We start from the raw sequence: 56,000 nt of genomic DNA on the forward strand, positions 1-56,000 counted from the left end.
TCCGCGTCGATCCGCTCCACCAGGCGGCCCAGATCCGCCCGGGCCCCTGGGGGCAGGCGCCGCAGGGCCTCGTCCAGGTCGTCCCGGCCGTCTTCGATCTCGATGCCGGGACTCTCGTAAGGGCCCTCCAGGTAGCGCCCCGGCTGCCTGAAGGCCCACTCGAAGCGGCTGAGAGCTACGGCGACGGCGTCGGGCCACAGATGTTCGGCCTCAACACGCCGCACAGCCGCCCGAGTTCGAGCCGATACGGCCGGAATCCGGAGAACGGGCGTGTGCTTGGGGGGCCGCCACCGCTCGGCGCGGACGGCCGTCGGGCGCCTACGCGGCACTGCCCTTTCGGATCAGAACCATGCCGGCATCCTGCCACAGCCGAGCGTGCCGCGGGCCTTGCCAGCGCCCGGACCCACCGCCACCCTGAGGGCACCAGCACCGTGGCACGAGAACGGGGGCAGCATGAACTGACCCAAGCCGCCCGTCGCGAACAACCCGTTCTGCCGCCCGCCGAGCCGACGCTGGTCTCGGCGCCTGCCCTGACCGCGGCCGAGGCTCGCGAACGAGACATCGAACGCCGCCTCGCCTTCAACGCGCGACAGCGCCGACTGGCGGAGGGGGCTCGTTTCCGAGCCGCCGGGAAACTCAAGGCCGCGCGCAAGGCCAAGCCCCGGCCCGCCGGCACCCTCGGCGGCCGAAGCGCCCTCCCGCTCCCCGAAAACTCCGTGAAGTGCGCGTGAGCCAGAGCGTCCGCGCCTTTCGGTCGGGCTCCCGACTCTCGGCAAGCGGCGCCAGGAAATTCCGCAGCGGGTCTGCACGCTCGCGGGCGGCGAGTTAAGGTCACGCACATGGAAAACGCGCGTGCGACAGGGCCGATGGGCTTCCGGTAGCCCGCCAGGACGTACCTGGCGGTTGCTGCGATCGGAGTTCCGTGACACGCACCGCCCATCACCTTCGCCCCGCACACGGCCGGAGTGCCCACGCCTGTTCGTCAGGAACACCATGGCGCTCCGTGATCCTCTACGACCTCAGGTACAGCGCACGTACCTTCACCGATGCCGCACGACAGTCCAGGCGGCCCCAGCCTCGCAAGGTCCGCCGTACGGTTGCGGTCTACTCGTTCGCCCGGCACCAGCGGGACCGCTCCGTGGCCGAGTGGTCCGCGACGGAGGAACGCAGGGCGCGGCAGCGGCTGCGAGCCCAAGTGGGCGCTCTCCTGCGGCTGGTGAATTCCACCGGAGACGAGCTCGCGCTCGATGCGGTGGACATGGTGGACATGGTGGACATCGTGCCGGCGCGTCATCGGCGCGGCTCGCTCTGGCTCGCATAGGGGGCTGGCATGCATCGAAGTTGACTCAGTCGATCAGGACGCCCGGGTTGAGGATGCGATGGGGGTCCAGCGCGTCCTTGGCGGCGCGCAGGGCCAGCGCGAAGGGATCCGGGCGCTGGAGGTCGTAGCCGGGGCGGTGGTCGCGGCCGACCGCATGGTGGTGGGTGATGGTGGCGCGGTGGCGGTGCAGTACGTCGCTCGCGGCGGCCTTGATGTCGTCCCAGATCCGGACTTCGTCGCCCGGGCGGCCGGCGACGGCCACGGTGAAATAGGGCGCGGCGCCGTCGGGGTACACGTGCGTCAGGCGGCAGTTGACGGTGGCCGGGTTCCCGGTGGCCTTGAAGGCGGCGGAGCCGACCTCGGTGCGGACGGCATCGATCAGGGCCGGAACCCGGTCCCAGGTGGCGGCGGTCTCGAACGTCTCGACGACGGCACCCATACGGGCCAGTCCGTCACGCAGGTACGGCATGCGCAGGAACGCCGAACGCCAGGCGCTCACCGCCGTGTCGGCCGGGGCGTCGCCCGCCGCCGCCGGTCGCCCGCCACGGCCGCCATGGGCGCGGGCCAGCTCCAGGGCGCTCGCGAGGCGGCCGTCGACCGGGGCGGTGGCCGACTCGAAGCCCAGGACCAGGACGGAGGAGCCGTGGTGCGAGGCGCCGGACAACAACGCCTCGCCGGGATCGAGCAGGCGGCAGTTGGCGGGGGAGAGGTCGGACCGGGCGATGGCGCGCACGGCCTCCAGCGCCTGCCCGAAGTCGGCGAACGCAGCCGACGCCGAAGCCTTGTGCCGCGGCCGCTCCTGTAGGCGCATCCATGCCTCGGTGATGACCCCGAGCGCCCCCTCGGAGCCCAGGAACAGGCGATCGGGTGACGGCCCGGCACCGGAGGCGGGCAGCCGCCACGACGTGCCCGCTCCGGCGGGCGTCACGACGCGCAGGGACTGCACGAAGTCGTCGATGTGCGTGCGGCCGGTGGCGTAGTGACCTCCGGCCCGGGTGGCCAGCCAGCCGCCGAGGGTGGAGAACTCGAAGCTCTGCGGGAAGTGGCGCAGGGTGAGGCCGTGGGGCCGCAACTGCGCCTCCAGCACGGGACCGAGCGCCCCGGCCCGGATGCGGGCCGAGCGGCTGACGGTGTCGACCTCCAGGACCTGGTCCGTCGACGTCAGGTCGAGTGACAGCACGGCCCGGTGGGTGTCACCGCGGTACTCCACGCCGCCGACCACGGAGGAGCCGCCGCCGAAGGGGATGACGGCCACGCCCTGCCCGCCGGCCCAGTCCAGCAGGTCGGCCACCTCCCGGTCGTCGGTCGGGCGGGCGACCAGGTCGGGGATCCGGCCCGGCCGGCCCCGCAGGGCACGGATGACGTCGCGGTAGGCCTTTCCCATGGCGTGGGCGGCGCGCGCGTCGGGATCGGTCGTGACGAGGTGGGCGAGCGCGGCCGGAAGTGTCACGCCGGGGCGGCCGATCTTCAGGTCGGCGACCCGGGGCACCGGCAGCGGGCGGGCCAGCGTGCCCGGCAACAGCGCTCCCAGCGCCACGCATTCGGCGTCGTCCGGGTGGGCGTCGGTGTACCCCCAGCCCCACCAGGAGCGGGTGCGGGAGGTGCCGGGGCCGGAGGGTGAGGCAGACATGCGCGCTCCCAGCGAGGCCGGTGAAGTGACCCATCGGAAAATTACCGTAGGGTAATATTCAGTCCATGACAATGCCGCCCTCGAAAGCCGGCACCAAGGGGGTCCCCAGGGCCGCCCGCGAACGACAGGTTCTGGACGCGGCCACCCAGGAGTTCGGACGCCACGGCTACGAAGCCACCACCGTGGCCGCCATCGCCACCAAAGTCGGCGTCACCAAACCCCTGCTGCACCACTACTTCGGCAGCAAGCAGGACCTCTACCTCGCGTGTCTGAACCCCGTGGGCGACCGGTTGCTGCACGCCGTCCGCACCGCCATGGCCGAACCCGCCGCCACAGCGCAGCCCACCGCCCTGCGCGTGCTGCACGCCCTGTTCACCGCCCTGGACGGGCAGCGCGAGGCATGGTTCGTCCTCTACGACACCACACTGCCGCCCGACAGCGACGCTGCCCGCCGCGCCGCGTACTTCCGACGCGCCATCGACGACCTCGCCGCGACCGGCACCGCCGACCTCCTGCGGACGACCGGATCCGGCGACCCGCTCGACGCCGACGCCCTCGCCTACGCGTGGCGCGGCCTGTGCACCGCGCTCGTCCGCTGGTGGGTCGGCCACCCCGACCAGTCGCCCGAAGCCATGACGCAGCGCTGCGCCCGGCTCTTCGCGGCCGGCCGCACGCTCCTCACGGCGGCTTCGGACTGACGGGCTGCGCGCTCACTCTCCCGGCATGACATGCGCCCGCCGGACGGCGGGGTCGTGGGCGAGGATCTCGGTCGCCCATCGACGGACCTGTGAGGAGCAGTCGGCGACAGCGTGACGGGCCCGCTCGGTGGCGTCAGGCGGTGCGGCGGATCAGCAGGACGTGGTCGGTGACCTCCGCGGTGCGCCCGTCCGGTCCGGTCGCGATCCGGCGGGGCGCGTCGGCCCGCTGGACCGTCCAGGTCCGCGGGTCCAGGTCGATCCCGGCGGCGACCTCCCGCGGGCTCGGGTACCGGATGTCGGGATCCTCGTTCCACGACCAGGGCGCGGTCGATCCGTGATCGACCACCAGCAACCGTCCGCCCGGGCGCAGCGCGTGGGCGGCCGAGCGCAGGACGGTCGACCGGTCCAGGCCGAACGGGGTGTGCAGATAGTGGGCGCAGACCAGGTCGAAGGCGCCTTGCGGGAAGGATGCCTGCAGGTCGTGGCGCTCGGCGGTGACGCGATCGCCCAGGCCGTGGGAACGGGCGAGGGCGGTGAGCCGCTCGACCGCCACGGCCGAGATGTCGACCGCGGTGACGTGCCAGCCCTGGCCGGCGAGCCACAGCGCGTCGCCGCCCTCGCCGCATCCGAGGTCCAGTGCCTGACCGGATGACAGGTCCGAAACCGTCTCGGTGAGGCGGACGTTGGGCCGAGGAGTCTCGGCCGCCGGCCGGGCCGCGTAGACGCCGTCCCAGAATTCGAGCGCATCGGTGGTGCTCATCAGGCCTCCTTGTGCGGGTAGGCGCTCAGTCTCGTCAGGCGCCTGCACGCCCGGCACGGAATCTTGCCGTTACGGCAAAGCGGCCTGCGCGGTCGAGCACACGGCCGCGCCCCCGGCCGAGGGTGTGTTCCTGGGCCGGGGGCGGCCGGCGCCGAAGGCGTCAGCCGGAGAAGGGGACCGCGTCGGCGGGGTCGGCGTGCCAGTTGGTGGCGACCGGCCGGTCGACCGTTGCGGTCTCGGGGAGCGCGAGGGTGACGGCGTTGGTCTCGTCGCCCGCGACGGCGAGGTGCAGGAAGTCGAGCTCCTTGCCGTGGTCGTTGTTCGTGGTCTTGGGGTTGATGCCGGCGTAGGCGGCGATGGAGCCGGACAGGGTCACCCTGTCGCTGACAGCGTGCTCGGCCGGCGACACCTCGGTGTCGGGGGAGGAGCCGAAGGAGGCGGAGGGGAAGACGCCCTCCAGGTAACAGGTCACGCCGGACTTGGCCTTGGCGGTGACGAGGTAGTAGCCGCCGGCCTGCGTCTCCAGGCTGACCTTGTAGGTCAGGTCCTTGGTCACGCAGGCCCGCACGGCGCTGCTTCGGCTGTCGGCGGTGGCCGCGGCCGTGGCGGTCGCGGTGGCGGTGACGGCCATCGCGGCGACCGCGGCCAGGGCGAGGCGGGCGGACGGGGCGGCAAAGCGCGAGCGCATTTGAGATCTCCATGGTGCGAAGTGGGTTGTCCGGCAAGCCGCTCGGACGACCTCAGCCTGTTCCGCGATCCGTCCCAGCCGCCACGAAAGACGGTCACTTCGGGACGCCGGAACGCTGGAACGGGCGCTGACCTGCACAGACGCCGACAGCCTGGAACGCCATGCCGGGATGCGGAGGAGGCACCGGCCGCTTACTCGTCTGCGTACCGGGCGGCCATCGCGGCGGCGCGTTCGCGCAGGGAGGTGCGCAACGCCCCCGGGGACAGGGCCTCCGCGTCCGTGCCGAGCCGCCACAGCGCCCACTCGGCGTGCCGTAGGTCCTGGAACGTCACCTCCAGCCGCAGCCGTCCGTCGGCGTCGAGTTCCGCAGTGCGGAGGGCCACCGCGCTGCTCAGCAGTTCCTCCCGCCGCTCCGGCGTCACCCGCACCAGCACGGCGATGTGATCCTCGGACAGGAACCGTGCGCAGCGTTCCCGCCAGACCCGGTCCAGATCGACCCGGTCCGCTCGCTGCGCCGGTTCGGGGACTTCCTCGGCCGCCAGCACCCGCGACAGCCGGTAGGTGCGGTCCGCGCCGGATCTCGTGGCCAGCAAGTAGCCCCGGTCGCGCACGGTGACCAGGCCGATCGGGTCCACCGTGCGCCACCGCGGTGACTGGTCCGTCGCCGCGTAGTGGATGCGCAGCCGGTGTCCGGCGAGCACCGCGCTCCGGATCTCGAACATGGCCGCGTCAGGGACCTCCTCGGTGACCACCCGGCGGGAGAGCAGGTCGGTCTCGGGCTCGACGAGAAAGCGCCGGGCCGCGTCGCCGGCAGTGGCCTGATGGCTCTCGGGCAGCGCGTCGACCACCTTGCGCATGGCCGAAGCGAGTGCCGAGCCGAGGCCGAACACCTGCTCCCCGCGCCCCGATCCGGCGGTCAGCAGGGCCAGGGCCTCGTCGTGGTTCAGACCCGTGAGCTCGGTCCGGAAACCGGGCAGCAGCGCGAAGCCGCCGTGCCGGCCGCGTTCCGCGTAGACCGGGACGCCGGCTGCCGACAGCGCCTCGATGTCGCGCAGCACCGTACGGGTGGACACCTCCAGCTCGCGGGCCAGCGTGTCCGCGGTCAGCCGGCCGCGCTGACGCAGCAGCAGCACCAGCGAGACGAGCCGATCAGCGCGCATGCGAGGACCTTAACGAATACATGACCAAGGGTGTCGTGAATCGTTGGAAGGCTCTTCGTCAGCGACGTCGACGCCGGTAGCCACCGCGCCGATGGACGTACGCACTCCCCATGACTTGAATGGAGCGGATGTGGCTGTGAAAAGAACGCCGATCAACCCGGTGACGTGGTCGGCCGAGCTGGGGTTCAACCAGGGTGAGCTGGTCTGCGGGCACACCCGGACCCTGTACTGCTCAGGGCAGACCGCGATGAGCGGCGACGGCAAGCCCCGGCACGACGGTGACATGGCCGCACAGCTCGCGCTGAGCCTCGACAACCTGGAGGCCGTGCTCGGCGAGGCCGGCATGTCCCTCGCGAACCTCGTCCGGCTCAACGTCTACACCACCGACGTCGACCTGCTGTTCCCGCACTACGGCGTGCTGGCGTCGCGGCTGGGCGCCGCCGGGGTGGCACCGGCCACCACGATGCTCGGAGTGACACGATTGGCCGTCCCGGGCCAGATGGTGGAACTTGAGGGGACCGCCGTCGCGTGATGCGACCTCGCCGCTTGTGCTGCTCGTGCCGGTCGCACCGGCACGAGCAGTGAGCAGATGGGTGATGGCCGATGATCGGAATGGTGACGATCGGCGTCTACGGCTTCGACTCCGACTCGTTCCTGCGCCGGCTGCGGCGCGCGGACGTCCGCGTCCTGCTCGACGTACGTCAGCGCCGCGGCGTCCGCGGACCCGAGTACGCCTGGGCGAACTCACTCCGGCTGCAAGCGGCCCTCGCCCACGCCGGGATCGCCTACGAGCACCACCCCGAGCTCGCCCCGACCACCGAACTGCGCCACCTCCAGTACGCCGAGGACGACCGCCAAGGGGTCGGCAAGCGCTCGCGCCGCGAACTCGCCGCCGAGTACATCCGCCGCTACACCACCGAGATCCTCGACCGTGCCGACCTCACACCGATCGTGTCGGCGCTGCCGCACAGCGGAACCGCGGCGCTGTTCTGCGTCGAGCGTGATCCGGAGGCATGCCACCGCTCGCTGATCGCCCGGCGACTGGCCGAGCGGCACCACGTCACGATCGAGCACCTGCGCCCGTGACGGGGGACGGGGCCGATGCCGCGGCGGACATGACCTCAGGCCCAGGGGTCGGTGATCTGCCTGAGCAGGGTGAGCGCTTCCCGCAGCTGTTTCATCCGTCGCCTGCCGAGGTGCTCCTCCCACTCCCGCTCCACGTCGGCCACCACCGCGTCGGCGACCTCCTTGGCCGCCCGGGCCTTCTCCGCGCCGCGGACGAGGCGGGCCCGCTTGTCGGTCGGGTCGGGCACGCGGGTGATGTAGCCCGCCTTCTCCAGCTGGTCGACGAGGAAGCCCGCGGTCTGCTCGGTGATCTGGGCCTGTTCGGCGAGCTCGGTCAGGCGCGTGCCCTCCGGGCCGATGCGTTGCATGACCCGGGCCGCCCGTGACGCCGCCGACCGGGGGTGGACGATGCGTGTCCCGCCCCGCCCGTGGCCCCTGCCGAAGGCCCGGCTCGTCGCCACCGATATCGAGTTCACGCGCGGGGCGGGTCCGGAAGTCCGCGGTCCGATCGCGGCCCTGCTCCTGCTGCTCACCGGCCGCCAGGAGGCGGCCCGGGAGTGGGCCGAACGCGCCGGGAGCCGTGGACGGGGGTCGCGGCCCCCCGGTGAGGCCTCGACCGGCGGGAGCAATCCGCCGGTTCGGGCAGGGCCGGCACTCTCACCCGCTCACCGCGTCACCGTGACGGTGAGCCACCCTCCACTCGCCCCCTTCACGGCGGTACACCTGAGTGACCCGCAGCGTGTAGCTGCGCGGCTCTCCGTCGACGGAGGCGGAGGTGTGCTCAAGGCCGGCCGTGTAGGCCATGTCCCCCGAAACGCCGTACGTCCGCAGCTCGAACACGTACGAGGTGCAGTCGGAGAAGCTCTCCTCCAACGCGGTGAAGAGCCGGTCCAACTCCTGTTGCCCGAAGGCGTTCCGCCACGCACCCAGGACACTCACGGGCTCATCGCGCGACCAGAGCGCCCGGCGGGGACCGGCATCGCCGTTGTGCAGCGCGAGCTCCGCCTCGTACAGGGTGGTCTCGACCCACGCCAGGAAGTCGTCACGGTCGGTCATGGCTTCATCATGGGGCCGGGCCTGTGCGCTTTCCGCGATTTCGCTTCGGGTGTCAGCCGTTGGCCAAGGTGCGTCCGAGGAGGGGAAGCAAGCGGTCCCAGTGGCGTTGCAGGGCGGAGGGGCTGAAGGCGTCGGTGTCGGACATCGTGAAGCCGTGGACCGTGCCGGGATAGATCTCGGAGGTGTGGGCGACACCTGCGGCATCCAGCGCACGGTTGAGTTCGGCGAGCGCCTCTGGCGTCAGGTCCGTCTCCGCATGGGCGAGATGGACCTCGGCGGTGAGCCCGGACAGGAGACGACGGTGCAGCCCCTCCGGCCCGTCGACCGCGACGGGGCCGTGGAACCCGGCGACGGCGGCCACCTGGCCGGGATGGGCCGCGGCGGTACGCATCGCCAGGAGGCCGCCGATGCAGTAGCCGGTCACCGCGACCGGCCCGGCCCCGACCTCGGACCGTGCGGTGAGGAACCGGAGGTAGGCGTCGGCGTCACTCAGGACGCGTTCGGTGCTGTGTGCCTCGATCATGGGCATCAGCCGGTCGAAGATAGCGGGCCGGACCTCTTCTCCGATGTGCTCGGGAAGTTCGATCACCGGTGCCGGGCCGTGCCGGTAGAAGATGTTGGGGACGAGCACGTAGTACCCGTGCCCGGCGAGCTCACGGGCCATCTCCCGCAGCACGGGCCGGACGCCGAAGCCGTCCGGGTACATCAGCACCCCGGGGTGCCGCTCGCCGTCGTCGGGATGGGCGGCGAAGGCGTCGGCCCGGCCGTCCTCGGTGGGGATCAGCAGTGTCTTGGTGGGCAACATCGTCCCATCGTGTAAGCACTCAACCAACGTTAGTAACACTAACGTTCCTGGCTCGGCGAACGTACATCGTTAGTCGGACTAACACAACGGGTAGGGTCGGTGCCGTGATCAAAGCCGAAGCAGCCGACCTGCCCGACGACGGCAGGCTCAAGATGCCCGACAGGCTGCGTCGACGGGCCAGCCGTCTCCTGTCGCACCTGACCTCGCGGTCGGACCGGCTGATCACCGAGGGGCTGGCCCGGGCCGATGCCCGGAAGTGGCACTACGCCGTGCTCGCCTCACTGCAGGAGTACGGGCCGGCCAGTCAGGCGGAGCTGAGCAGACGCTCCGGCATCTACCGCAGCGACATGGTCGGCGTGCTCAACGAACTGGCCGGGCGTGACCTCGTCGAGCGGACGCCGGATCCCGACGACCGGCGCCGCAACGTCATCACGATCTCCGCCCGAGGCCGCCGCCAACTGCGCCGCCTGGACCAGGTCCTTGACGACCTCCACGAACAGCTCCTCGCACCGTTGAGCCGGGCCGAACGCGACCAGTTCGTGCAGCTGCTCACTCGCTTGCTGGACCACCACACCCCCGGCTCCTGAGCCATTCTGATCCGGAACGCGGACGACCTCCCCGACCGCCGATCCTCCGTTCTCGTGTGCCAGGATGCTCGGCATGTCCGGTCGTGCGCTGAGCTTCGGAGGGGTAGCGGAAGCCTACGAGCGGTTCCGTCCGGGGTACCCCGTGGAGCTGTTCGAGATGGTCATTGCGTACGCGGGCCGTCCGGTTCCGACCGCTCTCGAAATCGGTGCCGGGACGGGCAAGGCGACCCGGCTGTTCGCTCAGCGGGGGATCGCGGTCACCGCGACCGACCCTGACGGCTCCATGCTCGCCGAGCTGCGCAAGCACGTGCCGGTCGACGTCGCGACGGTGCGGGCCGCGTTCGAGGACCTGCGGCCGGGGGAGCGGTACGCGCTGGTCTACGCGGCGGCAGCGCTGCACTGGACGGACCCGGAGGGCCGCTGGCCACGCATCGCCGCGCTACTGGAGCCGGGTGGCGTGTTCGCGTCCTTCGGCGCGCCCTTCCGGCTGACCGACCCGGCCGTGCAGGAAGCCGTCCACGCGGCGAGGGCGCCGTTCCTGGAGAGCGACGAGATCCCGTCCCCCGACGGGACCCCTCCGGATCACGAGATGCAGTGGCCGGGCAGCGAGCTGCAACGGTCCGAGTCGTTCACCGACGTCCGACAGGCCGTGATCGAACGGCATGTGACGATGAGCGCCCGCGACTACATCGGGCACCTCTCGACCATCTCGGCCTATCTCGTCCTGCCGGCCTCGGTGCGAGAGCAGGTGTTCAGCCGGATCAGGCAGGTCCTCCCGGACACGGTCGAGATGACCGCCGACATCACCGTCCATCTCGCGCGCCGACGCCAGGAGGATTGATCACGCAACCCCCTTCGGGCTGCGGCTGATAGCCTGCGATCTTCGCCGGTCACCCGGTCGGAGTCCCCCCGCAGGTCGCCATGACTCGTCCCCGACAACAGCTCGCGACAGCGCTTGACGCCCTGGACCGCGCCTTCGCCTCGGAAGAGCCCTTCCCCGTCACCGGATGCACGTACTGCTACGGCGACCAGGACCTGGCCGCTCTCTCCGGACCGCTCGACCTGATAGCCGACGACCTGCTGTCCGCCGTCGCGGCGGAAGTCCCCAGCCACTGGGACGACTTCCAGCGTCTCTACCGCCGCCTCGCCCCACGCATCATCCGGTCCGCCGTCACCGGCCGGCTGCATGTCGACGAGAACCTCATCGCCTCACGCCTGGTCGCAGCGGAGTGGACCACCTGGGAGGCGCCCCTGGCCGGCGCAGTCCACGACGTCTGGGCCGCCTGGTGGCACGCCACCCTGCACACCCGCCCCGGGCCCGTCTCCGTCAGGGAGACCCTCAGCCTCATCACCGTCGCCACGGGCGCCCTGCGCCCCTGGCTGGACATCTGGGCCGGCACCCGCACCGGGACCGCCGACGCGCAACTGGCCGACTTCATCGACGACGTGCTGGTCGAGTACGAGATCACCGATCTGCGCATGGGCTTCTACGACGAGTACGACGCCTCCGCCGAGCTGCTGAGCTGGCTCCTGACCGAGGTGCGCGACCGTGCCGACGACGCCCGCCTCGACGAGCCGTACCTCCTCGAACACCACGAAGCCGGACGGGGGACCGGACCCGGCTCGTCGGATCCGGGCGGGGACGCCACGCGGGAAATCGGCGGGGGCTGATAGGCGGCGCGGATCGGGGTACCTGCGTCGGCATGGCTACCGAAAACGATCACGCTGAATCCGTACGAGCCCTGCGGCAGCTGCGCCGGATGCGCACCTTCTACGCCGGGGGTGCGATCTTGTGGGCCGTTTCTGCCGTGTCGGCGGGGTGGGACGCCCCCGGCAGCCGGCAGATGTGGGTCTCGGCGGTGTTCCTGGTGGTCTTCGCCGCTCTGCTGGCCATGACGGCCTTCTGGCTGAGGCGTCAGCAGGCCGGCCACTCGGCCGAGCCCGCGCATCACGCCGCTCCGCGCAGGCCGGCCTGGCGCCGCCACGCCAACGCCTAGCGGAGACCATAGGGGTCAGTGGAGGGTCGGGCGGTACACGAGCTCTTGGATGTGACCGTCCAGCGTCCGGCTCTCGACCAGCTCCAGGTCGAAATCCGCCGCATCCTGGAAGATCCGGTCCAGCCCCGTCCGGCCGGTGATGACGGGGAAGAGCGTGACCTGCACGCGGTCCACCAGTCCGGCGACCATCAGCGCGCGGTTCAACGACAGACTGCCGTGGGAGCGCAACGGCACCTCGGACTCCTCCTTGAGCCGGGCGACGACCTCGACGGCGTCGCCGCTGACGAGTGTCGCGTCCGGCCAGTCGAGGGGACCTTCCAACGTCCTCGACACCACCGTCGCCGGCAGGTTCCGCATCCGCGTCACCCATGGGTCGCGCACGTCGGACTTCTCGGTGCTCGAAGCCAGCATCTGTGTGAAGGCGCGATAGGTGTTGGCCCCGAAGACCATCCGCTGCTCCTCGCCGTAGAGGGCGAGGCGGTGGTCGAGCAACTCGGGGCCTTGCTTCCCCCAGTAGCCGGTCCAGTCGCCGCCGGCGGCGCCGTAGCCGTCGAGGCTGGAGAAGACGTCGAAGGTGTAGGTGGCGGTCATGTGATGCTCCTCGCGTGCGGTTGACCGGTGGGACGTGCGGGCGGGCGATCTTCTTCGGATGTGCTTCCGCGACCGTCGCACCCATAGACCCGGCACGCTTGCGAAACTCATCGCTCTGCCCACCACACGTGGCTCCCGACCGCTCGAACGGCGGAGACAGACGCACCTGATCAGGGCATGATGCACACCGTGCGGGGAGACAGGGGGCAGGGCGGCCGGGGGCGGTACGCCCTGACGGAGTCGGAACACGGCCACGTGTGGGGGGTCTGTTCCGAGGTGGAGGGACTGTTCAGGGAGCCCAGGCGCGCGACCTACGAATTCTTCGGCTGGGTGCCGGACGGTGCCGAGGTGCGAGGGTGGGTCGGATGCCGGGTGTGGCTGGTACCGGAGGACACAACGACCGACCCATGGCTGCTGGAGGACGCGGAGAGCCTCGGGCCGCGACCGCGAACGGATGCTCTCCTGCTCACGGGCATGGACGACTACATGGGCCCGCCCGAGGGCCACCGGGCTCCGGTCCGTCTGCACGACGGGTACCGGTGGCTGGGCTCGTGCCGGGAGTTCACACGCGTCCTGCCCGAAGAGCGGGCCACTCCCTCGCTCGTCCTGCGGGGCCTCTCGCCGGGTGATCGGCTGCGCCAGGCACTGGCGAAGGGCACCCGGCGCGCGCTGGACCTGGGCGAGGCCTGGCTGGAGATCCGGGACGACGGCGGCGAGCCGCTCACCGGCCGGCTGCTGCGGCCGAAGGTCCGTGCGTGGCGCCCCTCCTCCCTCGGGCCGGATCGGATCGACCTGGAACTCGACGAAGAGCTCGACGGACCCGTCCCCGGACACGCCAGTCCCGTCTGGGACCGCTGGCTCGCCGGCCCGCCGGAAGGCCCCAACGCCTGGGCCGGCCTGGACACCCGGCAGCGCGAGGCCTGGCTCGAACTCGTCCGCGAGCGGGGCTGCCGACTCGAGCACCAGGACCGGCCGGCCGGACAGCTGTACGAGCTGGACGGCCGCCACATCACCGACGAGCAGAGCCTCTTCCTGGCACTCGGCGAGGCCGTCAACGGGCCGGGAGGCTACTTCGGCGGCTGCGAGGCCGCGCTCGCGGACTGCCTGCTGGGCAACTTCGGATACACCGCCCCCGGGACCCTCCTCTGGCGGAACTTCGCACCCGCGCGCGAGTATCTCTCCCAGGTCCTGACCGCGGAGGGCGAACCGTACGACCTGGTCGCCCGGGTGCTGGAAGTCCTCGCCGAGGGCCGCATGCGCGTCACCTTGGCGTGAACCAGGGCGAGCCTTGACCACGCGACACCTACGCCTAGGGAGGCATGGGGATGGCCGCACCGGCTCGGCGCGTCGCTCTCCTCGGGGGAGGCTTCTCGACGGATGAGGACGGACTGCTGGACGACTGGCTGCTCGGCCATGTGGGCCGCCCACGCCCCAAGGTGTGCTTCGTCCCCACGGCCAGTGGTGACGCGCCCGCGTACGTCGATCAGTTCTTGAGTGTGTTCGCGTCGCGCTGTTGTGAGCCGTCCGTTCTGTCGCTGTTCAGGCGGGAGTTGGATGACCAGGCTCTGCGGACGTTCCTGCTCGGCCAGGATGTCGTGTACGTCGGCGGTGGCAATACCGCGAACCTTCTGGTGGTGTGGCGGGCGCACGGGGTCGACCGGGTGCTGATCGAAGCCTGCGACCGCGGGACGCTGCTGTGCGGAATCAGCGCCGGCGCCAATTGTTGGGCCTCCGGCTCGCACACGGACTCCTTCGGCCCGCTGACCCATCTCCAGGACGGACTGGGCCTGCTGCCGGGCTCGGTGTGCCCGCACTACGACAGCGAACCAGGGCGCCGCGCTTCCTACCGGGAAGCGGTAGCGACCGGAATGTTGTCCGCCGGGTGGGCGATCGAGGACGGAGTGGGCGCCCTGTTCGCGGACGGACGTCTCGTGGAAGCGGTCAGCCGGACTCCGGAGGCCCGCCTGCACTGGGTGCGGCCGGATGGAGGGAGCGAGGCTGTCGAGCGAGCGCTGCCCTGCCGGTTGCTCGACGGAGTCACGTGACGCTCGGCCGACAACCTCCGAGCCGACTACGGGCGTGGACCGGCGTTGTACGCCGAAGGTGCCGATCACGCCCACGCGGGTACGCCACGCAGTATGTCGGAAGTGATTCAAGCAGGCGGCTGGGGGTTGCTGGCGGGGAGTGCTCTGCTGCTGGGAGCGGTGTTCGGCTACGGGATGCGCGTGTCGCAGAAGGTCATCGCGCTGGTGATGGCGTTCGGCGCCGGTGTGCTGCTGTCGGCCGTTTCCTTCGAGCTGGTCGGCGAAGCCTACGAGCAGGGCGGGTTGGGCCCGGCAGCGGTGGGGACACTGGCCGGTGCGACGGCTTACACCGCGGGCAATCTGTGGCTGGCGGGCCGAGGCGCCCGGCACCGCAAGCGATCGGGCCACCACGCGGAGCAGACCCAGCCGTCCGAGGAGCAGAGCGGCGGCTCGGGCCTGGCGCTGGCACTCGGCGCGCTGCTGGACGGAGTACCCGAGTCGGCGGTGATCGGCGTCAGCCTGCTCGACGGAGGGGCAGTGAGCCTCGTGACGGTCGCGGCGGTGTTCATCAGCAACATCCCCGAGGGGCTGTCCAGTTCGGCGGGGATGAAGAAGTCCGGGCGCGGCAAGGCGTACGTCTTCGGCGTGTGGGGCGCCATCGCGGTCGCGAGCATGGTCTCCGCAGTCCTCGGGTACGCCGTCCTCGGGGGCTTCTCGCCCACCGTGATCGCGGGGGTGACGGCCGTGGCCGCCGGTGCGATCCTGGCCATGATCGCCGACACGATGATTCCCGAGGCGTTCCAGGAAGCCCACCTGGCGATCGGGCTGGTCACGGTCAGCGGCTTCCTGGTCTCCTTCGCGCTGTCCCACGCCTGACGGCACATCGTCTTCTCCGGGGCGGTGGTCTCACCCAACCCGCATCGACAAGGGCGCCGGGGAATTCGCCACCGCCGCCGACGAGGAGACCCACGGGCTGCTGATACCGATGACGGGCACCCCCGGGTGGCTGAGCAGCGGTGCCGGCGTGGTGGTCAGGCTGCTTCGCCGGCGGCCCCGGCCGGCTCAGGCAGACGGGCCGGCGATTCTCTTCGCCGCGACGGGCGTGCCGTCGGTCCGAGCCTCCAAGGCGCGCAGGACAGCCGCCATGTCCTCGCCACCATGGCCCTGTTGGACGGTCTCAGCGTAGAGGGCGTGGCACACGTCCAGGAGCGGGGACGCCAGGTCGGCCTCGCGGGCGGCCTCGGCGATGAGGCGGTTGTTCTTCAGGACGTCCGCGGCGGCCGCCTGGACCGAGAAGTCGCGCTCCAGCAGCTTCGCGGCCTTGACCCGGGAGACGGCACTGGCCATGGGACCGGCGTCCAGGACATCCCGGAAGAGACGCTGATCGAGCCCGTGCCGCTCCGCGAAGTGGAATGCCTCGGCCAGGCCCGTGACCACGGTGATCAGGAACAGGTTCACCGAGAACTTCAGCCGCAGCGCACCCGGGACGGCCCCGCACACGAACGTCTCCCGGCACATCGGGCCGAGCAGGGGCCGCACGGTCGACACGGCGTCGCCGTCACCCGCCAGCATCCCCACCAGTTCGCCCCGCTCGGCAGGGACACGGCTGCCGGAGACCGGGGCCTCGACGTACCGCCCGCCCGCGGATCTGATGTCCTCCTGGAGGCTGCGGGAGTACTCGGCCGAGGTCGTTCCCATATGGACGACGGTACGACCGGCGACCTTCGGGGCGAAGTCCGGCGTACCGCGCCCCAGCACCGCGTTCACGGCCGCCTCATCGGCCAGCATGAGGAAAACGGTGGCCGCCCGGTGCAGGACCTCGGCGCTGCTCGCCGCCACCTCGGCACCGGCGGCGTGCAGCGGCTCGCATCGCTCGGGGGTGCGGTTCCAGACGACGAGCCGTGTCCCGGCACGAGCGAGGTTCAGTGCCATGGGCTGCCCCATGACCCCGAGACCGATGAAACCGACGTACATGACGCACCGCCTCCTCCGGCTCGTGCCGAGGCCGAGCCGCCGTCCCCCCTCGACTATGACCGTGGTCATAGTAGTCTCGATTATGACCGTGGTCATAGAGTGGGGCGTGGGCAGGACCGCGAGCGAGTTGACGGAGGTCGGACGATGGCCAAGGCCGAGCGGGGGCCGCGTGAGCGGATGATCTTCAGTGCGGCGCAGCTCATCCGGCGCGACGGAGTCGTCTCCACCGGCATGCGCGAGGTCGCCGTCGACGCCGCCGCGCCACGCGGTTCGCTCCAGCACTACTTCCCCGGCGGCAAGGCTCAGCTGGTCGACGAGGCGGTGGGCTGGGCGGGCGGTTACGCGGCAGGTCGTGTCGAGCGCTTCCTGGCCGCGCTGCCCGAGCCGACGCCGAGCGGGCTGTTCGCCTCGATGGTGCGTCAGTGGACCGACGAGTACGAGGCTGACGGCTTCGCGGGTGGCTGCCCGGTAGCCGCCGCCCTGGTGGACTGCGCGGAGGCGGTCCCCTCCACGCGGAAGGCCGCGTCCGCCGCGTTCTCCACCTGGACCGGCGCGGTCGCCGAGGCTCTGACCGAGATGGGCGTGCCCGGGGAACGGGCCGGTCCACTCGCCACGCTCATGATCAGCAGCCTGGAGGGTGCGATCCTGCTCGCCCGGGCCGAGCGTGACGTCCGGGCCCTGACGACCGTGGCCCGGGAACTCGGCCCCGTCCTCGACGCGGCCGTGCGCGAGAAGGGCGGTTGACCGACCGGCTGTCTGGAGTGCGCCGGTGCTATCCCTCGTACTGCGTGAGGTCGATGCCGTACAGGGTGAGGTCGTGGCCGTGGACCGGGTGCTGGGCTCTGCCTTCCGGCTCCATGCCGAGTTTGCCGAGTACGTTCGCGGAGGCCCTGTCGTCCGCGTGGCACACGGCCACCACCCGGTCGAGGCCACGGTCCTGCAGGGCGAACTCCAGGGTGGCGTGCGCCGCTTCCGACGCGTACCCCTGCCCCCAGAACACCCGCCCGAGCCGCCAGCTGATCGCCACCTGGCCGGCGATCTCGGCCGGAGCGTCGGCCACGGTCAGACCGACGGCGCCCGCCAGCTCACCAGAGCCCAGGAGTTCAACGGCGAACATCCCGAACCCTTCCTCGTCCCACTCCTCCTCCCACGTCTCGATGTCTCGGGCGGTCTGCTCCACGGAGCGCGGCGTGCCGTCGCCGATGCGCCGCATCACCACCGGATCGGCGTGGATCTCGGACAGGGGGACGAGGTCGTCGTCGTGCCACTGACGCAGGACGAGACGGGGTGTGCGGATGTCGGTCATGATCCCATCTTGCCGAGGTGGCGGCGGCATCGCGAACCGCGGCGCCGCACCCCATCCCCTCGGGGTCATGGGAACGCCACGCCGCGATGCCGCACTGGGAGCGGCCACACTCGTCAACGTCGCACGGGACGGCGGAGTTCACGCCTTCATCCTCGACACCGTCGTCGCCCCGCACCGCCGGGCCAATGGCGTGGGTGCCGCGCTCATCGCAACCGGCGGTCACGAAGCCCGGGCGGCTGATTGCGCCTGGCTGCACGCCGACTTCGAGGAGCACCTGCGTCCGTGGCTCACGGTCCGCCAGGGACCCGTTCCCTCACGCCCGGCGGTACGACCAGACCCGCCAGCGAGAGGAGCAGCACGGCCGCCGCGATGACGAGCAGTGCTCGTCCCGTGCCCAGCGGCACCAGCAGCAGTGTGCCGAGCACACCGCCGCTGAAGATCCCGCCCACGGTGGCCGTCCACCTGGTCCTGGCCAGCCGCTGCTTCGCCGTCATCCCGCGCAGCGCTGCCCGGGGGCGTCTCAGCACGTCGTTGACGAGCTCGGCGATGGCTGTCTGGCTCAGCAGTGTCGGCATGCCCGGCACATGGACGCGCAGGGCGGTGGAGGCGCGAACTCCCATGGCCAGCGCGACGAGTGCCACGACCCCGCGGTCGCCCTGGGCGGGAACGGCCCCGGTGCCGTGCTTCGTCAGGGCCAGCACACCGGCGCACACCAGCAGGACCGCCTCGCAGACCAGCCCGACCGGGAACCACGGCCGTCCGCGGTCCGCGAGCCACTGCAGTACGACGCCCGCGACGGCCGCCCCCGCCATGAACGCGCCGATGGCGATGGCGGGCCGCGCCACCGGGACATCGCCCTCCCCGGCGAGCGCGAAGGACAGGAAGAGCACGTTGCCGGTCGCCAGCGCGCAGAAGACCTTCCCCATGGTCAGAAAGCTCACGGCGTCGACGGCGCCCGCCAGCACGGTGAGCACGGTCATGACGGCCACCCGCCGGGCATCGGTCGCGAGGACCGGGGACGCATCGGACATGCGGCCAGTGTGAGCAGCACGGACGGTCCGCCACCGGACCGCGGCCCGGACACGCGGCCAGTGGCTACGGGCGGGCTACTACGGCCGACACCCGAAGGCGCGGTCAGCAGTAAGACGTCGTTTCCTTTGGCGCCTGGCGGCCGTCATTGCTGTGTTGCGGTGTGAGAGTGTCCGGGCATGAGTTACGACCTGGCCGTGTGGGACGGAGAGCGGCCGGCGAATGACAGGACGGCCGGTCGGGTCTTCACGGACCTCTTCGACCGCTACCTGGAGACAGAGGTGTGCGAAAGCCTCGCTTGAGCGGCACGGGCGGCCGGGCTCGAGGTCGGGCCCACGTCCGATGCCGCTGTGGGCAGGTGCTCGCCTTCACATGTCGGTGGGAAGCATCAACGTCGTGAGGAGTTCACGGGTACCGCCGGGTCCGACGACGGCGAGAAGCCGGTCGGCGTCAGTGGAGGCCCGGCCGGCGGGCAGCGCCTCCTCAGGCACCACGAAGCACACCTCGTCCGCGGGTGCCTGACGGGCGGTCGCTGCCACCGCGGCCGTCTCAGCTGCGCAGCAGGAACGTATGGGGCCGCCCAGCCGGTGCGCAGCTCGGCCACGTCGCCGAAGCGCCCGCGCCGGGCGCGCGTGGCTCAGTCGCCGTACAGCCAGCTGTCGTATGTCGTACCCGGCGCTGTCCACCAAGTGCTGCAGGCCGAAAGGCGGCACCGACATCGCGAACCTTCAGGACGGCATGGCGCGCTGACCAGTCCGGCCCACATCCGCGCGTCCGCGGAGAGGCCCCCTCAACTCGACTGTTCGTGATCAGAGCCGCCCCTGCCACGTCGAGTGATGCGGTGTCAGGACGATGCAGTCAGCCCCTTCGAGCGGGTGGGGGAGCGGCGGTTGGCGAACAGGAAACACGCCAGACAATGCGATGTGACGTGAATCACAGAAAATGTTGGGAGAATGAGTGTCAGATCATCTCTCTCCCATCGCAGGTAGGTGAACAGACTCACTCAAGCAACGAAGGAGGCCCGAGATGCCTGCGGATTCAACGCTGAACTCGGCACCCGAGGACGCTTCTCAGCAGCCTGCCGTAGAGCCGGCCGAAGCACCGCTCGCTCCCTCATCGGAAGAACACGGCATGCCCGAAGCCGGGGCTCTCGGCGAACCGGGCGACGGCGGACTCGCGGTGCCGATGGACACGCTCGACTTGGACCACTGTGTCTCCCTCCCGCCGCTCGACGACGGCGTCCTGAACTCCGGCAGTGTGGCGGACGTCGTGCACACGGCTTCCTTCGTGTCCGGCATCAGTGACTTCCTCGAGCCGCTGGCCTACCTCGGCACGATGGTCGGAGAGTTCACCGAGCGGGCGAGCTTCGGCCTGGCCCCGGTCATCGCGGGCATCGATCTGCTGGTCCCCCGACTTCCCAACATCGGAGAAGTGGTCGGCAAGTCCCTACTGGACGGGCTGGGTGACCACAATGCTGTGCTGTCGGCGGTGGCCGGCGGGCAGCCCCAGGTCCTCTCGCTGTCCCAGAGTGGGAACTCGGTATGGCAGTCCTCCGCGGTGGACACACTCGGGCTGCTGGACGGACTCAACCCGGCCAGGGCGATGCTGTCCCTGGCCGAACATGACGCCTTCCAGCCGCTGGGCGGTGTCGGTGAACTTGTTCGTCGATCGCACGTCGGCCTGGCTCAGGTACTCGAAGGCCTCCCGGCTCTGGTTCCGCCGCTGCCCAGCCCGGCGAAGATGGCCGGGGCTCTGGCACCACTGGCGAGGGTGACCGAGACGTTGGCACCCAACGGCTTCACTGTCCCGGTGGGACTGCTGCAGATGATGCAGGAGATCCTCCGCACGCGCCCGCCGCTGGCTGACTTCATTGGCGGCCATGTTGCGGATCTCTTCGCCGGAGTCCGGTCTGTCGCCGACTCGGCGAAGCGGCTGAGGCCGTCCGTCCTTGCCGAAGCCCGCTACGCCTTCGACGCATATCGGGAGGGCGACACAGAGCCGATGAAGGACTTCCTGCGTCGCTGCCTGCGCCTGTGGCCGGTACTGGAGGACCCCTGTCAGGCCTTGGCTGTTGCGATGTTCGAGGGCGCTTGGGAGCACGAGGCCGACCTCACCGACGACCGCTCGGTGCGCAGGGTCCTGTCCCAGTACGCCCGCCAGGGCTGGGACTTCGAGCGTGATCACCAGATCCGAGGTTTCTCGATCGGCTACATCCCGGACGGTTGGGAGCAGCGGGACACCGCGCCCGGCCCGGAGGACCTGGTGATCCCGCGCCTTATTCCCTGGGCTCAGCAGTTCGAGACCGAGTCCGTGCAGTACGTGGTCGGGCGGTTCAACGAGCAGGAACAGGCCGTGCTCCGGGCCTGGGCGGAGAACCATCCGATGCCGTGGACCAAGGCGCCCGCTTTGGTACAGCAGGACGAAGCGCAGGGAGAGCACAACCGGCGCAAGCTGAAGCGCGTCGCCAAGGAGTGGCGCAGGCGCGAGATCAACCGCCGGGAGCTTCCGTGAGTACGCCGTCCGACCGGTCGCAGGAGCCGCTGATGACCGTACGGGCCGCGGTCATCTTGATGCTGGCCACGCAGATCGCGGTCGCCGTCGGCGTGCTGACCGTGCTGGCAGGAAACGCATGGGCTGTCGCGGTGCTGGCTGCCGGGGGCTCCTTCGCCGGCACCGTCGCCTTCGCCCGGTCCGTGATCGGCTGAACCGGCCCGGGCGAACAGCGCCCGGGCTGACTCCGTCGAGAACTTCGTCGTTCAGACGGCCACCACCCGACCGACGCAGCTCGGCAAGCCCTTCACCTGCTGGTCGATCCGCAAGCTCGCCGATCACCTGCGCAGGAACAGGCTCGGCCCGTCCGGATCGGTCGGGAGGCCCTGCGCTGCTTATTGGCCCGCCGCGCGATCTCTTTCCAGCGCACGAAAACCTGGAAGGAGTCCCCGGATGCGGACTGCGACGTTCCGCCGCACGCACCCGGTGCAGAATCCCGTCGATCACCTGCCGATGATCCCGCCACCTGCCACAACGCCTGTTGCTGACCGGCAGGAACGGCCGCAGCCGTTCCCACTCGGCTTCCGTCAGATCACCCCGCCCCATACCCCGGCCGACGAGCAAGACAGGCGATAGTCGCACTATCAGAAAGTAGAGTCCCGGTTCCTCTGCGGCGCACCGTAGTTGGCGGCCAGCTCGGCGGCGTAGGCGTTGGGAACGTGCCGGTTGCGGAAAACCTGCGGCAGCCAGGACCCCAACGCGCCGACCGCGTCGATGCACGGCCCGTACCGGACACGCCAATCGTGCCGAGCGACCTCGTCCGGGAAGCCTCGGACGACGGCGACCTCCGGGTCTCGTTCGCCCCAACAGCCCCAACGGCCGCCTCATGGTCTGGGGATCAGCTTCTTCACCTCGGAGGGCAGTTCGTTGCCCGAATAGACAGCGACGAACTTCACGTCGTCGGGTCTGTCACCGACGGCGATGGCGACCTTCGGAGAGATGCCGTCCACGGCGTAGGCGGTCTCCGTCGTGGACGGCTCGTCGCCCTTGTCCAGGTCGCCGGTGTCGTCACAGGGCGGTTGGGTCGCCGCACCGAGTTTGCCCCCGACCGTGAACCCCACGTTGGCGACATCCCGGTAGGTGCGCCCGTCATAGGTCACCTGGTAGATGCACGACGCCGAGTCCTCTGCACTGTTGTCCTCCGACGTGCAGGCGGCAAGTGACGCCGCTACAGCTGCCGTCAGCAGCGCGCTCACGGATCGCTTGGCCCAACTCATAAACGGCCTCCTCTGTAAATGCTGCGAAGGGCGAGGACGTCGCCCTTGCCGAGCGTCCTGGCCTTCGTCGTGCAGGTGAACGAGTCGGTGTACATGGTGAGGTTTTCGTGTCCCGAACCGACGTGTCCCAGTCCGAAGACGTGTGCGGCCTCATGAGTACCGACGGAGCGGATGTCGTATTTGTTCGAGCACCTGCTGGTTGGCTTATTTGTGAATTCGTGATCGCGGGTGTTGAAACGGACGTCGCCTCGCGGAAGTCGTTCTTGACGCCGGGCGCCGGCCAGGTCCATGAGCAGGCCACGGCGACGTGGTTGCCCTTGAGATCGCCCGCGTCCCAGGTGCTCAACTCGTCCCGGTCGGTGCACTGGGAGCTGCTGTTTGATGTCGGCCTGGTAGCTGGTTTCGGGCAGGAGGTTCGTCTCCGCGCCGACCGAGTCGCCCATTCCGCAGTTGTTGTGGCTGTCGGTGATGTTGTTGATGGCGTCATCGAACGCCCACTTGGCATCGGTGCGGGACAGTCCGCCGGGCATACCGCCGTCGCCGATGTACCGGTTGTATGTGCCGTACTCCTTGCGGTCCGCGGTGTTGTAGGCACCGTCGCTGCACGCGCCAGGTGAGCTCTGGGCATCGACATCCGCTACCTCGACGCCTTCCGCCTCGGAGTCGGACGCGTCGGCGTCCGTGCTGTCCGACTCCTGCGAGAGGCCCTGTGGTGTCGTGACCGGGTGGGCCAGCGAGTGAGGGACATCGGCGCCCACTGTGGAGGTGTCGGCGCTCGCCTCGGCCAGGTCGTAGGAGACCTTGCCATCTGAGGTGACTTCCATGGTGAATCCGTGGGTTTCACCGTCGGCGGTCAGTGCGTCGACGGTTACAGCCGTGCCGGGTTCGGGCACTGCTACGCCGGTGCCGTCATGCGTGACCACTCGCCCAACTGCGTCGCATAAGATCACCGACGAGCCAGGCGGGCAGGTCGCTGATGGTCAATTCTCCTTCGCCGAGCTCACAGACGTCTGGACCTGCCGTGGCCACGTTCGTGCTGCTGGCGACTGCTGACAGCGAAGCCGCCATTGCGACAGCCATGAGCGATCTGCCTCTGAGTCCTGACTTACGCCCAGTCACTCACCACCCCCTGGCGTACTCCCGTCGTAACGGGATCTGATCAACTTTCGGGAACCGTACCTGTCAAACGATCACCAGTTCTCCACATTTCAAGACGAATGATCGTCAGCGCATGATCCCGACCCGGGTCAGGAAGGTGACAGTTTGCGCTGGTCAGGGGCCACTTACTCTTCACTGCCGCGGGGACCGTCGCCTCTCACAGGACCTCAAGATCAGCAGTTCATGGCGGCACGACCGAATTCCGATTGAGCTTCCGCATCCTGCACCCTCGCTGCCGGACAGGGACTGCCGCGTGATCCATGATCCGCTCCCTGTGAGGCCAACTCGGCTCTTCGGCTCCATCCGCCCCACCGAGGCCAAGGCCCACGCTTTCTGATTCCGGATCAGGAACCTCAACACCTCCGACGAGGACAGGCCTTCAGACGGCTTGTTCCGCGCGTTCGTCGCACGACGTGCCAACGTTCATCGCACGTGCCATCTCCCGCCCGCGCATGGATCAAGCCCCGGGGCCTTGCAGGTGTGGCGGCCTGCCGAACTGGGACGGGGCAAGACCGGCCGACAGCACCGGCGGCTTGGCCGTCTCCACCTGCGTCTCCTGTTGCCGTCCCGCCCAGTCCTGCGCGCGACGGACCTCACACCATATGGCGGCCCACGGCGGGACGAGGATGATCTCGGCCGTCAGCATCAGCGAATGGGGCAGTTCTGTCCCTCGGCGGTGTGTCCCAGCACTGTGATGATCGGCGGGGCCGGTCTGGTTCAAGCACCAGTTCCCGGGAGGCAGACGCACGACCCCTACCTGCCCGTTGTCGCAGGTGAACGCCCGGGCCGCAGGTGACACGACAGCGCCCGTGGAGAGAGCCGAAGGGGTGGCGTCAGGTACGGATGGCCTCGTGTGCTGCGTCGATAAAGTCGATCCGAGCCCGGATGAGCTTGTCCCTGGCGCTGGCGAGGTCGGCGTTGGCGTGCTGGATGCCGTACGCATAGGGCGGGGTGAAGAGGTCGGTCATCCGCGGCACAAGCGTACGAGCCGGGGGAGTTGCGCCATGGCTTTCCTGCCGAGAGCCGCAAAGTGGGATGACCCGCGGCGGGCCACCGTACCGCCGAGCTCCTCCTCCGTGTTCTCGCCGCTCCTTCCAGGTGAAGTTGTGACGAATGGCCGCAATTGCGCTGAGCCAGCGGGGCCACTGCTGAGGCGTTCTTCCCCGGGGCTGCATCGCTCAGGAATCACGGCCTTGATGCCGCGCTTGAGCAGGTAGGAGCGGATCTTCGTGGACGAGTAACCCTTGTCAGCGACGACCCGCTCGGGTCGGGTCCTGGGCCGACCGGGCCCGCGCCGGCTGACGCTGATGCGGGCCATGACCTGCTCGAACTGGGTGCAGTCGTTGACGTTCCCGCCGGTGATCGTGAAGGCCAGCGGCTTGCCTTGGCCGTCGCAGGCGAGGTGGATCTTCGTGGTCAGCCCACCGCGGGACCGGCCGATCGCCTCACCCGGCCAGAGCCCCCTTTTCGGGCCCCGGACGCATGCTGGTGAGCCCGTACGGTCGTGGAGTCCACACAGACCACGGTCCAGTCGACAGCACCCACGGCATCGGAGTGCTGCTGGACGTGGGCCAGGAGCCGGTCCCAGGTGCCGTCGGCCGACCAGCGGCGGTAGCGTTCGTAAACCGTCTTCCACGGGCCGTGGCGTTCAGGCAGGTCCCGCCAGGCCGCGCCCGTGGACAGCTTCCACAGGATGCCGTTGACCACCTGACGGCGATCCCGCACCGGACGGCCCATCCGCGGCGGAGCCAACAACGGCTCGATCACCGCCCACGACTCATCAGTCAGCTCATGACGACGCACCACGAACAGGCCAACGCACCAACCCACTTTGCGGACACGGCCCAGGGCTGGGTCGCGGCCTGCCGCACGTCCGGTCACGGCCGGAGCCGGGCCGCCAAGCCCTCGAAGTAGCTGCGGTGGACGCCGACGAGGTCCACCTGCTCGGGGTCGAGCAGCCACAACAGGTGTGCCCCCTCGATGAACGCGGCCGTCTCCGTCGCCAGGACCGCCGGGTCGAGGCCGGGCCGGGCCGAGCCGTCGGCGACGGCGCGTGTGAACAGGTCGGAAAGATGGGTCCGCAGCGCCCGGCCACGGTCCCGGAACCAGGTGTGCAGGACGGAGCCGGGGCGCAGGTTCTCCGCGGTGAGGGTGGTGTGCAGCGCGGCCAACTGGCCATCCGTGGCGGCGGTGTGCCCGGCGTCCCGGATGAACCAGTCGAACGCCTGGTCAAGGGTGGGTTCGGCCCCGGCCGGGATGGACAACCGCTGCAGGGCGCGCCGGTCGGCTTCCTCCAGGACGGCCTGCACCAGGCCGTCCTTGCTGCCGAAGTGGTGGATGAGGGCCGAGGGCGTCGCGCCGGCGCGCTCGGCGATCGCGGCGACTCCGGTGCCCCGCACCCCCTGACGCGCGAACAGTTCGATCGCGGCGTCCACCATGGCGCGTCGGCGCTCCACGCCTCGCTTCTGCACCTGCCCCTTGACTCCTGCCATGCGATCAGGTTGCCCGGACAGGGTCCGTGGCGTCCAACCCGGACCTGAGGTAAATCCGGTGCGCGTCATGCCCGGAACCATTATCTTGAACGACCATGCAGGAAAATGAACTCAAGAACCAGTACCTGACGGGCGACGAGCGGATCGTCCGGGCGAACGGCGTAGAGCTGTGGGCAGAAGGATTCGGCGATCCGGGCCACCCGACGGTGCTGCTCGTGATGGGCGCACAGGCGCAGGGCGTGCAATGGAACGACGGCATCGTCCGCCGGCTGGTCGACGGGAACCGGCGGGTCATCCGCTACGACCACCGCGACACCGGACGCTCCTCCACCGTCGACTTCACCACCCACCCCTACACCGTCGCCGACCTGGCCTCCGACGCACTGGCCGTCCTCGACGCGTTCGGGGTCGTACAGGCTCACCTGGTGGGCGCATCCCTCGGTGGTGTGATCGCCCAGCGGCTGGCCGTCACCCACGCTCCCCGGGTCCTGACCCTGACGAGCCTGTCGTCCCAGCCGCTCGGTACGGACACGGTGTCAGCGGTGCAACGAGCCCTGCAGGGCGAGTCTCCGCTCCCCGGAGAACTGCCCCCACCCCGCCCCGAACTGCTGGCCGCGCTCACCACGACCTTCCCCCGTCCGGACGCGGACCTGGAGGAGTACCTCGCCGTCCGCGAGCCGCTCTGGCGCCTCCTGCACGGAGGGGTGCTGCCGTTCGACGAGGGCGAGTACCGCGCGATGGAACAGCGGGTATACGAACGGGCGCGGGATCTGACGGCGGGGCTCAACCACACGCTCGCCGGGGCAGCCGGCTCCGGTTCCACGGCCGACCTCGCCACGGTCACCGCACCGACGCTGGTGCTGCACGGCACGGAGGACCCGATGTTCCCGCCCGTCCACGCCGAGGCCACCGCCGCCGCCGTCCCCGGCGCCCGTCTGGTCATGATCGAGGGCATGGGGCACACCCTGCCCAGGTCCCTGGACGACCGGCTGGCCGCCGAGATCCTGCACCACACATCAGGAGCGCACGCCTAAAACACATGCGCAGTGGGGTCGGCCGACGTTAGGGTCGGCGCGACGCGAGGCATCCACGAGGAGCTGAGACATGGTCGGTCGTCCGAGCGCGCGTTGACGTTGTCGGCCGTGACCGGCCTGTCATCGCGTGCTGCCCTTGATGTAGCGGCACAGCGAGCCTCCTCCTGCCCGAACCGCCGACGCGCCCTTCCGCGCCCGGTGCCGGGTCTCGTCGTCGGTACCCCAAGGGATTCCCGTGCCGTCCGCTTCCTCGGATTCCTCTCCGTCTGTTCCGTCCAGCCTGTGGCGGGACGTCGACTTCCGCCGGCTCTGGCTGGGGCAGACGGCCTCCCAACTCGGTGAACACGCAAGCCTGGTGATCCTGCCGCTCCTGGCCGTCCTGACACTCGACGCCACCGCCGGCCAGCTGGGCGTCCTCCGAGCGGTGGGGCAGGCGCCGACCCTGGTGCTCGCGCTCTTCGCCGGTGCGTGGGTGGACAGGTGGCGCACCCGTACGACGATGGTGCTCACCGATGCCGGCCGGGCCCTGGCCCTCGGCGCTGTGGCCCTGGCCGGACTCTCCGGCCGGCTCGGCATGCCCGGCCTGGTCGCGCTCGCCTGCGCCGTCGGGGCCCTGTCGGTCTTCTTCGACGTGGCGTACCAGGCGTCTGTCGTACGGCTGGTGGAGCGCGACCGACTCGTGCGCGGCAACAGCGCGCTCGAAGGCAGCCGGTCCGCGGCGCAGATCGGCGGCCCCGCTCTCGGCGGTGCGCTGGTGTCCCTGCTGTCGGCACCGATCGCCGCTGCCTCGAGCGCGCTGTTCTTCGCGCTGTCGTTCCTGTCGATCCGGAGGATCCGCCGAGCCGAGCCGGTCCCGGAGCGCCCGGAACATCAACCGCGGGTCCGGCACCGGATCGTTGACGGACTGCGTTTCGTCGCCGGGGACACCCGCCTCCGTGCCGTGGGCCTGGCCTCGGCCGCGTTCCAGTTCTCCTTCGCGGCCGTGATGACCGTCTACCTGCTGTTCCTGCCGCGGGAACTGCACCTGTCGGGCGTCGTCGTGGGGCTGATACTCGCCGCGGCGGGGCCGGGCGCGCTCCTGGGCTCGCTGCTGGCCGCCCGGCTGCCGGGCCGGTTCGGCCACGGCCCGGTCCTCGTGTGCGCGGCGGCACTCGGCGACGGTGTCTTCCTGTGGGTGCCCGCGCTGAACGGCTCATCCGCGCTGACGGTTCCCGCGCTGCTCGTGACCGGCTTCGTGTTCGGGTTCGGCGGCCAGTTGGTGAATGTCACGATCATGGCCGTACGCCAGGCCGTCACTCCGGACGGGATGCAGGGCCGCGCGGCCGCCACGATCACCTTCGCCGGTATGGGGCTGGCCCCGCTCGGTTCCCTGTTCGGCGGATTCCTCGCGGGGGAGTGGGGGCTGCGCACCGCCCTGCTGGTGGCGGCCGCGGGCATGATGCTGTCCCCGGTGGTGATGGCCTTCTCCCCGCTCGCCCGCCTGGGACGGCGGCTTCCGGCCCCGCACGGCGAGCCGCGCGGAGGCTGATCTTCTCGGCCGGAGCCGGTACCTGTGGAAGGGTGGAAGGGTGAGGAACGACCCATCCGACCGGGCACGCGTGGAGCTTCGTACCGCTCGCTCCGGGGCCGTACGGTCCGGTCGCGCACGGCGCCCTCCCGGCGCGTCCTCTGGCTGTTCGCAGGCCGCGTGCCGCATCGTGAACGGGTTGCTGACCTGCAGGGAGACCGCCGCGGACGTCTGCCGGGGCAGACGGGTGCGCCGGTGAGGTCGACAGGCCTAAGGGGCGAATGTGATGAGCCGAGCGAAGCAGCCTCCGGAGGGGGCGGGCGAACCGGAGAAGGCGGCATCGGACCCGAGCGGGCTGATGGACCTGCTGGGCGTCGCCGCGGTGCTGGTGGAGGCCGACGGCCGGATCGACATGTGGAGCCCCCAGGCCGAGGAACTGTTCGGCTACACCGGTGTCGAAGCGGTCGGGCAGTACGCGGCCACCCTGCTTCTCCGTCCCGAGCACCGCGAGGCGGGGAAGGGACTGTTCGCGGAGGTGATGGCGACCGGACGGGGCTGGGCGGGGCCCTTCCCTGTCCGGCTCAAGGACGGCAGCATCCGGACGATTGAGTTCCGCAACATACGGCTGACGGACAGCCTCGGCGATCACTACGCGCTGGGGCTCGCCACCGACCGGGCCACGGTGCGGCAGGTGGAGCGCAATGTGGCCCTGTCCAGCCAGCTGGTCACCCAGGCGCCGATCGGCTTGGCCGTCCTGGACACCCGGTTGCGGTACGTGGCCGTCAACGGGGCCCTCGCCTCGATGCACGGCGTCCCCGAGGCCGACCACATGGGCCGCCACTTCCGGGAGATCCTGCCGGGCGCGCCCTTCACGACCACGGAGAACCAGATGCGAGAGGTTCTTCAGACCGGCCTGCCCCTGGTGGACGAGCAGGTGGTGGGCCGTACCCGCGCCGACCCGGACCACGACCACGCCTGGGCCGTGTCGCTCTACCGGCTGGAGGACCACGGCGGACACGTGCTGGGCATCGCCAACGTGGTGGTGGACGTCACCGACCGGTACGAAGCAGCCAGGCAGGCCGACCGGGCCCAGCAGCGTCTGCGCCTGATGGCCGACGGCTCGGCCCGCATCGGGACCACCCTGGAGGTGGAGCGGACCGCCCAGGAGCTGGCGGACGTCCTGGTGCCCGACCTGGCCGACATGATCGCGGTGGACATCCTGGACTCCGTCCTGCGGACGGGCCGCCCGGACCGCGGCGAGGGCCCGGCACTGTTCCGCGCCCTGGCGGTGAAGACCGCCTACCCCACCGCCGCCTCAGAGGCGCTCATCGCGCCCGGCCACCTCACCACCTACCACGCGGACCACCCGGTGGCACACTGCTTCCGCACCCGCAAGCCCCTGCTGATCACCCACCTCGACAGCGGCGAGCTCAGCCGTATCGCAGCCGACGAGGCCGCCGCCGGCCTGCTCGCCGAAGCCGGGGTCCACACCGACATGGCCGTCCCCCTCATCGCGCGCGGACAGATCATCGGCGTGATGGGCCTGGCCCGCGCGCGCAACCCCCAGCCCTTCGACGAGGACGATCTCACCCTCGCCTCGGAACTGGCCTCCTCCGCCGCGCTGAGCATCGACAACGCCATCCTGCACCAGCACATCCGCAGTGCCGCCGAAACCCTGCAGCGCAGCCTGCTGCCCCAGCCCTCGCCCCGCCGCCCCGGCCTGGAGATCGCCGCCCGGTACCGGCCCGCGCAGGCCTTCAGCGAGGTCGGCGGCGACTGGTACGACGTCATCCCCCTCAGCGGCGACCGGACCGCCCTGGCGGTGGGCGACGTCATGGGCAGCGGCATCCCGGCCGCCACCGCCATGGGCCGGCTGCGCACCGCCACCTCCACCCTCGCCGACCTCGACCTCGCCCCGAGCCGGATCCTCACCCACCTCGACAAGATCACACAGGGCCTGGACCCCTACATCGCCACGTGCGTGTACGCGGTCTACGACCCGCACCACTCCCGCCTGCACGTCGCCTGCGCCGGCCACCTGCCCCCGGTACTGGTGAGGGCCGGCAGACCGCCCGAACTGCTCGACCTGCCCACCGGCACCCCGCTGGGAGTCGGCAGCGGCCCCTTCGAGACCACCGCCCTCACCATGAACCCCGGCGACCAGCTCGTCCTGTACACCGACGGCCTGGTGGAGACCCGCGACGATCCCATCGACCAGCGCCTGCACGACCTCCTGCGCCTGCTGTCCCCGCCCTGCCGCTCCGCCGAGGAGACCTGCGACCGGCTGCTCCGGCGACTGCGCGGTCCCACCGACCACGACGACGTCGCGCTGCTCATCGCCCACGCACAGCCCCTTGCAGAGCACTGACGACGGCATCTGCTCCCGAACGCCGACGTTCCCGCGATTCGCTGGTGTGTGCGAAGCCGCCTGCGGTGTTATTCAATGAGGTGTGTGGTCAGGGAGCTCGGGGCCCCGACCGCACGGGTCCGGACACGGCCCCGGCACCGCGCCGGGGATTGCTGAGAGAGCCGCATGGACTCCACACCCTCGCCCTCGTCCTCCTCGGCGTTCGACCTGGTCAGCCGCGCCCTTGGGCGTTACATCCCGCAGGGCGGAGCGGCAGGCGCCGACCCGCGGGACGACCGCCCCACGCGCCCGCAGGTGCCCGACAACCCGGAGGCGGGCCGTCAGGAGCAGATCCTCGGCGCGGTCAACCTGGACCGGGACCTGATCATCACCCGCTGCAATCTGGAAGCCCCCGTGTTCGCGGGCCTGCACGCCCCGCCCGGGCGGCCGTTCGTCGATCTCCTGCCGCCCGGGGACGTGCCGACGGTGACACGGCGGTTGCGGCAGGTCGTGGAGAGCGGTGAGGCGCATGTCGCCCGCATCCAGCGCCTGCGGCGCGGCGACGGGTCGGAGCTCGTGGTCTCGATGAGCATCCTGCCCTCCGCGGCGCCGGAGGGCGGCCTGACGGTCTCCGTGATCGCCATGGCCAGGCGGCTGCACCTCTACGCCGCCGAGACGGCGATCGGCACCTCGCTGGACATCGGTGAGACCGCGCAGTCGCTGGCGGAGTCCTTGCTGGCCTGGGGAGACGTGGCAGCAGTGGACCTCGACTTCGCCGTGTGGACCGGGGAGGGAGTCTCCGGCAGGGCGCACGGGCGGATCCGGCTGCGGCGGGCGGCCCTGGTACCGGACCGGGTGTGGCCCGAGGGCTACACGACGCCGGGCGACGATCTCCCCGGCGACGCGAGTCGTCTGCTGGCGCAGGCGGTGCTGCGCGACGATGCTCCGCAGACCATCGTCATACCCGACGGTGAGGCGGTCGAGCGGGTCTTCGGCAGCCCACGCGTGGCGCGTGCCCTGGTGCCGGGTGACCTGTCGGCGGGTGTGGCGTGCATACCGCTCGTCCTCGACAGCGCGCCGCCCGTCGTCCTGGGGGTGGCGGAGGTCTGGCGGCGGGCGGACTGCCCCTTCCGCGACAGCGAGCTGTTCGACCTGCAGGAGCTGGTGGCCAGAACCGCCCACCATGTCGACCTCGCCCGTCAGCATCAGCGCGAGCACACGCAGGTCCTGGCCTTGCAGCGCCGGCTCCTGCCCCGGGCGGGCGACGACACCATCGAAATCGCCAGCGTCTACCAGCCCGCCACCCCCGACAGCGCGGGCGTCGGCGGTGACTGGGTGAACAGCTTCCCGCTGCCCGACGGGCGTACCGCGCTGGTGGTCGGGGACGTCGTGGGGCACGGGCTGGGAGCCGCGGCGACCATGGGCCAGCTGAGCATGGAGGCCCGCGCCCTGCTGTCCGCCGGGCTCGCGCCCGACCAGGTGCTGGAGCACCTGGACGAGACCGTGACGGTGCTGGACGACGCGGAGGCCGGGCTGGCGGCCGGTTACAGCGCCCTGGGCTCGACCTGCTGCATCGCCCTCTACGACCCGGTCGGTCACCACATGACGCTGTCCAGCGCCGGCCACCTCCCCCCGATCCTGGTCTCCCCGGACGGGCGGGCGGGCCCGCTCGCGATCCGCCCCCACCCCGGCCTGGGAGCCGAGTTCGCGCTTCGGGAGCCGTTCGACGTGTACACCGTCGGCGTGCCCCCGGGCTCCGTGCTCGCCCTCTACACCGACGGCCTGGTGGAGGACCCCGCCCTGTCGATCGACGAGGGCATGGGCAGGCTGGCGGACGCGGTGGCCTCGGTGCATCCCTGGGACACCCTGCAGCGGGCCGCCCGGCACGTCGTCTCCGCACTGGCGCCCGCGCCACAGCGGGACGACGTGACGCTGCTGCTCGCACGCATGATCGGCTACCGCAAGGAGGACACGGCGACCTGGCGGCTGGCCGCCCGCGACGACGCCCCGGCCCGGGCCCGCGAGCACGTCTCCGCGCTGCTGCGGCAGTGGCGCACCAGGGACGACACCCGGTACAACGCGATGCTGCTGGTCAGCGAGCTGGTCACCAACTCGGTGCGCCACGCCACCGGCCCCATCACGGTGCGGCTGATCAGGTCCGGGCACGGCCTGCTGTGCGAGGTGGGGGACACCGGCAACGGCAGGCCACGGCTGAAGCGTGCCGACCTGCTCGACGACGGTGGTCGTGGCCTGAGCGTCGTGCACCGGCTCACCACCCGGTGGGGGGTGCGGTGGACGGACCCCGGCAAGGTCGTCTGGGCGGAAGTGGCCCGGTGACGCGGCACGCGTCGTTCCCTCGAGAGGTCTACAGCCACTGCCCTTCCAGAGCGGTGGCGGTGAGCCCCGGCGCCGCCGCGTACAGAACGGCGCGATTGCCGGGCTTCTGCAGCCCCGCGTCGTGCGCCCGCCGCAGGATGTCGAAGACGGCCGCGCCTCCGCGGTTGCCGCTGGTGTAGCTGTCCCGGCTGTAGTCGAGGAGCCCCGGCGGCCACGTGTCGGGCATCGTCTGCTCCATGTACTCCAGCACCCGGGTGCCGCCGGGGTGCGCGAGCAGCACGTCGGGATGCCAGGCGTCCGGGTCGTCCTGGTACCGGGCGCGCAGCCACTCCCACATCGCGGTGACCGTCTCCTGCACGGCCCGCGGCCCGCGCCGGTCCATCACGAAGTGGGTGCCGTCCGCCCGTGTCTCCAGGCGGTGCAGGTCCTGGGTGCCGGGCAGGGTGTGATGCCAGGCGGCGTCCAGCCGCAGCACCGACTCGGGCCTCGGGCGGCCCGTGACCACCGCGGCCACGGCGGTGTCGGCGAACAGCAGCCGGACGATCAGGGACTCCAGCGTGTCGTCCGCGGGCTGGTAGGTCGTGCTCAGCGCCTCCGAGATGACGACCAGGACCACCCGGTCGGGGTCGGCGGCCACGAGGTCCGCGGCCAGGGCCAGTGAGCGGGTCCCCGCTATGCAGGCCCACTGCGTGGCCGGCAGCAGCATCACGTCGCTGCGGAGCTCCAGCCTGTTGGCCAGGGTCAGGTCCAGGCCCGGCAGTGCCGGAGTGGTGGAGTGACTGGTGATCAGACAGTCGACGTCCGCGGTGTCGAGTCCGGCTGTCTGCAGGGCCCCGCGCGCCGCGCGCTCTCCGTAGGCCTGCACGGCCTCCCAGGCCGGCGCGGTGCGCTCCTGGACGGTCTGCGGCGCGGGTATGGACTCCAGGGCGGCGACCACGCGCTCCACGTCCTGCTGGTTGAACCCGCCTCGTGTCAGCGCCTGTTGAGTGGGCTCGACGCCGACAGCCCGCAGGCCGTTGCCCTTGCCGGGCGCGACGGCGGTCTCCAGTGGCAGCATCCAGCCACGGGTCTCGATGCCGGTGCTCGCCGCGATGCCGTCGATCCGCCGCGCCCACGCCGCATCGGGGTGCCGGTCACGCACCTCCGCCACGATCTCACTGGTCTTCACGGCATGCTGGCCGTGTATCACGGCAGGCGGGCAGAGGTAAGCGGCCATGATGGGGCACCTTCCAGAGGGGATGGGGAGAATGTCACGAGTGCTGTGTCATGGGTCACTTTGGAACTCAGCGCCCAAGAGGATGCCGGTGCGCTCCACTTCGGGTTCCGGTGTCCGTTTCGAGCATGGAGGCCAAAGGGACATTTCCGCTGTGATGCAGACAACTTAGGTGCACTTTGGTCGATGTGGCACGGCTCACGTCCGAACCGGTTCCAGCTTGCTGCGGAAGTGGCGGAGAAGCGGGGGCTGTTCGACCAGGCGGTAGCCCGGGATCCGCTCCTTGTCCTTGACCGTGGCGGCCAGGACCTCGCCGACATGGTTCAGGTGGCTCAGCCCGTACGTCCCGCAACCGCGAGGCGGTCGCCCAGCTGTGCCTGCGGCTCGACGGCATTCCGCTCGCCATCGAACTCGCGGCGGTACGCCTGAGCGCGATGACGGCCGAGGAGATCCTGGAACGCCTCGACGACCGGTTCCGGCTGCTGTCCGTGCCGCGACCGCACAGGTCGGCCCGCTACCACCACACCCTGCGCGGCATCGTCGACTGGAGCTACGACCTGTGCACCGCAGGCGAACGGCTGCTCTGGAACCGGCTGTCCGTGTTCTCCGGCGGCTTCGACCTGGAGGCGGCCGAATCGGTCTGCGCGGGCGAGGGAGTGGAGCGGGAGGACGTGCTCGACCTGCTGGCCGGGCTCGTCGACAAGTCGATCGTCGCGGTCAACAGTTCCGGCGACCGGGCCAGATACAGCCTGCTGGAGACCATTCGCCAGTACGGGCAGCAACGGCTCCGGGAGGAACGAGGCACGGCACGGCTGCGTGTGCGGCACAGCGAGTTCTACCGGCTGACCGCCGTACGGGCCGGCCAGACATGGTGCGGGCCGCGTGAAGTGGACTGGCTGATCCGGCTGCGCACCGAACTGCCCAACCTCCGCACCGCCCTCGACCACTGCGCGAGCAGCAACGACCTCGCGGTGGCCGGCGTGGAGATCGCCGTCAACCTGGCCCGCACGCGATGCTGGTTCTTCAGCAGCACGCTCGGGGAGGGCCGGCACTGGCTGGAACGGCTCCTCGCCACCGAACCAGGTGTACGGGACGCACCGGGCATCGCGGCCTCGGGCACGCCGACACTGATCGCCGGCGCGCTGGCGATGAAGGCGTGGATCGCGCTCTGCCAGGGGGACAACCCCGCGGCTGGGACGTTCCTGGCCGAATGCCGTGCCGTGGCCCGGGAACTGCCGGACGGTTCGTCGGCCGCGCCGGTGACGTACATCGAGGGGGCGCACGCGATGCTCGTCCGAGGTGACCCGGCCAGCAGCTCGCTGCTGGCCGAGGCGCGGGACCGGTTCCGTGCCTCCGGGCAGGTCGGCGACGCCCACATGGCGACGATGCTGTGGGCGATGGCAGAGGCGTTCTTCGGTACCCGCGCCTCGGCCTCGGCGGCTCGCGACGTGTACGTGGCCGAGGCCGAGGCGAGCGGAGCCGAATGGGCCCGCACCTGGGCCCAGTGGTGCACGGGCCTCGTGGAGTTGCGGCACGGCGAAGCGGAGAAGGCCTTGGCTCCCCTGCAGCAGGCCCTGGCGCGACAACAGGCGATCGGGGACAGCTGGGGGCCGGTGTGGGGCCTGGAGACCCTGGCCTGGGCGGTGGCGGCCACCGGTGACTGCACCCGGGCGGCGTGGCTCCTGGGCGCGGCTCAGCGCATGCGGCAGGACACGGGGGTGGCGCTGATCGGCCTGCGCCCGTTCCACGAGGCGCACCTCACCGCGGAGAGACGGGTGCGGGCATCCCTGGACGCCGAGCGGTACACGGCGGCCTGGTCCCGGGGCGCCTCGGCCGAGGAAGCGCCGCGACAGGCGCGCGGGGAGAGGACGTTCCGAGGGGAGCCGACACGCACCCGAACGGGTGGTTCCCCCACTCCGACGGCGTAGGACGACGCCTCACGCGGGGCGGCGGCAGCGGCCCGCGCCGGAAGCTCCATGAAGCCGCGCGCCCGAATCCGGACTGCCTCCCTCACCTCCGCACCACTCCTCGGCCCGGGAGCCCCTCATGTCCCGTACGAACCCTCCCCGCGTGAGCGTGATCATCCCCGCGTACAACGCGATGCCGGAGCTGACGAAGTGCGTCACGTCCGTGATGGAGCAGACGCTCGGACTGGACGAGATCGAGATCATCGCGGTCGACGACGGCTCCACCGACGGCACCGGAAGCGAACTGGAGCGCCTCGCGGGGACCTGCTCCAGCCTCCGCGTCGTCCACCGGCCCAACAGCGGAGGGGCCGGGATTCCCCGCAACACCGGCCTGGACATGGCCGGCGGTGACTACGTCTTCTTCCTCGACTCCGACGACTACCTCGGCCCGGACGCCCTGCGCCGCATGGTGACGATGGCGGACGAGAACCGCACCGACGTGGTCCTCGGCAAGATGGTGTCGGTCGGCGGACGGGCCGTGCCGACGGCCGTCTTCTCGTGCAACCAGCCCCGGACGGACATCTTCTCCTCCGCCGCCTATCGAACCCTCGGCTGCTGGAAGCTGTTCCGGCGCTCGCTGATCGAACGGCTGGGCCTGAGGTTTCCGCCCTACCGCAACTGCGAGGACAAGCCGTTCACCGCCGCCGCCTACCTCAACGCCGACGGCATCTCCGTGGTCGCCGACTACGACTGCTACTACTCCCGCAACCGCCAGAACGGCAACAACCTCACCCTCACCGCCGCCGACCTCGTCCACCGCATGGACGGCACCCGACTGTGCTTCGAAACGGTCGCCCGCTACCTGGAACCCGGCCCGCGCCAGGACCGGATCATGCGCCGCCACGTGGAGTGGGAGCTGTGCGGGCCCCTGCGTGCGCTGCTGCCCCGGGAGAGCGAACAGCGGGCACGGGAGTACTTCTACCCGCAGTTCCGGGACTGGGCACGGACCTATGTGAGCGACGGCGTCTTCCAGCTGATCGCCCCGCCGGACCGGCTGATCGTCCACCTCCTGCGCGCGGACCGCTTCGAGGACCTCATGACGGTGGCTCGGAACGCCACGGCCGACGCGGAGCGCGGCACCATCGTCGACAAGGGCCGCGTCTACTGGTCCCACCCCTTCTTCCGCAACCCCGCGAAGGCGGTCCCGGACGTCTGCTTCGACGTCACGGACCGCCTCCCCGTCCACCACGAACTGACCGAAGCGGTTTGGACGGGCGACGGCGACGTGCTCCGGCTCCGGGGCCACGCCCGCATCGAGTCGCTGGGCCCCCTCCAGTCCAGCACCGCACTGATCCTGCGCCCGAGCGGCTTCCGCCACCCGGACATCCGGGTACCCGCGACCGTCGGCACAGCTCCGCAGCACGGCGACGGCGCGGCGGCCGGCTTCACCGTCGACGTCGACCTCGGCACCGTGGACGCGGGCGCCCCGCTCGGCAGCGGCCGGTGGGACTTCTACCTGGATGTACGCGCCCAGGGAGTCAGCCGAACCGTCAGGCTCCGGCAGACCGGGACGGACACGGACGGCCGGAGGACCGCTCCACCCCGGCGGGAGATGTCAACCGGCTCCCGGCACGGCCACGAGCCCCCCACCGCACGCCCCTTCTTCTCCCCCCACGGCAACCTCCACCTGGACATCCGGCGAACCGAGCCCGGGCCGGCATGCCTCGTGACCGCAATCGCCTGGGACACCCTCGCACCCGCCACACTCGTCGTCAGTGGACGCCTGACCGGCGAAGCCGCACGCCACCCCGAACCCGTCGCCCTGCGCGCCGAAGAGGACGCGGGCCCGGTCCGTGAGGTGCCCCTGTTGTACACACCGCACGGCAGCCGCACCTTCACCGCCCGCATGCCGGTCAGGGACCTGCGGCCAGGACGCTGGACGCTGACCCTCCGCACGACGGACCCGGAAAGACCCGTTCCCGTCCCGACCCCGAAGGGACTGTCCGGCACCCGCTGGTATCGCGCCGCCCGGCTCGGTCGCCCCTACTACGCCAAACCGCTCGCCGGCAGCCCGAAACGACCCCTGGTGCTGCGCGTGGCGCCGGTCAGGCTGGCCGCTGCCCTCCGTCGACGACTCGGCTGACGGCAATGCCCAGCCGGTGGGCGACGCCGCCGAGGGCTGTGCCGAGCGGGAGGGACACCCTCGCGAGGGCGTACTGGTCGCCGCGGGTCTGATCCCGGTTGACGATCAGCACCGGCTTCCCGGCCTGGGCCGCCTGGCGGACGAAGCGGAGCCCGGACATCACCGTCAACGAGGAGCCCAGCACCAGCAGCGAGGTCGCCCCACGGACCAGCTCGCGGCAGTGCTCGACGCGCTGCGGCGGAACCGATTCGCCGAAGAACACGACGTCCGGTTTGAGAGTGCCGCCGCAGCTCGTGCAGGGAACCACGCGGAAGCCCGCGACCTGGTCGTCCGTGAGGTCGGCGTCACCGTCCGGGTTGATCCCCGCGGCCACGGGCGCGAACCCCGGGTTGGCCTCCTCCAGCCGCCGGGCGAGTTCGCGGCGTGGGCTGAAGGCGCCGCAGGAGAGGCACACGACCCGGGCCAGGGTTCCGTGGAGTTCCACGGCGTCCTCGCTGCCGGCGGCCTGGTGCAGACCGTCCACGTTCTGGGTGATGACGCCCGAGAGCAGGCCGTGCCGGCCGAAGGCGGCGACGGCCAGGTGCCCGGCGTTGGGACGGGCCCGGCCGAAGGTGCGCCAGCCGAGGTGGCTGCGCGCCCAGTACCGGCGCCGGGCCTGGGCGCTCGCGGTGAAGTCCTGGTAGGTCATCGGAGTGTGCCGGCTGAGGCTCCCGCCCTCGCCCCGGTAGTCGGGGATGCCCGACTCCGTGGAGATGCCCGCTCCGCTGAGCACCAGCACCCCACCGGTGCTCAGCGCCTCGGCGACCGGCCCCGGATCCGAGGTGGCCGGCGGCAGGTCCTCGGAGGGGGTCCAGCTCAGGGTGGGACGCATGCGCATGCCGCCAGGGTACGAAAGGACACCCCGCAGGGGGGACTGCACGGCCATCGCGGAGGGCCGTAGCGAAACCGCCGCTCCCGACCGCGCCTGAGCCGATATCAGGCCGAGACGTTTGCAGGGGCCGGATCGGCGTACCCGATGTCTTAACACAATCCTTATACGACGAAGCGGAGACGGACATGGGCATCATTGCTTGGATCATCATCGGGCTGCTCGCCGGCGTGATCGCCAAGGCCTTGATGCCGGGCAAGGACCCCGGCGGCATCATCATCACCATGCTCATCGGCATCGTCGGCGGTCTGCTCGGTGGCTGGCTGGGCAAGGTCATCTTCGGCGTGGACTCCATCGACGGCTTCTTCGACCTGTCCACGTGGATCGCCGCGGTCGTCGGCTCCCTCATCCTGCTCGCCCTCTACCGCGTCGTCACCGGCAACCGGCGCTCGCACCGCCACGCGTGACCCGTCGGAGGCTGACACTCCGGACGCACCGTGACGGCTCCGTCCCCTGCGCGCAGGGGACGGAGCCGTCACGGTGCGTCCGGAGCACATTCAACAGGGGCGGCGCCACGCCCCGAGTTCCGGTTCCTTCAGCATCGACGAAAGCCCCAGCCGGCGGGACTCGGCACAGAAACGGCTCCGCGGCTCGGTGTACTCCACGTGGAACACCGCCTTGCCTGCCGCGATGAACGGGGAGAGCTTGCCGCACTCGTCGTACTGGGCGCACTCCTCGTTGACCGCGAAGTCGAAGTGGCCGACGAGCTGGGGGACCTGGGGCAGGTCGTTCTTCAGTCCCACCGACAGTCCGCGCTCGTGGGCGATGGCCGCGATCATACGGTTGTACCTGAGCTGGTCGCGTGCCGTGAGCGGGAAGCCGGTGTCGTTGCCGTATCCCTCCACCAGATCGGGTTCCACCGCGTCGAAGCCCTTGTCGCGGCACATGTCGAATCGGCGTTCCATGATCGGTCGCAGGACGGTCAGCTGCCGGATGTCCAGCCACCGTTCGCCCGCCCACCCGTTGGGCTGGCCGAGCACCGAGCTGGGGAAGGCGTCCTGGTCCGGCCGGAAATCCTCCCACGCACCCACGTTGACGTAACAGATGACCTTCTTCCCCGCGCGGTGCAGCCGGGCCACGTCCGCGGCGGAGTTCTCGAATCCGTCGATGTCGTAGACGGGCACATCGGCCGAGGCGTCGACCCTGCCGTCGAGTTGCCACTGCCAGGCCAGGCCCGGACGGGGCTTCCACACGGCACGGGAGGGCGATGTCGTCCCCCGGGCGTCGGCGGGTGGTTGCGCGCCGCCGGAACAGCCCACCAGCGCGGTCAGCAGGACCGCACAGGCAAGGGCCGTCCTCTTCACCGCTGCCCCCCGCTGAGGGCGGGCGTCAACCGGGCCCACGGGTTGGGGGGTTCGCCCGTCACCGGCCCGCTGACCGCCGCTCCGCGCTCGTGCGCGGTGCGCACGGCGAGGGGAACGAGCGCCTCGGGCACGCCGTAGACGAGGTGGCACAGCCGCTCGGGCGGGTGCCGTGCGGTCCATGCCGGCCTGCTGAAGGCGGAGACGTACGTCGACCAGTGGCCCTCGAAGGTGACGGTCAGGTCGGCGAGGCGGGCGTATCCCGGGGCCGGATGGACCCCGGGGTTCAGGACGACCGTCCCCGCACCCAGCCGGCGTACCGCCCGTACCAGGCGTCGGCAGGCCGGCAGCCCGTCCGCGGTCGCCGTCACCCGGTCAAGGAAGCAGCCGTCCGCCGCGTACCACTCCCGGTGCCGGCGCACGTCCTCGGCGATGTCCGCGGGGTCGCGCACCCCGTAGTCCGTGTCGGCGTAGCCCAGCAGACGCGCCCCGGCGGCCCGCAGCGCACCGGCCGCGGCGGTGAACGCCGGGTCGGGGACCTCGCCAGGACCGCTCGCCGGGTTGAGGACGACCCCGTAGGTGCGGGGCGCGGCGGTGATCAGCCGGTGCCAGGCGCCCGGGTCCTCGGCCGGATGGACGTACAGCGGAATCAGCAGGTTCACGGGGTGCGGCCGCCTTCCCACAGCGCGGCCAGCGCGTCGTCGAGGGTGTGGGCCGGACGCCAGCCCAGGGCCCGCTCGGCGGCGGCGATGTCGGAGCACTGCCACGACACCGGCGCGGAGCGGGCCGAGCCGGCCGTGGTCTCCTCGATCCGGCCCCGGAAGCCGGCCAGGCCGGCCAGGCCGCGCACCAGGTCACGCACCGGAACGGCCCGGCCTCCGCCGATGTTGAGGACGGGCGGCAGCGGGCCCGGGGCCGTGGCCGCGAGTGCCGCCGCCCGTGCTACGTCCCGCACGTCGACGAAGTCGCGGTGGGCGGACAGGTCGCCGAGCCGCAGCACCGCCTCCGGGCCGGGGCCGGACGCGCGCAGCAGTGCGGCGATCCGGCCGGGCAGCCCGGAGGACGGCGCCCCGGGCCCCACCGGATTGCCCACCCGCAGCACCACCGCGTCCAGGCCGGAGGCGGTGACCGCGGCCGTGCCCGCGAGCTTGGTCGCGCCGTAGGGGCCGACGGGGTGGGTGGCCGCCGACTCGGTCACCGGGGTGCCCGGCGTGCCGGGGCCGTACTCGGCGGCCGAGCCCAGGTGCACCAGCCGGGCCGCCGGGGCCGCCTCGCGCAGTGCGGCGCACAGCACCGCGGGGCCGCGGGCGTTGACCTCGGCGAGCGTGACGGCGTCACCGCCGGTCGCCCCCGCGCAGTTGATCACTGTGTCGGGCGCGGCTGACGCGAGAACCTTCGTCAGCTGCTCCGGGCGGACGCGGGCGAGATCGACGTCGAGGTCGGCGGCCGCGGACCGGCCGCCGCCGAGGACCAGCGCGCCCGGCAGGGCGCGCAGCCGCTCGACGACGTGGGCGCCGAGATAGCCGGTGAAGCCCAGGACGAGAATGCGCATGACGTGCTCAGGCTCCCTTGAGCAGCAGCGACTTGCGGGTGGTGAACTCCGCGTTGGCCCGGTCGTAGTCGTCCGGGCGGCCGATGTCCAGCCAGTACCCGTCGAACTCGTAGGCGTGCGGCTGGTTCTGCGTTCTGAGCAGATCGAGCACCAACTCGTCGAAGCCCAGGGGCAGCCCGGGCGTGTAGCCCTCCAGCGTGGCGCGGGACAGGCCGTAGACACCCATGGAGACGCGGTAGTCCATGCTCGGCTTCTCGGTGAACGCCACGACCTTGCTGGAGTCGGTGGTCAGCACCCCGAAGTCGATGTGCACCTTGCGGGCGTACGTCGCGATGGTCAGCGGGGCTCCGGACGCGCGGTGCCGGCGCAGGACGTCGGCGTAGTCGAGGTCGGTGAGGACGTCGCCGTTCATGACCAGGAAGGTCTCGGGCAGCCGGTGGCGCAGATTCAGCAGCGGGCCCATGGTGCCCAGGGGGCTGTCCTCGGTGGCGTAGTCGACGCTCAGGCCCCATTGGGACCCGTCGCCGACGTAGGCACGGATGATCTCGCCGAGGTGGCCGATGGCGATGGTGCAGGTGGTGAAGCCGGCCGTGGACAGCTGGCGCAGCACGATCTCCAGGATGGCGTGCTGGTCGCCGATGGGCACGAGCGGCTTGGGCAGCGCGGTGGTGTACGGCCGCAGCCGGACGCCCTTGCCTCCCGCCAGGATCACTGCGTGCATGGGGGCTCCTCCTTCGAAACGCTTCGTGGACGTGCGCAGACGTGACGGACGAGATCCGCTGTGCGGTGTCAGATGTTGTAGATGCCGGTCTTGTAGCGGGCGAGGTTGGCCGGGTCGCGGAAGAACTCCACCGTGGACGCCAGGCCTTCCTCCAGGGTGTGCGCGGGCCGCCAGCCGGTGGCCGCGCCGAGCCGGCTCGCGTCCGCGACCAGGCGCATCACCTCGGAGCCGGCGGGGCGGATGCGGGCGGTGTCCTCGCGCAAGTCGAGGGCGGTGTCCATCACTTTGCCGATCAGCGCGACCAGGTCGCCGACCGAGATCTCCCCGCCGGTACCGGCGTTGAAGGTACGGCCCACGACCGGCTCGGCGGGCGCGGTACCGACGGCGAGGAAGGCCTGCGCGGTGTCCTTGACGAAGGTGAAGTCCCGGGTGGGACGCAGGTCGCCGAGGGTGATCGTGCGCTCCCCGGCCGCGACCTGCCCGATGACGGTGGGGATGACCGCACGCATCGACTGGCGCGGCCCGAAGGTGTTGAAGGGCCGCAGGGTGACGACCGGGGTGTCGAAACTGGCGTGGTAGCTGTCGGCCAGCCGGTCCCCGCCCGCCTTCGAAGCGGCGTACGGGGACTGGGTGTTGATGGGGTGGTCCTCGGTGATGGGCACGGTCCGCGCGGTGCCGTACGTCTCGCTGGTGGAGGTGTGCACCAGCCGGGGAGTGCCGAGGGCGCGCACGGCTTCCAGCACGTTGAGGGTGCCGGTGACGTTGGTGTCCACGTAGCTGTGCGGGGCCTGGTAGGAGTACGGGATCGCGATCAGGGCGGCCAGGTGGTAGGCCGTGTCGGCGCCTTCGAGGAGGCCGCGGACGGAGCCGGGGTCCCGTACGTCGCCGAGGACGATCTCCACCTGGTCCAGGACGTCCGGATGCAGGGTCTCCAGCCAGCCGTAGGAGGAGAAGGAGTTGTACTGGGCCATGGCCCTGACCCGGTGTCCGGAGGCGACCAGCGCCTCGGTGAGATGCGAGCCGATGAATCCCTCGGCTCCGGTGACGGCGGCGAGCGGTGCGGAGGTCAACTGCGGTGTCCCTTCGGATGGGTGGAATGTGAGCGGGCAGTGGGGCGCGGGGCTCAGGCGTGCGGGGCGGGCCGGCCGAGCAGCCACAGCGCGCACGCCGACAGACACAGGGCGGCGGCGCCGCAGCCGAGCGGCAGGGCCAGGGCGGCGCCCGGAGGCAGTTGGAACAGGACGACCGCTCCGGCCCCGCCCGCCGCCGTCAGACAGATCCCTGCCGACGACCAGGCCGCCCCGAACGCCTGGAGCAGCAGCGCGGTCCACAGAACGGCCGCGAGCAGCAGCAGGGCGACGGGGTCGGCGCCGGTGAACACGGCCGCGGGCAGCAGCGGGGCGAGATAGGCGAGCAGACAGAGGCCGAGGATGCCGGCCGAGCGCAGCAGGAACCCCGCGGGCGTGGCGGTGGCGCGCAACGCGGCGACGGACAGGCCGCGGTAGCGATACAGCAGCCATTCCGCCGGTCCCATGCTCAGGGTCAGCACGATCACCGCGTACGGCTCCTCCCGCCCCTCCAGCAGCACCAGCACTCCCGCGGCCAGCCCGAACAGGCCGTACGGCAGGGACCACAGCACACGCGGCCGGTTCGCGCCGGCGACGGCCGGGACGGCGAGGGCACCCCGCAGGACCCAGCCGGTCGCGGAGAGCGTGGCGAGCAGCGCCAGCAGGGGCAGCCCGGCCCGGAGTGCGGGGCCGGGCTCCCACCACGGCAGGACGGCGGCCCCCGCGACCAGCGGGCTGAGCGCGGCCAGCAGCAGCCGCTCCCGCCCCAGCACCAGCAGGACACCGGCCGCCGCCAGGTACGCGGACTGGGCTGCCGCCACCAGGGTCACCGGCCCGCCGCCGGCCGGCAGTGCGGCGACCGTCGTGGCCACCACGGCTCCGACGGGCGCGCCGGCGAGGAGGGTACGGCCCGCCTCCCGGCGTCCGGTCGCCAGCCGCAGGTGCGCGCGATGGCCGAGTGCCTGCCCCCACGTCCAGGAGACGAGCCCGGCGACGATGAGGGCGGGGGCGTACCCGCCGGCGTCCCACAGCGGCGCGGTCAGCAGGTAGGCGAGACCGGGCAGGGCGAACAGCACGCCCCGCAGCAGGCAGCGCACGGTGTCGGGGCGCCAGGGGTCGGCCGCCCGAGCGGGTTCGGGGAACGTGCGCGGCACCCGCTCGTACAGCGCGGAGGCCAGGGAGAAGAGGTTCGGGTGGCCGTACCGTTCGCTGATCAGGGAGGCGGACAGGCCCTCCGCCTCCAGCAGCGCGGCCACCTCGTAGGGATGGACGGCGGGGCCTATGCGGTCGGCGAGTTCGGCGGCGAGTTCACTGACCGCCTCGTCGTCGGGAGCGCGCCGGGGCAGCCGGATGGCGAGCGTGGCGTCGTCGAGGGCCCAGCGTGGCCGTCGGCGCGGCGGACGGGTACCGGCCAGCCGGATGGCCAGCGTGTCCTGCTCGGCACCGCCGGGTTCGAGGGACATCGGCCCGCTCACCGGGCGAGGCTTCCGGAGCCGTTGACGGCCGGGGCGGGCAACCTGGCCCTGGTGGGCATGACCGTCAACTCCTGTTTCGGATGGGCCAGTTCCAGATAGACGGAACGAAACGTGTCAATGGTCTGCCGGAGGGTGAACTGCTCGATGACCCGCAGCCGGGCCGCCTCGCCCATCGCGCTGCGCCGTCCGGGATCGCCCAGCAGCTCCAGCGCGGCCGCGGCCATCGCCTCCGGATCGCGCGGAGGCACCACGAGCCCGGTGTCCCCGACGGCCTCGCGTACCCCGCCCACGTCGGTGGAGACGGTCGCCCGGCCGCAGGACATGGCCTCGATCAGGGTGAAGGGGAAGCCTTCGCTGATGCTGGAGAGCATCACGACGTTCCCGGCGGCGTAGGCGTCCTTGATGTCGTCGACGCGCCCTTCGAAGGTCACGGCGTCGGCGTGCCCGAGCTCGGCGGCCAGGGCCTCGCAGCGTTCCCGGTAGGCCTCTCCGCCACGGGGTGTCCCGCCGAACAACCGCAGCCGTGCGTGCGGGAGCCGGGCGCGGACCAGGGCGAAGGCCCGGATGAGGGTCTCCAGGTCCTTGATGGGGTCGACGCGGCCCGCCCAGCTGAGGGTCGGTGCGTCCGGTTCGGGTCCGGCCGCCGGGAACGCGGCGGGGTCGACGCCGTTGTAGACCGTGCGGATCGACGCCGGGTCGGCGCCGCCCTCCTCCTCCCACAGCCGGTTGTAGCGGTTGCCCGGTGTGATCAGGGCGGCCCGGCGGTAGCTCTCCTGCGCGAGCAGCCGGAAGAACCCGAGGATCACGGCCTTCACCGGCCAGCGGTAGGGCGCGGTGCGATAGCCGAGGTAGCGCTCGCGCAGGTACACCCCGTGCTCGGTCAGCAGCAGTGGGACGCCGTGGCGTTCGAGGGCGGCGAGGCCCGGCAGCACGGCGACCCCGCCGCTGACCGCGTGCGCCACCCCGGTCTCGGGCGCCGGGGCGGCCAGCGGACGCAGGGCGTGTTCCAGCAGGGCGGTCGCGGTGATCGCGTCGTGCAGGGTCGGCCGTGCCTCGCGGACGGCGAGCCCGGGGCGGTTCCACAGCGCGGTGAGGATCGTGACGGCCCGGTCCGCGCGCAGGAAGGGGCTCAGCGTGCCGTCGGACGCGGCGCGTGCCAGCGCGTAGAGGGCGGGCGCGAACCCGTCCTCGGCGCGCGGGTCGAGCAGCGCGGCCAGGAACCGTTCGTAGGCGGCGGCGAGTTGGTTGCGGGCCCGGCCACGGGGCGGGCGGCCCTCGGGCGGGGCCCCCCACATGGGGACGGACAGGACGCCGGCGACGTGTTCGGGCAGGTCCCATACGACCGGCTCACGTCCGGTGCCGGTGACGGCGATGACGTCGAAGGCGAGGTCGGGCATGCCCTGGACGAGCTGGTCGCACCAGACGCTGACGCCGCCGTGGCTGTGCGGGTAGGTGCCTTCGGTGAGCAGGGTGACGCGCGTTGCTCCGGTACCTCGCGCGCCCTGAGGAACGGGCATCGATGTGCTCCACGGCCGAGGAGTGGGGTGGTTCGGGCCGGTCCTGGCCCCCGTGGGGCGGCCAGGACCTTCAGGTCGTGCGCGGATGCGCCGTTCAGCCGTCTGTGCTGCGACCCACCCGGTCGGTGACGCCCGCGGGGACACGGGTGTCCGGGGCAGGCTTGGTGGCCGGGGCGGTCTCGGTGGCGGCGTCGGCGGCCGGAGCCACGGCGGAGGCCGGCAGGGTGAGGGCGAGCGGCGCGCCCGTGGAGGGCGTCCAGCCGGACACCGACCCGGCGTAGGCCTCGCCGAACGCGGAACCGGCCAGCGTGGTGCCGGTGGGCAGGGTCGCGGTGACCGCCAGTCCGTCCGGCGCGTCGACGGTCACCGTGCCGCCGATGCGGTAGGCGGTGATCTCTCCGGCTCTGACCGCGGCCTGCCACTTGGCTCGGCGCTCGAGTTCCGCGCCGATGTCGCGCATCCGCAGGTTCACCACGGGGGTGTCCTCGGAGAACAGCGCCTCATAGCCGTTCAGGACGCCGTCGAGCACGGGGTAGGCGATGCGGTCCTCGGCCAGGTTCGACTGGTGGATGAAGTGCGGCTTGGGGTCGTTGGCCAGGACGTGCCCGAGGGCGATCTGCGTCTCCAGCGGCACGATGTGGTCCGCGTAGCCGGTGGCGGCGTCCAGCGGCGCCGAAAGACAGGTCGTGGTGGCCGGGTTGTCCTCGCAGATGCCGCTGCCTCCCTGGGCGCGGCTGGTGTAGATCCAGTTGTACTCGTCGACCTGCTCGGCCGCCCGTCCGGCGTTGTAGAAGACGTTCATCGGATAGCGGGGCACGGTCGTGGCCGGGCCGACCCGACGCTGGTCGGGCTCACGGGAGTTGTCGGAGCCGAGCCAGGCGATGTCGTTGTCGTCGAGGGCTAGCGCCAGGTTGGGGTTGTCCTCGGGCTGCTGCGGCAGCACCTTCATGCCGGAGTGCTCGCCGGTGACCAACTCGTCGTTCACCAGCGGGAGTCCGGCGCGCTCGCCCCAGACCCGGTTGGTGGCGATCTCGTCGGAGATGTCGTCGCGGCTCATCCACCGTGTGCTGCCGTCGGCGTCGGTCGCGCACTTCCAGGGGACCACGGTCGTGTCCTGCACGCAGCCGAGGAAGGGGTGCGAGTAGGTGTGGTTGATCCACCGGAACTCGCCCCGTCGCGCGATCAGCCGGTCGGCGAGCGGGTCGGCGCCGTTGTTGTCCTCCCGGTGGTCGACGCTGCCGGCGCCGTTGTAGGCGAAGTCGAGGGTGAAGTCCTTGCCGCTCTGCCAGGCGACGGCGTGGTCGACGTCCGCGGCCGTCATCCGGATCGGGTCGGGGGTCGCGCTGGGGTCGGTGCAGTCCACGTCACCGGGTGTGCAGTTGAGACGGCTGTTCCAGCGGTCGTCGGCGGCGAACACGTCGTCCACGTGGACGGAGAAGTAGTTCCGCGAGGCACCCAGGTGCACACCGCCGGTCATCCACTCCACGATGCCGCGGGCCAGGAGCCGGAACTGCTGCTGGTACCGGTTGTAGACGAAGGTGACGACCAGCTCGCGCCGCCCGTCGTGCCGGTACTCGCCCACCAGCGTGCCCTTGGCCGACTGCCCGGGGATAGCCGCCTCCACGTACGGGGTGAAGTCGGCCCCCGCCACCGGCTTGGACAGGTAGGCGTAACTCTCGCCGACGGCCGGATCGTTGTCCTCGAAGGGCACCGCCCCGTCGAGATAGCCGAAGGGGCCCGCCTTGCCGGCGGCGGTCACCTCCGCCCGCTTCCCGTCGATGCTGCCGGAGTAGCCCCCGTGGATCGGGTACTGCAGACCGGCTTCGGGACGCGCGTAGGTATAGGCGTCGACCTGGGGGATGTCGTACTTCTGCTCGTACGCCGTGAGCGCCGCCATCTCGGCGGAACCGGCCGGGAACGGGTTGTCGCTGGGCAGCACGACGGCCTGGAACCTGGCGCGCGGACGGCCGTCGACGGTGTCCGCGAGGAAGCCGGCGTCGATCACGGTCCGGCCGGACTGTGTGAGGTCGATCCGGGTGTACGGCGTTCCGGCCGCGGCCAGTTCGGCGGCTATCGCGTCGATGGACGGGCCGCCGTCGCTCACCACCAGCACCCGCAGATCGACGCGGGGTGTGGTGTCGGCGTGGGCCGCGCCGGCCGGCAGGCCCAGTGCGGCGATGAGCACGCCCACCGTGAGAACGGTGGTGCGTAAGGTCCGCTTCATGCGGTGAGGTCCCCTCCCCGGGCAGGGGCGAGTACGGCTCCCGTGGAGCGGACGCACCCCCTTGCGTGCCGCCGGCGTCCCCCTCAGAAGCCGGTTCGTCACGCATCCGTCGCGTCACATAGTGATGTCTGTGTGGAGATTTCGCGGTCATGTTGCGGAACATGACGGAAAAGCGCAGGTGTCAAATGGGGTCCATTCGAAGGGGAGCGAGTCATTCCCGATCGCGCGATGAGGTCGGACCTGACCGGCGCGAGGGCCCGGCGTGCTGGTCCGGGCCTTGCGCGACGCACCGGCGGGCCGGAGGGGCCCGCCGGTCGTCGTGCCAGTGGTCCAGACCTGCGTGGACGCCTGGGTGTGGCGGCTTTCAGGTCACGGCTCGCCGGGTCGCGGACGGGGCGTCAGGGGCAGAGCACTCGCGTCACCGGCGTGTAGACCGGGCCGCCGCTGACATTCGTGGAGTCACTGAACTCGGCGTAGAAGTACGAGTAGAAGCCGACGTTGCCGTTGCAGCCGGAGTCGGCGGCGACGTCCAGCGTCAGGGTGACCGTTCGGCTCTGGCCGGGCGGGACGGTGGCGCCGTAATTGGCGCCGAGGTTGGCCGGGCCGGTCCCGGAACAGGGGGCGGGGCCGTTCGTGGTGGTCAGGCTGCACCCGCTGAAGCTGTACTTCAGGTCGGGGCGCTGTGTGGTCAGCCAGGTGGGCTCGATCGTCTGGTACACGAACCAGACGTCATGGGTGTTGTTGTTGGTGAGGGTCATCGACAGCTTGACCGAGCCGCCGGGCGTGGTGGTGGCGCTGTCGGTGGCGAAGGCCAGCTCCGCCGGTGCCGGGCCGGCCGCGCTCGCGCTGGGAGTCAGACCGAACACGGCGAGGGCGAAGGCGAGAGCGGCGGTGAGACCGAAACGTCTCATCAAGGGTGATCGCATGGCCACGGAGGGTAGGCAGGGGCTGAGTGCAGCGTCTGCACCGAGGGGAAGGCGCCGCTCGCCGCTCGGCTGGAAGTGTTCATGAGGTGTACGGCCCGTGGTGAAAGTGTGGCGTCACGGCGGGGGTGGCGTTCGCCCAGGCAGTCGGTGCGCGCGTGGTCGGGGGTGCGGGATGGGTGCCGCCGATCGCTTCCACGGCGTGGAGGCGCGACATTGGCGCGTAACGGATCCGGTCGGCGTCTCCGGCGCCCGTGATCACCCCGGGCTTCTCGGCCACCCGCAGGATTCCGGCCCGCCGGGGGGCCGGTCGAGTGCAGGAGCCGGGGGCAGTGTGCTTGCGGCTGACCGCTACGATGACTCGTCACCTGTCAGAATGGTGACTGCACGCGTAGCGCGTGTGTGCGACGCTGGTCACGTGTGGACGGATGCGGGCGAGAAAGGTGATGTGCCATGAGTGATGCCGAGGAGAGGGCGCTGCTTGCGGGCGGCTGCTTCTGGGGGATGCAGGAGCTGATCCGCTCGCTCCCCGGGGTGATCCGCACCCGGGTCGGCTACAGCGGTGACGACGGCAAGCCCCACGCCACCTACCGTGACCATGGGAAGCACGCGGAATCGATCGAGATCGTTTTCGATCCGACCGCCACGGACTACCGAGCGATCCTGGAGTACTTCTTCCAGATCCACGACCCGACCACGAGGGACCGGCAGGGCAACGACATCGGCCTGAGCTACCGCTCCGCCATCTTCTACCTCGACGACGAGCAGCGGCGCGTCGCGCAGGACACCATCGCCGACGTCGAGGCGTCCGGGCTCTGGCCGGGACCGGTCGTGACCGAGGTCGTGCCGGCCGGCGCGTTCTGGGAGGCCGAACCGGAGCACCAGGACTACCTCCAGCGCTACCCGGACGGCTACACCTGTCACTTCCCGCGCCCGAACTGGCGGTTGCCGAAGCGCGGCTGATCAGGACCGACGGCCCGGCCGGGGAGGGCGCTGCCCGCCCCGGCCGGGGGCCTGTGTCGAGCGCGAGACCATCGCCGTCTGATGCCCACACGCTACCGTCACCGGTGTGACGGGTGACGCCAGGAGGGGCATGCTGATGCTCGTCCGAGGTGCCAGCGTGATTCCGAAGGGGAGACCGGTCATGGGCAAGGAACTGCCGATGGGCACCGCCGCAGCGGCACGGCACGCCCGGTTCGGCAAGCTCCCCGAGCGCATACGTTTCGAGGACATGGCCGAAGAGGCGGAAGTCACGCCGAGGGGCGGGGCGACCGCGTACAACCCCGAGGGTTCGTGGAAGTACTACTCATGCCTCGCGCTTGATCTGGGCCTCTAGACCCCCTCAGACACCCGAGGCCTCCAGTAAGGCCCAAAACGGTTCGACGGCCCGGCGGGATCCTGACACAGTGACCCACCATGGCGAACGCCGAGCATGTGACGGCCGTGGACGTGCACCTCATGCAGGGTCTGGCGCAGCGCGTCACCGCCGACCGCCCGGACCTGGTCAACAGCGACGCGTCCTACGGCGAGTTGGCCTGGAACTGGGGCAAGGGTTGTGCCGCTGACGGTGCGAGCTGGCGGCGCCGGATGTGGTACTCCGGCGAGGAACTGGTGGCGTGGGGCTGGGTCCACCTTCCGCGCCGGGTGAGGCGGAGCGACGGCTGGGTACGGGACGTCACCGGCGCCTACCTGGCCTACCAGGTGCACCCCGGCCACGCCGGGCTGGTCGACGAGGTGATCGACTGGTACGACGGCACGGCGGCGGGCCTCGAACGGACGGTCCTGCCGGGCGCGGCCGACGAGTACGCCCTGCAGCGGTGGGCGGCGCACGGATACGAAACCGACCCGGCCGGACTCGGCGACGACGGGACCTGGACCCAGCTCAACGAGCGGGACCTCACCGACCTGGAACAGCCGGCACTGCCGGACGGCTTCCGGTTCCGCACCGCCGACGAGGCCGGGCCCGAGGCCGCTGTCCAAGCCCATCTGGACGCCTGGAGTCCCTCGACGTACACGGCCGAGAGCTACCAGGGCGTCCGGCGGACGCCGGCGTACCGCGGTGATCTGCACATCCTGGTGGAGGCGCCGGACGGGACGATGGCGGCCTCGACGATCATGTGGCTCGACGAAGCGAACAAGAGCGTGGAATTCGAGCCGGTCGGGACGCATCCGGGCTACCGGCGCCGAGGGCTGGCGAGGGCGATGCTTCTGCACGGCATGCGTCAGGCGCGGGCGGCCGGGGCCAATCACGCGACGGTGGCGTGCCTGGGCGCGCCGGGCCACCCCCAGGCACGCGGCCTCTACTACGGCGTCGGCTTCCGGGAGTTGTCGCGAGACGTGCCACTCGTCAAGGCCCCGACCCCGGGATGAGGCGGGGGACGGCGCTTCCGGCGTCCGGGATGAACGCGGGTCCCCCCGGCTCAGTACCGGGTCTTCCCCCACCGCCCCTGGTCCCCTTCCAGGCGCAGCTCGCGGCCCTGCCACCGCCGGCGCAGCCAGCGGTCGTGACTGGCGATCACGATCGCGCCCTGGTAGGAGTTGAGCGCGCTCTCCAGCTGGCCGACGCTGACCAGGTCGAGGTTGTTGGTCGGCTCGCCGAGCAACAGGACGTCAGGACGCTTGAGCAATTGGGCCGCGAGGCCGAGCGAGACGACCTGGCCGCCGCTGAGCGTGACCAGGCTGCGGTCCAGGGCGAGACCGGCCAGGCCGAGGCGGTCGAGCTGGGCCCGGGTGCGCTCCTCGATGTCCCAGTCGTCGCCGATGGTGGTGAAGTGCTCCTCGCTGACGTCGCCCGACTCGACGGCGTCCAGGGCGCGGATCACGGCGGCGACGCCGAGGACCTCGGCGACGGTGAGGCCGCCGGTGAGGGGGAGGCTCTGCGGGAGGTGGCCCAGCGTCCCGTCGACGGACAACGAGCCGGCGGTGGGCCGGAGTTCACCGGCGATGAGCTTCAGCAGCGTGCTCTTGCCGGCACCGTTCGGAGCTACCAGGCCCGTGCGGCCGGTCGTGACGGTGAAGGACAGATCGCTGAAGACCGGGGTGTCGTCGGGCCAGGAAAAGGACAGGTTCGAGCACACGACGGCGGCGTCGGTCACCCACCACGTCTGCGACTCCTTGATGCCGGTCAACGACAAAGGCAAGGAGAGAGATCTTCTCCTTGCCTGTCTCAAGTTATAGCGCACAGGGGGGCTTGCGGCAAGGCCCGGGGGACGGCGCAGAATCGTCGACCGAAGCCACAACCTGCGGAAACGGGGACACGACGTGCGTGCGTTGGAGACGACCGAGCCATACGTGCTGGATCTTCGGGAGGTCGACGAGACACAGATCGCGGTCGTCGGCGGCAAGGGCGCGCACCTGGGCGCGCTGTCGCGGATCGAGGGCATCCGTGTGCCCGGGGGCTTCTGCGTGACGACGGACGCCTTCCGGCGGATCGTGACGCGGGCGCCGTCGATCGAGGATCTGCTCGACCGGCTGTCCCGCTCGGACCCGGACGACCGGGACGCGATCCGCACGCTCAGCGCGCGCATGCGCCGGACCATCGAGGGGATCGCCCTCCCGGACGATCTCGCGGCGGCGATCACCGGCGCGCTCGCCCGGCACGGCGAGCAGGCCGCCTACGCCGTCCGCTCCAGCGCGACGGCGGAGGACCTGCCGACGGCGTCCTTCGCCGGCCAGCAGGACACCTACCTGAACGTCATGGGGCCGACGGCGATCCTCCAGCACGTCAGCCGGTGCTGGGCCTCGCTGTTCACCGAGCGGGCCGTCACCTACCGCCGGCGCAACGGTATCGATCACCGCACGGTCCACATGGCCGTGGTCGTGCAGCGGATGGTCCTCCCGGACGCGGCCGGCATCCTCTTCACCGCCGACCCCGTCACCGGCAACCGGAAGGTGGCCACCGTGGACGCCGGCTTCGGCCTCGGCGAGGCCCTGGTGTCCGGCCTGGTGAACCCCGACGTCTTCAAGGTGCGGGACGGCGAAGTCGTCGCCAGGACGATCGCCGCCAAACAGCGCGCCGTTCACCCCCTGCCGGCCGGCGGTACACAGGAGAGAACGGTCGACTCACAGCGGCAGGAGCAGCCGGCGCTGACGGATGCGCAGGCCGTACAGCTCGCGCACCTCGGGCGGCGGATCGAAGCGCACTTCGGCCGACCGCAGGACATCGAATGGTGCCTGGCCGACGACGGCTTCCAGATCGTGCAGAGCCGGCCGATCACGACGCTGTTCCCGGTCCCCGAGACCGACGACGAGGAGAATCACGTCTACGTCTCCGTCGGTCATCAGCAGATGATGACCGACCCCATGAAGCCCCTGGGGCTCTCCGTGTGGAAGCTGACGGCCATGGCGCCGATGACCGAGGCCGGCGGGAGGCTGTGGGTCGACGCCACCCGGGCCCTGACGACGCCCACGAGCCGCACGGGCCTCCTCGACCTCGTGGGGAGAGGCGATCCGCTGACCCGGGACGCGCTGGAGACCGTCCTCGAAGACGACTTCGTCCCGCTGCTCCCGGACTCGGAGCCCAGCGGACCCCCGGCCGACGGAAAGCCCGCCCCGATCGACACCGATCCGGCCATCGTCGCCCGGCTGATCGAGCGCAGCGAGGCGTCCATCGCCGGCCTGCGGCGCGACATCGGCACGAAGTCCGGACCGGCGCTGTTCGACTTCCTGCTGGAGGCCTTCACGGAGCACAAACGGGTCCTCAGCGACCCGCTGAGCATCCAGGTGATCATGGCGGGGATGGAGGCCACCTGGTGGCTCAACGACAAGCTGCACGAGTGGCTGGGGGAGAAGAACGCGGCTGACACGCTCACGCTGTCCGCCCCCGACAACGTCACCTCGGAGATGGGACTGGCGCTGCTCGACGTCGCCGACGTGATCCGTCCGCATCCGGACGTGGTCGCGTTCCTGCGGAACGTCGAGGACGACGGCTTCCTGGACGGGCTGGCGAAGCTCCCGGGCGGGCCGGAAGCGCGCGACGCCATCGAGACCTACCTCGACCGGTACGGCATGCGCTGTGCCGGCGAGATCGACATCACGAGGCCCCGCTGGCGCGAACGCCCGAGCACGCTCGTGCCGGCGATCCTCGACAACGTCAGGAACTTCGGACCGGGTGCGGCCGAGCGGCGCTTCGAGGAAGGACGGAAGGAGGCGGAGAAGAAGGAACAGGACGTGCTGACACGCCTGCGGTCCCTGCCCGGCGGGGAGAGCAAGGCCGAGGAGACCAAGCGGATGATCGACCGGGTCCGCACCTTCATCGGATACCGGGAGTACCCGAAGTACGACATCGTCAGCCGCCTCTTCGTCTACAAGCAGGCGCTGCTGGAGGAGGCCGGGCGCCTCGTGCGGGCCGGCGTGCTCCGCGAGCCGGAGGACGTCTTCTACCTCACGTTCCAGGAACTCCAGGAGGTCACACGCTCGAACCGAGTGGACGACCGGCTCGTCCAGCAGCGCATGGACGCGTTCCGTTCGTACGACGCGCTCACACTTCCCCGGGTCCTCACATCGGACGGCGAGACCTTCAACGGGGCGTACCGGCGCGACGACGTGCCGGACGGTGCCCTGATCGGCCTGCCGGTGTCCGGCGGGACCGTCGAGGGACGGGCCCGCGTCATCCTGGACATGGCGCAAGCCGACCTCGAAGCGGGCGACATCCTGGTCACCGCCTACACGGACCCCAGTTGGTCCCCCCTGTTCGT

The 56,000-nt window shown here is 71.1% G+C and carries 54 protein-coding genes and 3 pseudogenes (2 of these 57 cut by a window edge); 27 read left to right on the forward strand and 30 right to left on the reverse strand.

Translation table 11 applies throughout. From position 1 onward, the window contains the following. Positions 1-224: the 5' portion of a hypothetical protein gene (locus HNR57_RS25625; protein WP_313674727.1), read on the reverse strand. 88 nt of this gene lie to the left of the window's left edge; 224 of the gene's 312 nt are visible here — the first part of the coding sequence; it begins with the start codon at positions 222-224; its stop codon lies off the left edge, out of view. Positions 225-1,003: 779 nt separating this feature from the next. On the opposite strand from HNR57_RS25625, the gene HNR57_RS25630 reads away from it, so the two are divergent. Beyond that, positions 1,004-1,321, forward strand: coding sequence for a hypothetical protein (locus tag HNR57_RS25630; RefSeq protein ID WP_184563301.1), 318 nt, complete (start codon positions 1,004-1,006; stop codon positions 1,319-1,321). 25 nt (positions 1,322-1,346) lie between these two features. Here HNR57_RS25630 and HNR57_RS25635 read toward each other — a convergent pair whose 3' ends face one another. Then, on the reverse strand, positions 1,347-2,951 hold the full coding sequence (locus tag HNR57_RS25635) for an FAD-binding oxidoreductase (RefSeq protein ID WP_184563303.1): 1,605 nt from the start codon (positions 2,949-2,951) through the stop codon (positions 1,347-1,349). Positions 2,952-3,016: 65 nt separating this feature from the next. On the opposite strand from HNR57_RS25635, the gene HNR57_RS25640 reads away from it, so the two are divergent. Next, positions 3,017-3,649, forward strand: coding sequence for a TetR/AcrR family transcriptional regulator (locus HNR57_RS25640; RefSeq protein WP_184563305.1), 633 nt, complete (start codon positions 3,017-3,019; stop codon positions 3,647-3,649). Between the two features lie 133 nt (positions 3,650-3,782). On the opposite strand, the gene HNR57_RS25645 is transcribed toward HNR57_RS25640, so the two are convergent. The 3 genes from HNR57_RS25645 to HNR57_RS25655 all read right to left on the reverse strand — a co-directional run bounded on the left by HNR57_RS25645 (position 3,783) and on the right by HNR57_RS25655 (position 6,257). After that, positions 3,783-4,409: a class I SAM-dependent methyltransferase gene (locus tag HNR57_RS25645; RefSeq protein ID WP_184563307.1), complete on the reverse strand. Its 627-nt coding sequence runs from the start codon at positions 4,407-4,409 to the stop codon at positions 3,783-3,785. Positions 4,410-4,569: 160 nt separating this feature from the next. Next, on the reverse strand, positions 4,570-5,097 hold the full coding sequence (locus HNR57_RS25650) for a DUF4232 domain-containing protein (protein WP_184563309.1): 528 nt from the start codon (positions 5,095-5,097) through the stop codon (positions 4,570-4,572). Between the two features lie 191 nt (positions 5,098-5,288). Then, entirely contained in the window at positions 5,289-6,257 is a 969-nt protein-coding gene (locus HNR57_RS25655) for a helix-turn-helix transcriptional regulator (protein ID WP_184563311.1), read from the reverse strand. Between the two features lie 136 nt (positions 6,258-6,393). Between HNR57_RS25655 and HNR57_RS25660 the strand changes: the two genes are divergently transcribed. Together HNR57_RS25660 and HNR57_RS25665 are read left to right on the forward strand one after the other, a co-directional pair. Next, on the forward strand, positions 6,394-6,789 hold the full coding sequence (locus HNR57_RS25660; protein WP_184563716.1) for a RidA family protein: 396 nt from the start codon (positions 6,394-6,396) through the stop codon (positions 6,787-6,789). 71 nt (positions 6,790-6,860) lie between these two features. Further along, entirely contained in the window at positions 6,861-7,343 is a 483-nt protein-coding gene (locus HNR57_RS25665; RefSeq protein WP_184563313.1) for a DUF488 domain-containing protein, read from the forward strand. Between the two features lie 35 nt (positions 7,344-7,378). On the opposite strand, the gene HNR57_RS25670 is transcribed toward HNR57_RS25665, so the two are convergent. The 3 genes from HNR57_RS25670 to HNR57_RS25680 all read right to left on the reverse strand — a co-directional run bounded on the left by HNR57_RS25670 (position 7,379) and on the right by HNR57_RS25680 (position 9,180). Continuing rightward, entirely contained in the window at positions 7,379-7,690 is a 312-nt protein-coding gene (locus HNR57_RS25670; protein WP_246554934.1) for a MarR family winged helix-turn-helix transcriptional regulator, read from the reverse strand. A 289-nt stretch (positions 7,691-7,979) separates the two neighbouring features. Continuing rightward, a complete protein-coding gene (locus HNR57_RS25675; protein WP_184563315.1) occupies positions 7,980-8,378 on the reverse strand; it encodes a nuclear transport factor 2 family protein in 399 nt (132 codons plus the stop codon). Between the two features lie 52 nt (positions 8,379-8,430). Further along, the gene (locus tag HNR57_RS25680) at positions 8,431-9,180 is read right to left on the reverse strand and encodes a dienelactone hydrolase family protein (RefSeq protein WP_184563718.1); all 750 of its coding nucleotides are present in this window, start codon (positions 9,178-9,180) and stop codon (positions 8,431-8,433) included. A 107-nt stretch (positions 9,181-9,287) separates the two neighbouring features. On the opposite strand from HNR57_RS25680, the gene HNR57_RS25685 reads away from it, so the two are divergent. The 4 genes from HNR57_RS25685 (at position 9,288) to HNR57_RS25700 (ending at position 11,767) form a co-directional block, all read left to right on the forward strand. Beyond that, a complete protein-coding gene (locus HNR57_RS25685; protein ID WP_184563317.1) occupies positions 9,288-9,770 on the forward strand; it encodes a MarR family winged helix-turn-helix transcriptional regulator in 483 nt (160 codons plus the stop codon). A 73-nt stretch (positions 9,771-9,843) separates the two neighbouring features. Next, a complete protein-coding gene (locus HNR57_RS25690) occupies positions 9,844-10,611 on the forward strand; it encodes a class I SAM-dependent methyltransferase (protein ID WP_184563319.1) in 768 nt (255 codons plus the stop codon). Between the two features lie 80 nt (positions 10,612-10,691). Further along, positions 10,692-11,441, forward strand: a complete 750-nt coding sequence (locus tag HNR57_RS25695; RefSeq protein WP_246554935.1) for a hypothetical protein — start codon at positions 10,692-10,694, stop codon at positions 11,439-11,441. A gap of 32 nt (positions 11,442-11,473) precedes the next feature. Then, positions 11,474-11,767: a hypothetical protein gene (locus HNR57_RS25700; RefSeq protein ID WP_184563321.1), complete on the forward strand. Its 294-nt coding sequence runs from the start codon at positions 11,474-11,476 to the stop codon at positions 11,765-11,767. 15 nt (positions 11,768-11,782) lie between these two features. Here HNR57_RS25700 and HNR57_RS25705 read toward each other — a convergent pair whose 3' ends face one another. Next, positions 11,783-12,358, reverse strand: a complete 576-nt coding sequence (locus HNR57_RS25705; RefSeq protein ID WP_184563323.1) for a dihydrofolate reductase family protein — start codon at positions 12,356-12,358, stop codon at positions 11,783-11,785. Positions 12,359-12,535: 177 nt separating this feature from the next. On the opposite strand from HNR57_RS25705, the gene HNR57_RS25710 reads away from it, so the two are divergent. From HNR57_RS25710 to HNR57_RS25720, 3 genes are all read left to right on the forward strand, one after another. Beyond that, complete coding sequence (locus tag HNR57_RS25710) at positions 12,536-13,633, forward strand: barstar family protein (RefSeq protein WP_184563325.1); 1,098 nt, start codon at positions 12,536-12,538, stop codon at positions 13,631-13,633. A gap of 50 nt (positions 13,634-13,683) precedes the next feature. Continuing rightward, positions 13,684-14,403, forward strand: a complete 720-nt coding sequence (locus HNR57_RS25715) for a Type 1 glutamine amidotransferase-like domain-containing protein (protein WP_184563720.1) — start codon at positions 13,684-13,686, stop codon at positions 14,401-14,403. A gap of 93 nt (positions 14,404-14,496) precedes the next feature. Beyond that, on the forward strand, positions 14,497-15,258 hold the full coding sequence (locus tag HNR57_RS25720) for a ZIP family metal transporter (protein ID WP_184563327.1): 762 nt from the start codon (positions 14,497-14,499) through the stop codon (positions 15,256-15,258). Between the two features lie 186 nt (positions 15,259-15,444). On the opposite strand, the gene HNR57_RS25725 is transcribed toward HNR57_RS25720, so the two are convergent. Then, positions 15,445-16,356: an NAD(P)-dependent oxidoreductase gene (locus HNR57_RS25725; RefSeq protein ID WP_184563328.1), complete on the reverse strand. Its 912-nt coding sequence runs from the start codon at positions 16,354-16,356 to the stop codon at positions 15,445-15,447. A gap of 144 nt (positions 16,357-16,500) precedes the next feature. Between HNR57_RS25725 and HNR57_RS25730 the strand changes: the two genes are divergently transcribed. Continuing rightward, positions 16,501-17,100: a TetR/AcrR family transcriptional regulator gene (locus tag HNR57_RS25730; protein WP_184563330.1), complete on the forward strand. Its 600-nt coding sequence runs from the start codon at positions 16,501-16,503 to the stop codon at positions 17,098-17,100. Positions 17,101-17,128: 28 nt separating this feature from the next. Here the strand turns inward: HNR57_RS25730 and HNR57_RS25735 are convergent, their stop codons facing one another. Continuing rightward, entirely contained in the window at positions 17,129-17,662 is a 534-nt protein-coding gene (locus tag HNR57_RS25735) for a GNAT family N-acetyltransferase (protein ID WP_184563332.1), read from the reverse strand. A gap of 287 nt (positions 17,663-17,949) precedes the next feature. After that, the gene (locus HNR57_RS25740; RefSeq protein WP_184563334.1) at positions 17,950-18,693 is read right to left on the reverse strand and encodes a YoaK family protein; all 744 of its coding nucleotides are present in this window, start codon (positions 18,691-18,693) and stop codon (positions 17,950-17,952) included. 177 nt (positions 18,694-18,870) lie between these two features. On the opposite strand from HNR57_RS25740, the gene HNR57_RS40340 reads away from it, so the two are divergent. After that, positions 18,871-18,993 (forward strand): hypothetical protein, encoded by a 123-nt coding sequence (locus tag HNR57_RS40340; protein WP_281403919.1) that lies wholly within the window; start codon positions 18,871-18,873, stop codon positions 18,991-18,993. Positions 18,994-19,059: 66 nt separating this feature from the next. Here HNR57_RS40340 and HNR57_RS25745 read toward each other — a convergent pair whose 3' ends face one another. Then, positions 19,060-19,230, reverse strand: coding sequence for a hypothetical protein (locus HNR57_RS25745; protein ID WP_184563336.1), 171 nt, complete (start codon positions 19,228-19,230; stop codon positions 19,060-19,062). 592 nt (positions 19,231-19,822) lie between these two features. On the opposite strand from HNR57_RS25745, the gene HNR57_RS25750 reads away from it, so the two are divergent. From HNR57_RS25750 to HNR57_RS39710, 3 genes and pseudogenes are all read left to right on the forward strand, one after another. Beyond that, positions 19,823-21,202, forward strand: a complete 1,380-nt coding sequence (locus tag HNR57_RS25750) for a hypothetical protein (RefSeq protein WP_246554937.1) — start codon at positions 19,823-19,825, stop codon at positions 21,200-21,202. Continuing rightward, a complete protein-coding gene (locus tag HNR57_RS25755) occupies positions 21,199-21,396 on the forward strand; it encodes a hypothetical protein (protein ID WP_184563339.1) in 198 nt (65 codons plus the stop codon). Before HNR57_RS25750 ends, HNR57_RS25755 begins: the two co-directional genes overlap by 4 nt. Before the next feature lie 37 nt (positions 21,397-21,433). Next, positions 21,434-21,648, forward strand: a pseudogene (locus HNR57_RS39710) (IS630 family transposase); the annotation flags it as partial. 417 nt (positions 21,649-22,065) lie between these two features. Here HNR57_RS39710 and HNR57_RS25760 read toward each other — a convergent pair. The 5 genes and pseudogenes from HNR57_RS25760 to HNR57_RS25775 form a co-directional block, all read right to left on the reverse strand. Beyond that, positions 22,066-22,458: a DUF6281 family protein gene (locus HNR57_RS25760; RefSeq protein ID WP_184563341.1), complete on the reverse strand. Its 393-nt coding sequence runs from the start codon at positions 22,456-22,458 to the stop codon at positions 22,066-22,068. Further along, positions 22,455-23,381: a matrixin family metalloprotease gene (locus tag HNR57_RS40620; protein ID WP_313674735.1), complete on the reverse strand. Its 927-nt coding sequence runs from the start codon at positions 23,379-23,381 to the stop codon at positions 22,455-22,457. The genes HNR57_RS25760 and HNR57_RS40620 overlap by 4 nt, the downstream gene beginning before the upstream one ends. A gap of 1,068 nt (positions 23,382-24,449) precedes the next feature. After that, on the reverse strand, positions 24,450-24,584 hold the full coding sequence (locus HNR57_RS40345; protein WP_281403913.1) for a hypothetical protein: 135 nt from the start codon (positions 24,582-24,584) through the stop codon (positions 24,450-24,452). A gap of 164 nt (positions 24,585-24,748) precedes the next feature. After that, a pseudogene (locus HNR57_RS25770) lies at positions 24,749-25,422 on the reverse strand (IS5 family transposase); the annotation flags it as partial. Positions 25,423-25,493: 71 nt separating this feature from the next. Then, positions 25,494-26,108, reverse strand: coding sequence for a TetR/AcrR family transcriptional regulator (locus HNR57_RS25775; RefSeq protein WP_184563343.1), 615 nt, complete (start codon positions 26,106-26,108; stop codon positions 25,494-25,496). A 95-nt stretch (positions 26,109-26,203) separates the two neighbouring features. On the opposite strand from HNR57_RS25775, the gene HNR57_RS25780 reads away from it, so the two are divergent. The 4 genes from HNR57_RS25780 to HNR57_RS25795 all read left to right on the forward strand — a co-directional run bounded on the left by HNR57_RS25780 (position 26,204) and on the right by HNR57_RS25795 (position 33,333). Continuing rightward, a complete protein-coding gene (locus HNR57_RS25780) occupies positions 26,204-27,142 on the forward strand; it encodes an alpha/beta fold hydrolase (protein WP_184563345.1) in 939 nt (312 codons plus the stop codon). Positions 27,143-27,377: 235 nt separating this feature from the next. Continuing rightward, positions 27,378-28,670 (forward strand): MFS transporter, encoded by a 1,293-nt coding sequence (locus HNR57_RS25785; RefSeq protein WP_184563347.1) that lies wholly within the window; start codon positions 27,378-27,380, stop codon positions 28,668-28,670. Between the two features lie 265 nt (positions 28,671-28,935). Further along, complete coding sequence (locus HNR57_RS25790; protein WP_184563349.1) at positions 28,936-31,017, forward strand: SpoIIE family protein phosphatase; 2,082 nt, start codon at positions 28,936-28,938, stop codon at positions 31,015-31,017. A 165-nt stretch (positions 31,018-31,182) separates the two neighbouring features. Next, positions 31,183-33,333 (forward strand): ATP-binding SpoIIE family protein phosphatase, encoded by a 2,151-nt coding sequence (locus HNR57_RS25795; RefSeq protein ID WP_184563351.1) that lies wholly within the window; start codon positions 31,183-31,185, stop codon positions 33,331-33,333. Between the two features lie 28 nt (positions 33,334-33,361). Here the strand turns inward: HNR57_RS25795 and HNR57_RS25800 are convergent, their stop codons facing one another. Beyond that, positions 33,362-34,549, reverse strand: a complete 1,188-nt coding sequence (locus HNR57_RS25800) for a beta-ketoacyl-[acyl-carrier-protein] synthase family protein (RefSeq protein ID WP_184563353.1) — start codon at positions 34,547-34,549, stop codon at positions 33,362-33,364. 431 nt (positions 34,550-34,980) lie between these two features. Here HNR57_RS25800 and HNR57_RS25805 point away from each other — a divergent pair, with 431 nt between their 5' ends. Then, positions 34,981-36,474 (forward strand): ATP-binding protein, encoded by a 1,494-nt coding sequence (locus HNR57_RS25805; RefSeq protein WP_184563355.1) that lies wholly within the window; start codon positions 34,981-34,983, stop codon positions 36,472-36,474. Between the two features lie 142 nt (positions 36,475-36,616). After that, positions 36,617-38,596: a glycosyltransferase family 2 protein gene (locus HNR57_RS25810; RefSeq protein ID WP_313674741.1), complete on the forward strand. Its 1,980-nt coding sequence runs from the start codon at positions 36,617-36,619 to the stop codon at positions 38,594-38,596. Here HNR57_RS25810 and HNR57_RS25815 read toward each other — a convergent pair. Beyond that, positions 38,559-39,473, reverse strand: coding sequence for an NAD-dependent protein deacetylase (locus HNR57_RS25815; RefSeq protein WP_184563359.1), 915 nt, complete (start codon positions 39,471-39,473; stop codon positions 38,559-38,561). The two genes, HNR57_RS25810 and HNR57_RS25815, sit on opposite strands and share 38 nt — an antisense overlap. A gap of 179 nt (positions 39,474-39,652) precedes the next feature. On the opposite strand from HNR57_RS25815, the gene HNR57_RS25820 reads away from it, so the two are divergent. After that, positions 39,653-39,931 carry a GlsB/YeaQ/YmgE family stress response membrane protein gene (locus HNR57_RS25820; protein ID WP_184563361.1) on the forward strand — a complete coding sequence of 93 codons (279 nt, stop codon included), beginning with the start codon at positions 39,653-39,655 and terminating at the stop codon, positions 39,929-39,931. A 90-nt stretch (positions 39,932-40,021) separates the two neighbouring features. Here the strand turns inward: HNR57_RS25820 and HNR57_RS25825 are convergent, their stop codons facing one another. The 9 genes from HNR57_RS25825 to HNR57_RS25865 form a co-directional block, all read right to left on the reverse strand. Next, positions 40,022-40,828, reverse strand: a complete 807-nt coding sequence (locus HNR57_RS25825) for an endo alpha-1,4 polygalactosaminidase (RefSeq protein WP_184563363.1) — start codon at positions 40,826-40,828, stop codon at positions 40,022-40,024. Next, entirely contained in the window at positions 40,825-41,487 is a 663-nt protein-coding gene (locus tag HNR57_RS25830; protein WP_184563365.1) for a spherulation-specific family 4 protein, read from the reverse strand. Before HNR57_RS25830 ends, HNR57_RS25825 begins: the two co-directional genes overlap by 4 nt. Further along, positions 41,484-42,377, reverse strand: a complete 894-nt coding sequence (locus tag HNR57_RS25835) for an NAD-dependent epimerase/dehydratase family protein (protein WP_184563367.1) — start codon at positions 42,375-42,377, stop codon at positions 41,484-41,486. Before HNR57_RS25835 ends, HNR57_RS25830 begins: the two co-directional genes overlap by 4 nt. A 7-nt stretch (positions 42,378-42,384) precedes the next feature. Continuing rightward, on the reverse strand, positions 42,385-43,098 hold the full coding sequence (locus tag HNR57_RS25840) for a nucleotidyltransferase family protein (protein ID WP_184563369.1): 714 nt from the start codon (positions 43,096-43,098) through the stop codon (positions 42,385-42,387). 68 nt (positions 43,099-43,166) lie between these two features. Then, positions 43,167-44,168 carry a GDP-mannose 4,6-dehydratase gene (locus tag HNR57_RS25845; protein WP_184563370.1) on the reverse strand — a complete coding sequence of 334 codons (1,002 nt, stop codon included), beginning with the start codon at positions 44,166-44,168 and terminating at the stop codon, positions 43,167-43,169. Between the two features lie 53 nt (positions 44,169-44,221). Next, positions 44,222-45,640: a hypothetical protein gene (locus HNR57_RS25850; RefSeq protein ID WP_184563372.1), complete on the reverse strand. Its 1,419-nt coding sequence runs from the start codon at positions 45,638-45,640 to the stop codon at positions 44,222-44,224. Then, entirely contained in the window at positions 45,637-47,157 is a 1,521-nt protein-coding gene (gene pelF / locus HNR57_RS25855; protein ID WP_184563374.1) for a GT4 family glycosyltransferase PelF, read from the reverse strand. Before pelF ends, HNR57_RS25850 begins: the two co-directional genes overlap by 4 nt. Positions 47,158-47,251: 94 nt before the next feature. Further along, positions 47,252-49,381, reverse strand: coding sequence for a hypothetical protein (locus HNR57_RS25860; protein WP_184563376.1), 2,130 nt, complete (start codon positions 49,379-49,381; stop codon positions 47,252-47,254). A 398-nt stretch (positions 49,382-49,779) separates the two neighbouring features. After that, on the reverse strand, positions 49,780-50,292 hold the full coding sequence (locus tag HNR57_RS25865) for a hypothetical protein (RefSeq protein ID WP_246554938.1): 513 nt from the start codon (positions 50,290-50,292) through the stop codon (positions 49,780-49,782). Between the two features lie 465 nt (positions 50,293-50,757). On the opposite strand from HNR57_RS25865, the gene msrA reads away from it, so the two are divergent. The 3 genes from msrA to HNR57_RS25880 all read left to right on the forward strand — a co-directional run bounded on the left by msrA (position 50,758) and on the right by HNR57_RS25880 (position 52,674). Continuing rightward, on the forward strand, positions 50,758-51,267 hold the full coding sequence (msrA, locus tag HNR57_RS25870; RefSeq protein WP_184563380.1) for a peptide-methionine (S)-S-oxide reductase MsrA: 510 nt from the start codon (positions 50,758-50,760) through the stop codon (positions 51,265-51,267). Positions 51,268-51,448: 181 nt separating this feature from the next. Further along, positions 51,449-51,640: a hypothetical protein gene (locus tag HNR57_RS25875; RefSeq protein ID WP_184563382.1), complete on the forward strand. Its 192-nt coding sequence runs from the start codon at positions 51,449-51,451 to the stop codon at positions 51,638-51,640. 80 nt (positions 51,641-51,720) lie between these two features. Continuing rightward, a complete protein-coding gene (locus HNR57_RS25880) occupies positions 51,721-52,674 on the forward strand; it encodes a GNAT family N-acetyltransferase (protein ID WP_184563384.1) in 954 nt (317 codons plus the stop codon). Positions 52,675-52,781: 107 nt separating this feature from the next. Here HNR57_RS25880 and HNR57_RS25885 read toward each other — a convergent pair. Further along, a pseudogene (locus tag HNR57_RS25885) lies at positions 52,782-53,399 on the reverse strand (ATP-binding cassette domain-containing protein); the annotation flags it as partial. A 196-nt stretch (positions 53,400-53,595) separates the two neighbouring features. Here HNR57_RS25885 and rph point away from each other — a divergent pair. After that, positions 53,596-56,000, forward strand: the 5' portion of a protein-coding gene (rph, locus tag HNR57_RS25890) for a rifamycin-inactivating phosphotransferase (protein WP_313674749.1). 175 nt of this gene lie beyond the right edge of the window; the window shows 2,405 of its 2,580 coding nt (coding positions 1-2,405); the start codon lies at positions 53,596-53,598; its stop codon lies off the right edge, out of view.

It is taken from the genome of Streptomyces paradoxus, from assembly GCF_014202475.1.
Classification (GTDB): domain Bacteria; phylum Actinomycetota; class Actinomycetes; order Streptomycetales; family Streptomycetaceae; genus Streptomyces; species Streptomyces paradoxus.

Coding starts and splice junctions, on each gene's coding strand:
- HNR57_RS25835 (WP_184563367.1), bottom strand. CDS start 42,377: ATGCGCATTCTCGTCCTGGGCTTCACCGGCTATCTCGGCGCCCACGTC.
- HNR57_RS25840 (WP_184563369.1), bottom strand. CDS start 43,098: ATGCACGCAGTGATCCTGGCGGGAGGCAAGGGCGTCCGGCTGCGGCCG.
- HNR57_RS25775 (WP_184563343.1), bottom strand. CDS start 26,108: ATGGCAGGAGTCAAGGGGCAGGTGCAGAAGCGAGGCGTGGAGCGCCGA.
- HNR57_RS25860 (WP_184563376.1), bottom strand. CDS start 49,381: ATGAAGCGGACCTTACGCACCACCGTTCTCACGGTGGGCGTGCTCATC.
- HNR57_RS25635 (WP_184563303.1), bottom strand. CDS start 2,951: ATGTCTGCCTCACCCTCCGGCCCCGGCACCTCCCGCACCCGCTCCTGG.
- HNR57_RS40340 (WP_281403919.1), top strand. CDS start 18,871: ATGAGTTACGACCTGGCCGTGTGGGACGGAGAGCGGCCGGCGAATGAC.
- HNR57_RS40345 (WP_281403913.1), bottom strand. CDS start 24,584: ATGACCGACCTCTTCACCCCGCCCTATGCGTACGGCATCCAGCACGCC.
- HNR57_RS25700 (WP_184563321.1), top strand. CDS start 11,474: ATGGCTACCGAAAACGATCACGCTGAATCCGTACGAGCCCTGCGGCAG.
- HNR57_RS25725 (WP_184563328.1), bottom strand. CDS start 16,356: ATGTACGTCGGTTTCATCGGTCTCGGGGTCATGGGGCAGCCCATGGCA.
- HNR57_RS25875 (WP_184563382.1), top strand. CDS start 51,449: ATGGGCAAGGAACTGCCGATGGGCACCGCCGCAGCGGCACGGCACGCC.
- msrA (WP_184563380.1), top strand. CDS start 50,758: ATGAGTGATGCCGAGGAGAGGGCGCTGCTTGCGGGCGGCTGCTTCTGG.
- HNR57_RS25735 (WP_184563332.1), bottom strand. CDS start 17,662: ATGACCGACATCCGCACACCCCGTCTCGTCCTGCGTCAGTGGCACGAC.
- HNR57_RS25800 (WP_184563353.1), bottom strand. CDS start 34,549: ATGGCCGCTTACCTCTGCCCGCCTGCCGTGATACACGGCCAGCATGCC.
- pelF (WP_184563374.1), bottom strand. CDS start 47,157: ATGCCCGTTCCTCAGGGCGCGCGAGGTACCGGAGCAACGCGCGTCACC.
- HNR57_RS25710 (WP_184563325.1), top strand. CDS start 12,536: ATGATGCACACCGTGCGGGGAGACAGGGGGCAGGGCGGCCGGGGGCGG.
- HNR57_RS25815 (WP_184563359.1), bottom strand. CDS start 39,473: ATGCGCATGCGTCCCACCCTGAGCTGGACCCCCTCCGAGGACCTGCCG.
- HNR57_RS25695 (WP_246554935.1), top strand. CDS start 10,692: ATGACTCGTCCCCGACAACAGCTCGCGACAGCGCTTGACGCCCTGGAC.
- HNR57_RS25750 (WP_246554937.1), top strand. CDS start 19,823: ATGCCCGAAGCCGGGGCTCTCGGCGAACCGGGCGACGGCGGACTCGCG.
- HNR57_RS25720 (WP_184563327.1), top strand. CDS start 14,497: ATGTCGGAAGTGATTCAAGCAGGCGGCTGGGGGTTGCTGGCGGGGAGT.
- HNR57_RS25790 (WP_184563349.1), top strand. CDS start 28,936: ATGAGCCGAGCGAAGCAGCCTCCGGAGGGGGCGGGCGAACCGGAGAAG.
- HNR57_RS25715 (WP_184563720.1), top strand. CDS start 13,684: ATGGCCGCACCGGCTCGGCGCGTCGCTCTCCTCGGGGGAGGCTTCTCG.
- HNR57_RS25805 (WP_184563355.1), top strand. CDS start 34,981: ATGACGGCCGAGGAGATCCTGGAACGCCTCGACGACCGGTTCCGGCTG.
- HNR57_RS25705 (WP_184563323.1), bottom strand. CDS start 12,358: ATGACCGCCACCTACACCTTCGACGTCTTCTCCAGCCTCGACGGCTAC.
- HNR57_RS25675 (WP_184563315.1), bottom strand. CDS start 8,378: ATGACCGACCGTGACGACTTCCTGGCGTGGGTCGAGACCACCCTGTAC.
- HNR57_RS25880 (WP_184563384.1), top strand. CDS start 51,721: ATGGCGAACGCCGAGCATGTGACGGCCGTGGACGTGCACCTCATGCAG.
- HNR57_RS25795 (WP_184563351.1), top strand. CDS start 31,183: ATGGACTCCACACCCTCGCCCTCGTCCTCCTCGGCGTTCGACCTGGTC.
- HNR57_RS25640 (WP_184563305.1), top strand. CDS start 3,017: ATGACAATGCCGCCCTCGAAAGCCGGCACCAAGGGGGTCCCCAGGGCC.
- HNR57_RS25665 (WP_184563313.1), top strand. CDS start 6,861: ATGATCGGAATGGTGACGATCGGCGTCTACGGCTTCGACTCCGACTCG.
- HNR57_RS25820 (WP_184563361.1), top strand. CDS start 39,653: ATGGGCATCATTGCTTGGATCATCATCGGGCTGCTCGCCGGCGTGATC.
- HNR57_RS25690 (WP_184563319.1), top strand. CDS start 9,844: ATGTCCGGTCGTGCGCTGAGCTTCGGAGGGGTAGCGGAAGCCTACGAG.
- HNR57_RS25865 (WP_246554938.1), bottom strand. CDS start 50,292: ATGAGACGTTTCGGTCTCACCGCCGCTCTCGCCTTCGCCCTCGCCGTG.
- HNR57_RS25730 (WP_184563330.1), top strand. CDS start 16,501: ATGGCCAAGGCCGAGCGGGGGCCGCGTGAGCGGATGATCTTCAGTGCG.
- HNR57_RS25670 (WP_246554934.1), bottom strand. CDS start 7,690: ATGCAACGCATCGGCCCGGAGGGCACGCGCCTGACCGAGCTCGCCGAA.
- HNR57_RS25740 (WP_184563334.1), bottom strand. CDS start 18,693: ATGTCCGATGCGTCCCCGGTCCTCGCGACCGATGCCCGGCGGGTGGCC.
- HNR57_RS25645 (WP_184563307.1), bottom strand. CDS start 4,409: ATGAGCACCACCGATGCGCTCGAATTCTGGGACGGCGTCTACGCGGCC.
- HNR57_RS25655 (WP_184563311.1), bottom strand. CDS start 6,257: ATGCGCGCTGATCGGCTCGTCTCGCTGGTGCTGCTGCTGCGTCAGCGC.
- HNR57_RS25780 (WP_184563345.1), top strand. CDS start 26,204: ATGCAGGAAAATGAACTCAAGAACCAGTACCTGACGGGCGACGAGCGG.
- HNR57_RS25760 (WP_184563341.1), bottom strand. CDS start 22,458: ATGAGTTGGGCCAAGCGATCCGTGAGCGCGCTGCTGACGGCAGCTGTA.
- HNR57_RS25650 (WP_184563309.1), bottom strand. CDS start 5,097: ATGCGCTCGCGCTTTGCCGCCCCGTCCGCCCGCCTCGCCCTGGCCGCG.